A 57,671-nucleotide genomic window follows, 5' to 3' on the forward strand; every position below is an offset into this window, starting at 1 on the left:
CCGACGCGGTGCACACCGGCCAGGCGGGCACGGCGGACGGCTGGTCGTACCGGATGCTCTACCCCTCGGTGGAGGCGCTCTCGGGGCTCGCGGCCGAGCTCGGCCTGCCGTACACGACGCCGTACTTCCCCGAGCAGGTGGTGCGGGACCAGGCGGTCGCGGTGCTGCTCGGCCGGGCGCACCGGGCCGCCGAGCGCGGTGACGCGCTGGCCGCCTCGTCGCTGATGCGCGGCTTCTTCGCCCGCCTGCTGATCCGGCACGCCACGCCGCGCCCGTCCGCCGTCCTGCCCGCCGAAGGCGGACGAGCGGTCGCCGAGGCGCTGGAGGTCCTGCACGAGAGCCTGGAGGACCCGCCGTCCCTGGACGATCTCGCGCAGGCCGTCGGGGCGCGGCCGTTCCCGCTGCTGCGCGCGTTCAAGGCCGCGACCGGTCTGCCGCCCCACGCCTACCTGATCTCCATGCGGATCCAGCGGGCCCGCCGGCTCCTGGACTCGGGCGTAAGGCCGGCGCAGGTGGCCGCCGAACTGGGCTTCACCGACCAAGCCCACCTGAACCGGCACTTCAAACGCATCGTGGGCGTGCCACCCGCGGCCTACCAACGGTCAGCAGGAACGTACAAGACCGGCGATTTCCTCTTCACCTAGCCTCACATCTCATGGGACAGACAACACACCGTTCCGCCGCAATACGGGACGGTCTTGGCGTGGGCCTGGCCGTGGGGCTGTCCGGGCTCGCCTTCGGCGCCGCGGCGATCACCGCGGGCCTCAGCGTGGCGCAGGCGTGCGTACTGAGCCTGCTGGCCTTCACCGGCGCCTCGCAGTTCGCGCTGGCCGGAGCGGTGGGCGCGGGCGGCGACCTGGTGGCGGCCGCCGCGGGCGCGCTGCTGCTGGGCGGCCGCAACACCCTGTACGGGCTGCGCCTGGCCGACCTGCTCCAGATGCACGGCCCGCGCCGCCTCCTCGCCGCGCAAGGGGTGATCGACGAGACCACCGCCGTCACGCTCGCCCAGCCCTCGCCCGAGGCGGCACGCACGGCGTTCGCGACCACCTTCGCCAGCCTGTACGTCACCTGGAACCTCACCACGCTGGCCGGAGCGCTCGGCACGTCGTTCCTGGGCGATCCTGGTGCGCTGGGCCTGGACGCGGTCGGCCCGGCGACCTTCCTGGCCATCCTGTGGCCGCGCCTGACGGGCAGCGCCCAGCTCAGGTGGCTGGCGCTGGCCGGCGCGGCGGTCGCGCTCTGCGCCACGCCGTTCTTCCCGCCGGGCGTGCCGGTGCTGCTGTCGGCGGTCGTCGTTCTGGCGGTGCTGGTCCGATGACGCTGTGGTGGGCGATCGCGGCCGTGTGCGCCGGGTGTTACGCCCTCAAGCTGGCCGGGCTGGCGGCACCACGCCGGGTGCTCGACCATCCCCGGGTCCGCCGTTTCGCCGAACTCGTGCCCGTGGCGCTGCTGGCCGCCCTGATCGCGGTGCAGATGTTCACCGAGCACGGCGAGCTCCACTTCGACGCCGCCCGCACGGCAGGGCTGGGCGCGGCCGTGGTCGCGCTCCTGCTGCGCGCCCCATTCCTGGTGATTCTGGCGACAGCAGCAATAGTGACCGCGCTTGTCCGGGTTTTTATCGGGTAGACGGCGGAGCATGTCCGATTCTGCGCTGCTGGTCGGCGGACGTTACCGACTGATCAGGACCATCGGCCAGGGTGGGATGGGAACCGTCTGGCAGGCCCACGACGAAGTACTCGGCCGAGACGTGGCGGTCAAAGAGATCCATCCCCCTCCTGACCTGACCGACCCCGAGCGAGACGTCTTCTCGGTGCGTACCTTCCGCGAGGCCAGAGCCGCGGGGCGGGTGGCGCATCCCGGCGTCGCCACCGTCTATGACGTGCTCGAAGAGCACGGCCACCCGTGGATCGTCATGCAGCTCGTCCACTCGCGCACCCTCGGCGAAATGGTGCGCGAGGACGGCCCGATGGCACCGGCCGAGGCCGCCGACATCGGGCTGCAGTTACTGGAGGCGCTGCGGGCCGCGCACGCCGCCGGGGTTCTGCACCGCGACGTCAAACCGGACAACGTGCTGCTCACCTCGGACGGCCGGGCGGTGCTCACCGACTTCGGCATCGCCACCACCGAGGGAGAGGCGCCCGTCACGAGGACCGGGGTGCTGCTCGGCACGCCCGCGTTCATGGCGCCGGAGCGGGCGGCCGGCGGTGAGGCCCAGATCGCCTCGGACCTGTGGGCGCTGGGCGCGACGCTGTACTACGCCGTCGAGGGCCAGTCGCCGTTCCAGCGCCCCCACGCGCTGGCCACGCTGGGCGCGGTGCTGCACTCCGAGCCCGCCCCGATGGCCCGCGCGGGCATGCTGGCCCCGGTCATCCTCGGGCTGCTGCGCAAGGACCCGGCCGAGCGGATGGCGCTGGACGAGGCCGAGCACCGGATCCACCGACTGCTGATCGGCAGCTCTCCGGAGGAGACCGCGCCGGTGAACGTCCCGGCGCCGCCCACGGTGCCCAAACGGGACCCGATGCCGCAGACGGGCGCGATAATGGGGCCGGGAGCCATGGCCGCGCCCGCCGCGGCGGCGGAACCCGACGTGGACCCGGCGCCATCCGGGAGGCGTCGCAGACCGCCGCTCACCGCGGTCGCGGCCGGCACGCTCGCCCTCGTCGTCCTGACCGCGGGCGCGGCGTGGTGGACGAACCGGCAGTCCCAAGCCCGCCAGCCGGCGACGACGGTCCCGGCCGTGGTGCGTACGACCAGCGTCCACCCTTCGGGTCCGACCCCCACGGCGACGCCCACGCAGACGGTGACAGAGACGCACGAGCCGACCACCAACCAGAACCAGGTACGGCAGAGCGCCCCGCCCTCCAGCGACCGGACCGGCGAGCCCACCCCGGCCCCGACCGGAACGCCGACGAAGAAGGAGCCCACGAAGGAGCCAACGAAAAAGAAGGAGCCGACGAAGAAGCCCTCGGCCACGCCCACCAAGAGCAAGACCCCCAAGAAGAGCACCAAGACCTCGGCGAAGGCCACCGACGAGCCCGACGAGCCCGTCGACGTCCCTCCGGCCGACAACGCCGGCTAGGACGCCGCCACGCATTGGGGAAGGGCGCCCGTCAGGACTCGTCGCGCACGGCGTCCAGGGCCCGCTGGAGGTCGGCGGGGTAGTCGGTGGTGAACGTCAGCCACTCGCCCGAGCTCGGGTGCTCGAAGCCGAGCGACACCGCGTGCAGCCACTGCCGGGTGATGCCCAGCCGGGCGGCGAGCGTCGGGTCGGCGCCGTACATCAGGTCGCCCACGCACGGGTGACGCAGTGCGGACATGTGCACCCGGATCTGGTGCGTACGGCCGGTCTCCAGCTTGATGTCCAGCAACGAGGCCGCCCGGAACGCCTCGATGGTGTCGTAATGGGTGACCGACGGCTTGCCCCCGGCGACCACGGCGAACCGGCCGTCGCCCGACGGGTGCCGGTCGATGGGCGCGTCGACAGTGCCCCTGAACGGGTCGGGATGTCCCTGTACGAGCGCGTGGTAGCGCTTGTCGACCGTGCGCTCCTTGAAGGCGCGCTTGAGGTGGGAGTAGGCGTGCTCGCTCTTGGCCACGACCATGGCGCCGGTCGTGTTGGCGTCGAGCCGGTGCACGATGCCCTGCCGTTCGGCCGCGCCGCTGGTGGCGATCGTGTGGCCGGCGCCGAGCAGGCCGCCGATCACGGTTGGGCCGGTCCAGCCGACGGTCGGGTGGGCGGCCACCCCGATCGGCTTGTTGACCACGACGATGTCGTCGTCCTCGTACACGATCGACATGCCGGGCACCGGCTCGGCGACCGGCATGGGCGTACTGACCGGTGGAGGGAGGGTCACGTCGAGCCAGGCGCCCGCGTGCACCCGGTCGGACTTGGCGGGCGCGTGCCCGTCCACGAGCACCTCGCCCGCGACGATCAGCTCGGCGGCGCGGGTGCGGGAGAAGCCGAACAGGCGCGAGATCGCGGCGTCGAGCCGCTCGCCCTCCAGCCCGTCGGGCACGGGGAGGCTACGCTGGTCAGCCACGCTTGCCACCCTCCCTGGTGCCGTCGATCTGGTAGCCCCGCCAGGCCAGGATCACCGCGAGGATCCCGCCGCAGACGATCGCCGAGTCGGCCACGTTGAACACCGGGAAGTAGTCGATCACCGGGAAGTGTCCGGGCAGCACCTCGATCCAGTCGACCACGTGCCCCTGGAACTGCACGGACCTGCCGATCCCGGACGGATAGCGCAGCAGCCGGTCGGTCAGGTTGCCCAGCGCCCCGCCGAGCAGCAGCCCCAGCGTGATCGCCCACGGCAGGCTGCGCATCTTGCGGGCCGTGCGGAGGATGGCCACCACCACACCCGCCGCGATGAACGTGAAGATGATCGTCATTCCGGTGCCGATGCTGAAGGCGGCACCGGAATTGAAGATCACCCGGAACTGCAGTACGTCCTGGATGACCACCATGGGCGCTTTGCCCTCGAGCGTCCGCAGGACGAGCGTCTTGGTGATCAGATCGGTCGCGTAGATCACGACCGCCAGCACGACGAGGACCGCGAAGAGGCGGCCGCGCCGCCCCCCTACCGGCGCTCCTCCTTCTGCTTGCAGGCCACGCACAGCGTCGCCCTCGGGAACGCCTGCAGACGTTCCTTGCCGATCGGCTTGTGGCACGATTCGCACACTCCATAGGTCCCTGCGTCGATCCGGGCGATCGCACGTTCGTTCTGCGCGACGAGGTCGCGCGCATTCAGGGTAAGGGCGATCTCGCGTTCGCGCTCATACGTCTTGGCACCCGCGTCGGCCTGGTCGTCACCGGCCCCCTGGGTGACGTCACCCGAGGCGATCTCGGACTCATGGCGAAGAATGTCGGTGTTGAGCTCGTCGATCTCGCTCTGCAGCCGGCCGCGGACGTCGGCGAGCTCCTCCTCAGACCACATCGACGGTGTAGCGGTCTGCGTGACTGGCGCCATGGCTACCTCCCCATGCTGGAACAAGGCCGTAAATGGTGCGGGCAGCTTAGGTCCCCCATAACAGAACAGCAAACGACCCGCCGGACGATTTACCTCTCCCGTAATATCCCGCCCCGCTCGTTCAACTCCTCCTCAGAGGGGCCCATTCCCACAACTTTGTCGTGGTTTACGAGTTCACTACCTGCCGAACGCGAACCCGGAAGCTTTGCGGGCCACTCTGCGTTATGGTGTGAAGCTGCAAGGCGTTGATGGGGCCCGTCTGTGACGGACATCACCCCGGAGCCGCCGGAAGAACGGCTCTCCCGAGCTCACTAGACCCGGCCGCAGCCCAAACGAAGAGGGCCTCAACGAGGCCAAGAAGGGTGGTACCGCGGGGCCGCACGGCTTCGTCCCTTCACGCTCACCTGTCAGTCAGTGATCGCGTGGAGGCCCGCCCGAGATGTCTTCCCCTTCTTTCCGCCCTCTTCCCGCGCAGGTCGACCTGCCCGCGCTCGAGCGCGAGGTCCTCGATCGCTGGCGGGACGGGAAGATCTTCGAGCGTTCCGTCGAGCAGAACGACGGCAACCCCTCCTGGACCTTCTACGAGGGCCCGCCCACCGCCAACGGCCTGCCCGGCGTCCACCACGTCGAGGCCCGGGTGTTCAAGGACCTGTTCCCCCGCTACAAGTCGATGCGGGGCTTCAGCGTGCCGCGCAAGGCGGGCTGGGACTGCCACGGCCTGCCGGTCGAGGTCGGCATCGAGCGGGAGCTCGGCCTGAGCGGCAAGAAGGACATCGAGGCGTACGGCATCGCGGAATTCAACGCCAAATGCCGCGAGTCGGTGCTGCGCCACGTCGACGCCTTCGAGCAGATGACCGAGCGGATGGGTTATTGGATCGACCTGTCCACCGCCTACCGGACCATGGACCCGTCCTATATCGAGTCGGTCTGGTGGTCGCTCAAGGTCGTCTTCGACAAGGGCCTGCTGTTCCGCGACTTCCGCATCACCCCCTACTGCCCGCGCTGCGGCACCGGCCTGTCGGACCATGAGCTGGGCCAGCCCGGCGGCTACGAGACCGTCTCCAGCCCATCGGTCTACGTGCGCATGCCCGTCACCTCCGGCCCGCTGAGCGAGCTCGGCGCCGCCCTGCTGGTGTGGACGACGACGCCGTGGACGCTGGTCTCCAACACCGCCGTGGCCGTACATCCCGAGGTCACCTACGTCGCGGCCCGTACGACGAACGGCGAGGTGCTGGTCGTCGCCGAGCCGCTGCTGTCGGTGCTCGGCGAGGGCGCCACCGAGGTCGCCCGCTTCACCGGCCGCGATCTGGAGCACACCTCCTACACGCGGCCGTTCGAGCTGGTCGACATCCCCGGCGCCCACTACGTGGTGCTCGGCGACTACGTGACGGTCGAGGACGGCACCGGGCTGGTCCACCAGGCTCCGGCGTTCGGCGCCGACGACCTGGCGGTGACCAAGCGCTACGACATGCCGGTCGTCAACCCGATCGGCCCCGACGGCCGCTTCCTCGACGACGTGCCGATGGTCGGCGGCCAGTTCTTCAAGGACGCCGACGAGGGCCTCACCGAGGACCTGCGGGCCCGCGGCCTGCTGTTCCGCGGCACTCACTTCGAGCACAGCTACCCGCACTGCTGGCGCTGCCACACGGCGCTGCTCTACTACGCGCTCCCCTCCTGGTACATCCGGACCACCTCGGTCAAGGACCAGATGCTGGCCGAGAACGCCAAGACCAACTGGTACCCCGACACCATCAAGTGGGGCCGGTTCGGCGAGTGGCTGCGCAACAACGTCGACTGGTCGCTGTCGCGCTCGCGCTACTGGGGGACCCCGCTGCCGCTGTGGGTCTGCTCCGCCGACGAGTCCCACGTGACGTGCGTCGGGTCGATGGAGGAGCTGGGCACGCTGGCCGGCCGCGACGTCTCCGCGCTCGACCCGCACCGCCCGTACGTCGACGACGTCACCTTCCCCTGCCCGACCTGCTCGGCCGAGGCCCGCCGCGTGCCCGACGTCATCGACGCCTGGTACGACTCCGGGTCCATGCCGTTCGCCCAGTGGGGCGAGCGGGGCAAGCCGGAGGGCCTCTACCCGGCGCAGTTCATCTGCGAGGCCACCGACCAGACGCGTGGCTGGTTCTACTCGCTGATGGCCGTGGGCACGCTGGTGTTCGGCCAGTCGTCCTACGAGAACGTGCTCTGCCTCGGGCTCATCCTGGCCGAGGACGGCCGCAAGATGAGCAAGCACCTGGGCAACATCCTGGAGCCCATGCCGCTGATGGACGAGCACGGCGCCGACGCGCTGCGCTGGTTCATGGCCTGCTCCGGCTCGCCGTGGGCGGCCCGCCGCGTGGGACACAACGCCCTTGAGGAGATCGTCCGCAAGGTCCTGCTGACGTACTGGAACACGGCCTCGTTCTTCACCCTCTACGCCAACGCCGAGTCGTGGACACCCGAGCGACTGGCGCAGGCGACCCCCGCGGCCGAGCGGCCGCTGCTCGACCGCTGGGCGCTGGCCGAGCTGCACCGCACGGTGGCCGAGGTCACCGGCGCGCTGGACGAGTACGACACCCAGCGGGCCGGGCGCCGGCTGGCCGAGTTCCTGGACGACCTGTCCAACTGGTACGTGCGCCGCTCGCGCCGCCGCTTCTGGCAGGGATCGGCGGACGCGTTCGCGACGCTGTACGAGTGCCTGGAGACGGTCACGCGGCTGATGGCGCCCATCGCGCCGTTCGTCACCGACTACCTGTGGGACGTGCTGCGCGGCGAGGGCGCGCCCTCCTCCGTACACCTGACCTCCTGGCCCGCCGTACGCGAGGACCTGCTCGACCCCACGCTGTCGGAGCGGATGGCGCTGGTACGACGGCTGGTCGAGCTGGGCCGCTCGGCCCGTGCCTCCTCCGGCGTCAAGACCCGGCAGCCGCTGGGCCGGGCCCTGGTCGGGGCGCACGGCTGGCCCTCACTCCCGTCCGAACTGCGGGATCTGATCGCCGACGAGCTGAACGTCCAGGCTCTCGAGGACATGTCCGGCTTCAGCGCCGATCTCGTGTCCTACACCGTCAAGCCCAACTTCCGGGCCCTCGGCAAGCGGTTCGGCTCGCAGACCAAGCTGGTGGCGGCGGCCGTCGGCGCGGCGGAGGCCGCCTCCCTGGCGCCCACCCTCCGCTCCGGCGCCTCTGTCACGGTGGACGTACCGGAGCTCGGCGCGGTCTCGCTCGGCCCGGACGACGTGATCGTCACCGAGCAGCCGCGCTCGGGCTGGGCCGTCGAGACCGGCGCCGTCGACACGGGCACCGGCGAGACGGTGGCGCTCGACCTGGAGCTGACGGACGAGCTGCGCCGGGCCGGTCTGCTGCGCGAGGTCATCCGCCTGGTCCAGGAGGCCCGCAAGTCGACGGGCCTGACCATCACGGACCGGATCTCCCTGTGGTGGTCGGCCTCCGACCCGGACCTGGCCCAGGCGCTGCGGTCGGGGTGGCAGGTGGTGGCGGAGGAAGTACTCGCCACGACCGTCACGGAGGGGTCCGAGGACGGGCTGCCGTCGCACTCGGAGACGGACCTGGGGCTGACGTTCCAGCTGCGCCGCGCCTGACGAGCCGTATGGGGTTTTGACTGGGGTGGGACGTGTCACTCGGACGCGTCCCACTCAGCTGACGGGCTACGCGCCTGGCGGCGGCCCACGCCGCTTCGCGCCCGGCGGCCCTCTCGGGCCGATCGACCATCGGGCTCACCCGAGGCCAACGCTCGGATCGAGGCCGGTCAGATCAGCGCTGGCGGTCCACACGCGATCCGCGAGATCGGCGTCGGCCAGGTGACCTCGCACGGGTTCGAGAGCGGGCACGCCGCGGATCCCGAAGACCCGGGGCCCCCACAACTGGCCGCCGCGCACGGACGGATCGAGGACGGCCCGGACGGCGGGCCAGGCGGCGGCCTCCTTGCCCTGGAGAAGGAGGCCGGCGGGCAGACCGCGCAGCCGTTCGCCAGTGGTCCTTTGGTGTACCGGCGGGCGTGATGGCGTGAGGGAGTCGAGCGCGCCGCCAGGGTGGGTGAGCACGCTCAACGTCGTACTGCCGGCGGCGCGCAGGCGACGGTCGAGTTCGAGCCCGAAGAGCATCTGCGCGAGCTTCGATCGCGCGTACGTTCGTTTCGGCTGGTAATCGCGCGTGCTCTGGAGATCGTCGAGATCCAGGCTCTCGGACTTGGCTGTGAAGCTGCCGGTGGTGACCACCCGGCTCGCGTACCCGGCCGTCAGCAGAGGTGCCAGCCACCAGGTCAGCGCGAAGTGCCCCAGGTGATTGGTGGCGAACATCAGCTCGTTGCCATCCTTGGTCTCGCGCCGCGGCGGCTGATCGAGCAGCACTCCGGCGTTGCAGACGACCGCGTCCAGCCTGTCCAGACTCAGCGCGTCCACAGAGGCTTTGAGCGAGGAGAGATCGGCCAGGTCCAGGCGGATGTGACGGACGCGCGCGCCGGGGACGCGGGCGCGGATCGAGACCTGAGCCGCTTCGGCCTTGACGGTGTCCCGGCTGCCGAGGATGACGGTGGCACCGGTGCCGGCGAGTTGTTCCGCGACGAAGTATCCGATGCCCGCGTTGCCGCCGGTGACCAGGAAGTTCTTGCCGTCGGCGCGCGGCAGGCGGCGCACGTCCCAGGGGTCTGGGTTGTGGGGGTCGGTCATGTCCGGCTCCTTACATGGGGAGGTCGTCGTGTCGGCCAGGCGCCATACCGGCCAAGAAACTATAATCACTATAGTTTCAGATGCATTCTAGTTTTGGGATACGGTGGAGGCATGGCAACGACGATGGGGCGCCGCGAGCGCAAGAAGGCACAGACCCGCCGGGCGTTGTCGGACGCGGCGTTGCGGCTGTTCGCCGAACATGGCTACGACGGCGTCACCGTCGCTCAGATCGCCGACGAGGCGGACGTCTCCATCGCCACCCTGTTCGCGCACGTGCCGGACGGCAAGGAAGCGCTGATCTTCGACGACGGCGCCGAACGACACGTGTGGCTGGTCGCCGCGATCCACGACCGCCCCTCCGGCCAATCGGTGCTGGAAGCCCTGCGCCGCTGCCTGGCCGGCCGGGGTCCCTTCACCGAAGACCTCCCGCCCGACCTTCGACGCAAACGCGACCTGATCGTGGGCACGCCCGCCCTGCGGGAATACTCACGCAAGCTCTGGATAGCGAGCGAGGGCGCCCTGGCCGAGGCGATCGCTATGGAGAGCGGCCGCGACCCCGCCGACATGACGGTCCGCGCTCTCGCCCGCTACGTCCTGGAGATCCCGGAGCTCGCGGGCACGGAAGCAGACCCCCTGGCCGCGATGCACGCCATCTTCGACCTCCTCGAATCCGGCTGGCCCGAATCACCCACGGACACCTGACCGGCCCCCGCCTGACCACGCCCCACCCGACCAGGCCTCACCCGGTCCGCTCGCTCTGCCCCTGGACCGGGCCTCTCGCTCTACTGCTCGGCCTGGACCGTGCGGTCCTCAAGGGCGGCCCGGGGTGATTTCCCAGGCGAAGGGCGGGCCTCGGTGACCGCCCCGCCCCGCTCCGCCGACGATCTCGCTGGCCAACCCGCCTGCGATCTACATGCCCGCCGGTCCGGCCTCCATGACCGGCGGCCCGACAAACCGCAGTGGCCCAGCACCTGGGCAACCTCTGCGTTGGCCACTGAACCAACGTCGAGGCTTACGCCCGGGCTCACCTAGCTGACGGACTCGCGATCGTTCTGGCAGACCGAGCAGCTCGTCAGACCGGCAGATTCGGCCTGCGAGATCGTCATGGTCTCCACACCCGTTTCACCCGCGCCCCGGATGAGGGGGCAGGCGGTGCTGTGATAGCGGCGGGTGCCGACGATGACCTTCACCGTGGCCGACCGCCCGCTCTTCCCCGCGCCTTCACCGTCGGGCTTGCCGCCCTTGGCGGTCGCTTCTTTGGCGGGGTCGGCGTCTCCCCCGCCAGCGTGCTCCTTGGCAGACGCGGCACTATCCGGCTTAGTGGACGAGGCGCTGTCCGGCTTGGGCGGCGTGGGCCCGGATGCGGGCTCGGGCGCTTTGGCCGCTGCCTTGGCGCTCTCCGCGGGCCTGCTCGCCGCAGGCGTCGCACCGGGAGCGGGTCTCTCACTGGCCGGGCGCGACCCGCTCGTGGACCCGGCGCCCTCTGCCTTGGACGTAGCCCCGGAAGCGGCTCCGGACTGCACCGGCATGATCACGGTACCGCCCACCGACTCGGACCGCTCTCCCTTGGCCCCAGACGTCTCTCCCTTGGCCCCAGACGTCTCTCCCTTGGCCCCAGACGTCTCTCCCTTGGACCCGGACCGCTCTCCCTTGGGCCCGGACCGCTCTCCCTCGGAGCCGGACGTCTCCCCTCCGGATCCGGACCGCCCCGGCTTGCCGGACGCGGCCGGCCCCTTTGGCAGGGGGCTCTTGGGCTTGGCCGCGGACTCGGCCGACGAGGCGGGGCGCTCGGGCGTCACAGCCGGACGCTCAGGCCGGTCCGACGACGGGCTCCAGCCGGCCTTGCCGGGTCCGGGGCGCTGCGGCGCGGGATCTCCCGCTTGTACGGCACGCTGAGGCGCCGTCGCGGGCCCAGAGTCGTCGAGGTCCGGCGCGGCACCTCGGCCCTGAGCACCTCCGCCCTGAGCATCACGGCCCTGAGCATCACGGCCCTGACCGCCACGCTCCTGACCGCCAGGGCCTTGACCGCCACGCTCGGAGGCCCCTTGGGCCTGACCACTACGCTCGGCGGTCCCCCGGGACTGGCCACCACGTTCGGTGGCCCCTTGGGCCGGTCCGCCGCGCTCGGGCGCACCTCGGTCCGGTCCGCCACGGCTCTGACCGGCGGCCTCTGCCGCGACGGACGAGGGGCGCTCTCCGGGCCGACCTGCTCCCGACTTTCCGGGCGTCTCCGGCCTTCCGGGCGCCTCCGGCTTGTCGGTCGCTCCAGGCTGGCGGCTCCCGGGCTTGCCGGTCTCAGTACGGCCGCTTCCGGACGGGCCGGACGACGGCTGGCCCGACGACGGCATGGTGGTGATGTACGGGGCCAGCCTCGGGCCGGCGGAAGGGTCGGACGACGGGGGTTCCGTACGGTCCTTGCCGGGCCCTGAAGCGGCCGGCTTGGTCGTGGCGCTGAACAACGGCGCGGGCTCCGCGGGGCGGGCGAACCAGCCCGTCGGCTCGGCCGGGGCGTCGGCGGGTTCCGGGGCGGGGGTGGCGGCCTTCGAGTCGGGCTTCGGCTTGGCCGGGCCGCCGGACACCGGGGGGCGCAGGTCGCGCGTGGCGCCGGGCGCCTCGGCCCGGAGGTCCGCGGGGACCTTGGGAGCCTGCGAAGGCTCGGGGCCACGCTTGGGAGCCAATGAAGGGCCGGAACCAGGCTTGGGAGCCGATGAAGGCGCGGATCCGGGCTTGGGGCCGCCGACCGGCGCGGGGCCCATAGCGGACACGGAGCCGGTAAGGGGGCCGGAGGCGGCGCCGGTAGAAGAGCCGGGGCCAGAAGCGCCGGGCAAGGGGGTGACGGCGGGCTCAACGCCGCCGGGCTTGGAGGTGGCAGCGGGCTCGGGGCCGGCGGCAGGCGGCAGCTGCCGTCCGCCGAGCGCTGCATCCGGCAGGCACGCCGTACAGGGCGTGAAGCCCTCCTCGCGCGCCTCCTCGTACGTGAGCTCCTCTTGATCCCGTCCGATCAGCTGGCGGCAACCCGGGACGTGATAGCGCTTGCGTCCGGGGATCACCAGGACGAGCGCGTCCGGGGAGATCCCGCGCACCGCGGGACGGCGTTGCGTCGGCGCGGTGGCCGTCTGCTGGTGCGTCTGTGGACGCGGCGACGGCGGCGCTCCCATCGGGGCCCCCAGGGGACCCGGCTGGGTCTGGCCATGCGGCAGGCCGGCCGGCGCGTGCCCCACCGGCGGGGTGGCCGGCGCAGCGGCCCGCCCACCACCGGGAAACAGCTCGTGACGCCGCAGCAGCGCCCCGATCACCAGGAACAGCGCGGACAGCACGCTGACCACGATGGACCACATGATCAGGAACGGCTTTGCCAGAACGAAGCCCGCGATCAGCAAGACAACCGCCGCGAGCACCAAACCAGCACTGATTAGGATCACAAAGGGCTCTTTCGAGTGACGGGTCCTTGATGACCCGCTACTTTACCGGCGGTCGTTGTGCGGACCGTCACCGCCGGGGAAAGCGCCCTGCGGGGAGTCACCGCCGAACGGGTTGGGACCACCGGGGAGAGGCTGCTGACCACCCTGAGGCACCGCGTGCGACATGGCCGGAGCCGCCGCCGAGGGACCGCCGCCGGTCATGACCGGGAAGCCACCGCTGCCTTCCGCGGAGACGTTCAGCTCGGCGAGCTGGTTCTCCAGGTAGAGCTTGAGGCGGCTGCGGTATTCGCGTTCGAAGCTGCGCAGCTCCTCGACCTTGCGCTCCAGCTCGTCACGGGTCTGGACGAGGGAACCCATGGCCTGGCGGTGGCGCTCCTGCGCGTCGCGCTCGAGCGTCTCGGCGCGGGCACGGGCGTCGCCGATGACCTGCTCGGCCTGGCGGCGAGCCTTGGTGAGGATCTCATCGGCCTCGCGGCGGGCGCGGGTGACCGTCTCGTCCGCCTCGCGGCGGGCGTCGGAGATCGCCTGGTCGGCGGTCTGCTGGGCCAGCGCGAGCACGCGGGCCGCGGTGTCCATGTTGTCCTCGGCCGGAGGCATGTTCATGACGGGGACCGGCTGAGGCTGCTGCTGCGGCTCGGGAACCTTCATCGGCTCCGGCTGCGGCGGCATCATCATCTCGGGCTTCGGCTGCTCCTGCACCGGAGCGGAGGCCATGGGCATGCTCATGCCCCCGGGCACCTTACCGCGCAGGCACTCGGCCAGCTTGGCGCGGAGCTCCTCGTTCTCTTGGATCAGGCGGTCGAGCTCAGCCTCGACTTCGTCGAGGAAGGCGTCGACCTCTTCTTCGTCGTAGCCCGGCCGTAGCCGAGTGGTACTGAACTGCTTGTTCCGCACATCAGCGGGCGTCAGCGGCATCTTTTGGTCTCCTTGGCGCGCTTGGAGTCTGTCCGGAGGGACGGTTAACCCGAATCACTTCAGCGCGGACACGAGTTGGATCACGACCGGGGGCGCACGGCCTCCGTCATCGCGCGCCCAGCAATCCGGCGAACTGGATCAAGAGCAGAACGATGATGAAGAGGACTGTGAAGCTTAGGTCAAAGGCCACCGTACCCAACCGGAGCGGGGGAATGAAACGGCGGAGGAACTTGAGAGGTGGGTCGGTTGCGGTGTAGGTGGCCTCGGCAAGCACGAGCACGACGCCAGAAGGGCGCCACTGACGGGCGAACGCCTGGACCGTCTCAAAGATCATCCTGCCGATGAGCAGCACCAAGTAGAGAGACAGGACTACGACCAAGATCTGGCTTACGATCCCCACGGTCTGGCCGCGCCTCCACTTCTGATGTGCCCGCCGGGCCTCGGTGAGGCCTGGTTGGGTGCGATAGACATACAGAGACTCTAACTCTGGTTGAAGAACCCGCGTTCCGCGATTCGAGCCTTGTCCTCGGCGGTCACCTCGACATTGGCTGGGGACAACAGGAACACCTTGTTGGTAACACGTTCAATGCTGCCATGTAGGCCAAAGACCAGACCTGCCGCGAAATCGACCAGGCGTTTTGCGTCGCTGTCAACCATCTCGGTCAGGTTCATGATGACCGGGGTGCCGTCGCGGAAGTGCTCGCCGATCGTCCGGGCCTCGTTGTAGGTCCGGGGATGGAGGGTGGTGATGCGCGCCAGATCGGTCGTACGGCGCTCCAGGACGGTCGTGGATGGCCTCGGCGCGGGGACCCCGGAGTCTGCCTCGTCGTCGCGTTCCTGGACCGCTACGGCCCGCTCCTCGCCGGTCCGCGGGGGCTCGTCCTCGTAGGCGTACTCGTCGGGGTAGGTCTCATACCTCTCGTAGCGGTCGTCCTCCACGAGACCGAGGTAGACCGCCATCTTGCGCATCGCGCCGGCCATCGCTACGTCGTCCTCCTGCTCATGGTCGCACTCGCTCGGGCCTGTCGCCGGGTCCGAGGCGGCAGCCGTACCCCCTTGGAGCTCACCGCTGATCGACCTCTACTGGTGGTGTGAGCCTGTAAGACCCACTTGACGGGACATTACCTGACGAAGGGCTTGCGACGACCGAGCAACGCCGTACCGACCCGAACGTGTGTCGCGCCGTGCGCGACGGCCGCGCCGAGGTCATCGCTCATGCCCGCCGAGAGCATCGTGGCACGGGGGTGGCGCTCCCGTACGGCGGCGGCCAACTCTCGCAGCCGGGCGAACGCCTTGCCCGGGTCCTCCCCCAGCGGCGCCACGGCCATCACCCCGCCCAGCCACAGGTGCGCGGCCGCGGCGATCAGGTCGGCGATCTCCGGCACGTCGGCGGGCCTGGCGCCGCCTCTGGCCGGGTCGTCGTCGAGCGCCACCTGCACGAGGCAGCCGACCTGGCGCCCCTGCTTCCCGGCCTCCCGGCTGATCACCTCGACCAGCCTGGGCCGGTCGACAGAGTGGATCACATCGGCGTAGGAGACCACCGAACGGACCTTGTTGGTCTGCAACTGGCCGACGAAGTGCCAGGTCAGGGGGAGCTCCTGGCATTCGCGCGCCTTGGGGGCGGCCTCCTGGTCGCGGTTCTCGCCGACCTCGCGGACGCCGAGCTCGCACAGCAGGCGGACGTCGGAGGCGGGGTAGGTCTTGGTCACGGCGATCAAGGTCACCTCGCTCCGATCACGCCCGGCCGCCCGGCACGCCTCGGAGATCCGCCCCTCCACCTCCGCCAGCCCCGCCGCGATCTCATCCCGCCGCGCCCGATCGGTCACGTCTCGCCGCACCGGGCCACTCTCATCACGCCGCGCGTGGTCAGTCTCGTCCCGCCGAGTCCGGTCGGTCTCGTCTTGCCGGTTGGTCTCGTTTTGCCGTGCCCGGTCCGTCTCGTCACGCCGCGTCCCGTCACTGGCGTCTTGCCGCGTCCGGCCGGTCTCGTCCGTACTCACACTCACGTCCACCTCTTCGCTCCGCTCGGGTATCTCTCTGCCGCAGGGCGCGCCTCCCATGTGGTGCGGCACTGTTTTTCTGGTACGGCAAGCCCGGTGGGCCCCACCCGCCGCACGGGGCCGGGGGCCTCCAGGAAGACGGCCGCTGATCCCGCACGGGGCCGGCCGCCGCAACGAGGCACGTGAGTCCGGTCACCCCAGCTCTACACGACTCCCGACCACGCCGGCCACCTGAGCCCGATCACCCCGGCTCCACGCGAGTCCGACCACCCGCCTACGACAGGTCCCGGCCACCCCGGTTACGTGAGTGAGATCACCCCGGTTACGTGAGCCAGATCACCCGGCTGGAGGAACCGGCCCCGAACGCGGCTGCGCCGCTCCATTCCCCCGGTGAAGGGCCGTCGAGGCCCGGTGAGGAAGGAGCGGCGGAGAGTCGGGCTACTTGAGGAAGTCGGGGACGTCGAGTTCCTCCTCCTGCTCCTCGAAAACCACCGGACGGCGTTTGGCGGGCTCCGACATGCGGGAGGTGATGGGCGTGGGCGGATTGGCGGGCTCGGGCGTGGGCCGCGGGATCGAGACGGGGCCGGAGGGCTCGTCGGCGATCGGCTCGTGGGCCGCCGGCTCGGGCGCGCTCTCCACCGGACGCACCGGCTCGGCCCGATGGTCGGAGCGGAAGTCGGACCGCTGGTCCGGGCGCGGCGGTTCGGGACGGAGGTCGGCGCGCGGCTCGGATAGGGGCTCAGGGCGAGGCTCGGGCCTGAAGTCGGAGCGCGGCTCAGGGCGAGGCTCCGGCCTGAAGTCGGAGCGCGGCTCGGGACGCAGTTCGGGCGGGGGCTCGGGGCGCTGGTCGAAACGCTGCGGCGCGGGCTCGGCCTTCACGCTGGGCGCCGAGACGCTGGGGCGTACCGGCGACGACGCGGGCGGGGCCGTGGACGCGGCGGCGGGACGGCTCTGCGGGCGCGGGAGCGGCTTCTCCGCCGGCGGCGGCACGTCGTCGAACCCGGCGGCGATCACGGTGACGCGGACCTCGTCGCCGAGCGCGTCGTCGATGACCGTACCGAAGATGATGTTGGCGTCGAGCGCGGCCGCCATCGACACGAGCTGGGCGGCCTCGTTGATCTCGAACAGGCCGAGGTCGGAGCCACCGGCGATCGACAGCAGCACACCGTGGGCGCCGTCGATGCTGGCCTCCAGCAGCGGGCTGGAGACCGCCATCTCGGCCGCGGCGACCGAGCGGTCGTCACCGCGCGCGTGGCCGATGCCCATCAGCGCCGAACCGGCGCCCGACATGACCGACTTGACGTCGGCGAAGTCGAGGTTGATCAGGCCGGGCGTGGTGATCAGATCGGTGATGCCCTGCACACCCGACAGCAGCACCTGGTCGGCCGCCTTGAACGCGTCGAGCACGCTCACCTGCCGGTCGGAGATCGACAGCAGCCGGTCGTTGGGGATCACGATCAGCGTGTCGACCTCGTCGCGCAGGGTCTCGATGCCGGCCTCGGCCTGCGAGGCCCTGCGACGGCCCTCGAAACTGAACGGCCGGGTCACGACACCGATCGTGAGCGCGCCGAGCGATCGGGCGATGTTCGCCACGACGGGCGCGCCGCCGGTGCCGGTGCCGCCTCCCTCACCCGCGGTCACGAAGACCATGTCGGCCCCCTTGAGGACCTCCTCGATCTCCTCACGATGGTCTTCGGCCGCCTTGCGCCCCACATCGGGGTTGGCGCCGGCTCCCAGCCCGCGGGTGAGCTCGCGGCCCACGTCGAGTTTGACGTCGGCGTCACTCATCAGCAGCGCCTGGGCGTCGGTGTTTATCGCGATGAACTCGACGCCCTTGAGTCCCTCCTCGATCATCCGGTTGACGGCGTTCACTCCGCCGCCGCCAATGCCGACGACCTTGATGACCGCGAGGTAGTTCTGCGGTGCTGCCACGACGAGGGGCCTTTCCGCTCGTTGACTTGCCATTTCGGTGCGGATCGTCTCCGCGTTCTCTGCTTCGTTAACTCTCAACCTCAAGTTGAGATTCAGATTTATGTCAACCTGAGGATTGATACGGACAGTAGGAGTTACGCTCCGGGCGGGTCAACTAACCGCGCCGCAAGCACGTCCGGCGTGTCGCGGGCTGTCCGTTTCGCTCCGTCGTCCCGCCAGGTCGGAACCCTCCTCTGCCACGCGCCGTGTTACAGGCTCTCACGCCGGAAGCCCCATCCCGGACAGACTCGGCCGTCGGCGGGCGGCATGATCGGCGCGCTCTGACAGGTGCGCCGCCCTTTATGCGACGCATATCCCGTAGGACGCGCCAACCCCGCCCCCGGATCACGCCGTACAACGGCTCCGTTGGCGGGACGGTGGAATCCGGGCGCTTGACCGTCACCGCGTGGGTGGGGGTCCAGCTCCGACGCTTGACCGCCACCACGTCGGTGAGGTCCAGCTCCGGCACTTGACCGCCACCACGTCGGTGAGGTCCAGCTCCGGCACTTGACCGCCACCACCTCGGTGGGGTCCCGCCCCCACGCTCAAGGGTCACCACGTCAGTGGGATCCGGCACTTGACCGTCACCACCTCGGTGAGGTTCGGCACTTGAGCGTCACCACATCGATGGGATCCGGCTCACTTGAGCGTCACCACGTCGGGTGAGCTCACGTCGTAGACGCTGGCCTTGCGGCGCAGGAGGGTCTTCAGGATGCGAGCCTTGTCCGCGCCCCGGTCGGCCCCGCCCCAGACGACGCTGCGGCCGTCGGAGAGCTCCAGCGACACGCCCTCGGGCGAGGAGGCCCGGACCCCCCGTACCTTGGCCGCGAGATCGTCGGGCAGCGACTGGATCACCCGCAGCGCGGCCATGGTCGTGGGGTCGCCGGCGGCGGGGCGGTCCACCTTGAGCGTCGGCAGGCCGGGCGGGACCGTGTCCTGGATCTCGATGACGACGCCCCCCTTGTCGATCAGCGCCGCCTTGCCCCCGGCCGTGATCGCGGCGATCGGCTCGCGCTCGACCACCTCGATCTTCAGCGTGCCCGGCCAGACCCGGTCGACCTTGGCCGAGGCGAGCTGCCTGATCTGCATCACCCGGGCCTCGACGCCGGCCAGATCGACGGTGGCCAGCGGGTGCAACTCGGGCACCCGGGCCTGTTGCTCGATGCGCTCAGCAGGCACTGTGACATTTCCCACGATGTCGATCGATCGCACGCCGAGCACAGGCGAGAAGAAGATCAGCCAGACGGCGCAGCCCACCACTCCGGCGGTCAGCAGTACCAGAAAAGCGTTGCGCGCCTTCATCGCCCTCCCAGGGTCGCCCACCTTGCGCAACCGGCACACCGTGCGCCACAGAACCTACGCCGCGCAAGAATCACCGCCACGCCGCGCGCCACCGAACCTACGCCGCGTCCAGCCACCGCCCACGGCGCCACGCCAGAGCCCACCGCCAGAACCCCCGCCGCCCGGACGCCTGTGGCCGCCGGGCGTGAGGGACCGCGGGGTCATACCGCGGAGAGCCACGCCACGCGCGGCGGACCACGGCGCCGTCCCGCGCGGAGTTGCACCAGGCGTAGCGGGCCGCGGCGTCGTCCCGCGCGGAGCCACACCCGACGTGGCCGGCCGCCGAATCAGCCCGCGGAGAGCTGCTCAAGGATCTGCGGTCCGAGCTCCGTCACGTCGCCCGCGCCCATCGTCAGCACGATGTCGCCGCCACGGGCCCGAGCCGCCACCAGGGCCGGCACCGAGGCCCGGTCAGGGGCGTAGACCACCTGCTCGGCGGGCAGCCGCACGCGGCCCGCCACCATGGCCCCCGACACACCGGGCTCGGGGTCTTCGCGGGCACCGTAGACGTCGAGCACGATCGCCTCGTCGGCCAGCCCGAGCGCCGTCCCGAACTCCTCGGCGAAGAACCTGGTGCGCGAGTAGAGGTGCGGCTGAAAGATCGCGATGACCCGCCCGTCGCCCGAGTAGGAGGCCACCACGTCACGCGCGGCCCTCAGGTCGGCGGCCAGCTCGGTCGGATGGTGGGCGTAGCTGTCGAACACCGCGACCCCGCCCGCCTCGCCCTTGGCCTCGAAGCGCCGCTTGGCCCCGGTGAAGGTCGCCAGCCCGTCTCTGATCTCCTCGAACGGCAGCCCCAGCGCCACCGCCACGGCGACCACGGCGGTGGCGTTGAGCGCGTTGTGCGCCCCGGGGACGGCCAGCCGGACCTCGCCCATGCCCTCGATGGTGTACGTGGTGCCGAACCCGTCGGGCCTGACGTCGCGCACGCGGTAGTCGCCCGTCTCGCCGTACGTGATGACCTTGATGCCGCGCGCCCGCGCCACCTCGGCCAGCTCCGCCGCCCCGGGGTCGTCGGCGCAGGCGATCAGCAGCGACCCGATGCGGTCGGCGAAGCGGGCGAAGCTGTCGTGCACGGCTCGCGGATCGCCGTAGTTGTCGAGATGGTCGGCCTCGACGTTCGTCACCACGGCGATGTCGGGGGCGAGCATGAGGAAGGACCCGTCGCTCTCGTCGGCCTCGGCGACGAACACCTCCCCCGACCCCTCGTCGGCCCCCAGCCCGGTGGTGACGAGCTGGCCGCCCACGCAGTAGGACGGGTCGGCCCCGCACTTCTGCAGCGCGACGGTCATCATCGAGGCGGTGGTGGTCTTGCCGTGGGTGCCCGCGACGGCGACGCCGTTGCGCCCGGCCATCACGGAGGCGAGCGCGGCGGCCCGCGGGATGACCCGCAGCCCCTGCTTGAGCGCCTCGCCCAGCTCGGGGTTGGAGTCGCGGATCGCGGTGGACACCACCACGGTGTCGACGTCCCTGATGTGGGAGGCGGCGTGGCCGATGTGCACGATCGCGCCGAGCTCGCGCAGCTCGTTGACCTGATCGGTGCTGCGCGCGTCGCTGCCGGACACCCGCACCCCGCGCTTGAGCAGGATGCGCGCGATCCCGGACATCCCCGCGCCGCCGATGCCGATGAAGTGCACGCGCCCCAGCTCTTCTGCGGCGACGGGATCGACCAGCTTGACGAGACTCATCGGGCTATCTCCAACACTTTCCTGGCCAGAATGATATCGGCGTCCTTCCGTCCCAGTCTGGAGGCGGCCTCCGACAGGGCCACGACCCGCTCGGGACTGTGGAGCACGGGAAGGACGTTTTGGACGATCCAATCAGATGACAGGTCGGCGTCGCCGACCACGAACCCGCCGCCGCCCGCCGCGATGCGCTCGGCGTTGATCCGCTGCTCGCCGTTGCCGTGCGGCAGCGGCACGTAGGCGGCGGGCAGCCCGACCGCGGTGAGCTCGGCGCAGGTCAGCGCGCCGCTGCGGCACAGCGCGAAGTCGGCGGCGGCGTACGCGAGATCCATGCGGTCGAGGTAGGGCAGCAGGACGTATTGGGGGTCGCCGGGCGGCGGCTCGTGCTCGACGGTGTTCTTGGGGCCGAGCACGTGCAGCACCTGCACGCCGGCCGAGCGCAGGACCGGCGCGGCGGCCAGCGCGGCCTCGTTGAGCGACCTGGCCCCCTGGGAGCCGCCGAACACCAGCAGCGTGGGCCGGTCGGTCTGCAGCCCGAACCAGGAGCGGGCCTTGTCGCCCATCGACAGCCGGTCGAGCGAGACGATCTCCCGGCGCAGCGGGGTGCCGATGTATTCGGCCTTGCCCAGCACGTGGTCGGGGAAGCCGGTGAAGACGTGGTCGGTGAGCCGGGCGCCCAGCCGGTTGGCCAGGCCGGGCCGCGGGTTGGCCTCGTGCACCACGATCGGCAGGCCGCGCCGCTTGGCCGCCAGGTAGGCCGGGGTCGCCACGTAGCCGCCGAAGCCCACCAGGATGTCGGCCTGGACGCGGTCGAGGATCGCCGCCACCGCGTTGACCGCCCCGGCCAGCCGTCCGGGCACGGTCAGCAGCCGGGGCGTGATCGCCCGCGGCAGCGGCACCGCCGGCACCAGCTCTAGCTCGTATCCCCTGGCCGGGACCAGGCGGGTTTCGAGGCCGCGTTCGGTGCCCACACAGGTTATGCCGATGCGCTGGTCATAATGGCGCAGCGCGTCCGCAAGGGCGAGAGCCGGCTCGATGTGCCCGGCCGTCCCGCCACCGGCGAGGACCACCCTCATCTAGGTCACTCCCTAACGTCTCACTCGGCCTTTGGTCGTTCCCCCCAGGCCAAGCCAGCTTAGGGCCCGTACGGCCGGTCCGGGGCCACGAGCGGCCAGAGCCTCGCGCGCGCCCGGCTCACGTTTCGCGAACGACAACAGCATCCCCAGGGCGGCGAGGGTCGGCAGGAGCGCCGAGCCCCCGTAGGAGACCAGGGGCAGCGGGATGCCGGTGATGGGCACCACGCCGAGCACCGCGCCCATGTTGATGATGGCCTGGCCGACGATCCAGGCCACGATGGCGGCGGCGGCCAGGCGTACGAAGGAGTCCTTGACCCGGGCGGCGACCCGCAGCCCTGCGTAGCCGAGCAGCCCGAACAGCACCACCACGGTCAGGGTCCCCATCAGCCCGAGTTCCTCTCCCAGGATGGCGAAGATGAAGTCGCTCTCGCCGTGGGGCAGCCAGCTCCACTTGGCCCGGCTGCTGCCCAGGCCGAGCCCGAACCAGCTGCCGGAGCCCATCGCGATCTGCCCTTGTACGGCCTGGTAGCCGTCGCCCTGGGCGTCGGCCCATGGGTTGAGGAAGGCGCCGATGCGCGCCATGCGGTACGGCTCCACCTTGATCATGATCAGCGTGGCCAGCACGGCGAGCGCCAGGATGCCGCCGAACAGCTTCACCGGCGCGCCCACCACCCACAGCAGCGACAGGAAGACCATGAACAGCACCAGCGTGGTGCCCAGGTCCCGGCCGAACATGACCATGACGGCCAGGAGCGCGGTGCCCGGCATGAGCGGGATGAGCAGCTGCCGCCACTCGATGCGGCCCTGCCGCGCCCTGCGGGCCAGCAGGTCGGCTCCCCACAGCGCGAGGGCCAGTTTGGCGGGCTCCGAGGGCTGGATGCTGTAGGAGCCGACGTCGATCCACCGCTGCGCGCCCAGCTGGGACGAGCCGATGAACAGCACCATGACCAGGCCGATGAACGACAGCGCCATCAGCGGGTAGCCAGCCCAGCGGAAGAACTTGTGCGGCAGCCGGGAGCAGACCCACATGAGCGTCAGGCCCAGACCTGCCGACAACGACTGCTTGATGAACCAGGTGAACGGGTTGTCGGTCTTCTGCATCGCCTCGATGCTGGAGGCCGACAGCACCATCATCAGCCCGAGCGCGAGCAGCAGCCCGCTGCAGCCGATGATGAGGTAGTAGGTCGCCAGCGGCTTGTCCAGCAGCTCCTTGAGCACGGCGAGCTGGTCGCGGATCCAGCCGGTCGGCCCTTCGACCGCGCTCTGCCGTGAGCGCTCCGGAGCCTGCGGAGAGGTGGTCGTGCTCACGTGGCCGCCTCCAGGCCGCGTACGGCTCGCGCGAAGGCCTCCCCTCGGGCCGGGTAGTTGGCGAACATGTCCAGCGACGCGCCGGCCGGCGACAGCAACACGGTGTCTCCGGGGGAGGCGAGCCTGGCGGCTTCGGTGACGACACGATCCATCGCACCAGTGTCTTGGGCGGAGATGTCCACGACGGGGACATTCGGCGCGTGTCGCGCCAGAGCTTCGGCGATCCGGGCGCGGTCCACACCGAGCAGCACCGCGCCACGCAGCCTGGGCGCCGCCTGGCGTACCAGGTCGTCCACGTCGGCGCCCTTGAGCTGGCCGCCCGCGATCCACACGATCGACGGGTAGGACGACAGCGCCGCGGCGGCGGCGTGCGGGTTGGTGGCCTTGGAGTCGTCGACGTAGTCGACCTCGCCGACCCGCTCGACGTGCGCCATGCGGTGCGGGTCGGGCACGAAGTCGCGCAGGCCCTGGCGTACGGCGTCGGGGGTGACGCCGAGCGTGCGGGCCAGCGCGGCGGCGGCGAGCGCGTTGGCCACGTTGTGCGGCGCCAGGGGGCGCACGTCGGCGAGGGTCGCGAGCTCCTCGGCGGCCTCGGCGGGGTTGGCCACGAACGCCCGGTCCACCAGCAGGTCCTCCACCACGCCCAGCTGGCCGGGCCGGGGCACGCGCAGCGTGAAGCCGACCTTGTCCGGATAGGGCGCGGCCAGCCGCGACGCCTCGGGGTCGTCGGCGTTGTAGACCACAGTGCCCGCGCGCTCGAAGATGCGCCCCTTGGCCTCGGCGTACGCCTCCATCGAGCCGTGCCAGTCGAGGTGGTCGGGCGCCACGTTGAGTATCGCGGCGGCGTGCGGGGCGAGCGTGCTCGACCAGTGCAGCTGGAAGCTCGACAGCTCGACGGCCAGGGCGTCGTACGGCTCTCCCACGGCCTCGACCACGGGCAGGCCCACGTTGCCCACGGCCAGCGCCTTGCGCCCGGCGGCCAGCAGGATGGAGGTGAGCATGCGGACCACGGTCGTCTTGCCGTTGGTGCCGGTCAGCGCGAGCCACGGGGCCGCCTGGGCGGGGCGCAGCCGCCAGGCCAGCTCCACCTCCCCGACCACCTCCACGCCCGCCTCCAGGGCCGCGGCGATCAGCGGGTGGTGCGGCGCCCAGCCGGTGGTGACGAGCCGGGTGACGCCCTCCGGCAGCTCCATCGGGCCGAAGCGCACCTCGGCGCCGAGCCCGGCGAGCTCGGCCGCCACGGCGCGCCGGCGTTCGTCCTCGGCGGCCTCGACCACGACGACGGGCTCACCCCGCGCGGCCAGCACCCGCGCCACGGCGATGCCCGAGACGCCGAGCCCGGCCACGCAGGTGAGAGCCATTACTTGGGCATCCATTCGACGTAGAACAGCCCGAGCCCGAGGGCCGCGCAGAGTCCGGCGATGAGCCAGAAACGGACCACGATCGTGGTCTCGGCCCAGCCCTTGAGCTCGAAGTGGTGCTGCAGCGGCGCCATCCTGAACACCCGTTTACCGGTCATCTTAAAGAAGCCGACCTGGATGATCACCGACATCGTGATGATCACGCACAGCCCGGCCAGGATGATGAGCAGCAGCTGGGTGCGGGTGGCGATGGCCAGCCCGGCCAGCACGCCGCCCAGGGCCAGCGAGCCGGTGTCGCCCATGAAGATCTTCGCGGGCGGGGCGTTCCACCACAGGAACCCGATCAGCGCCCCGAGCACGGCCGCCGCCACCACCGCCAGGTCGAGCGGGTCTCGCACCCAGTAGCAGTTGGGGCCGAGCTGGTCGATGCAGTTGTTGCGCAGCTGCCAGTTGCCGATCAGCACGTACGCCCCGAGCACCACCCCGGTCGCGCCACTGGCCAGGCCGTCGAGGCCGTCGGTGAGGTTCACCGCGTTGGAGAACCCGACGATCATGATGAGGACCCAGATGGTGAAGCCCACGATGCCGAGCGAGGGCCCGAAGTCGCGCAGGAACGACAGCCTGGGCTCGGCGGGGGTGATGCCGTAGACGTTGGCCTGCTGGGTCACCAGCACCGCGAAGACCGCGCCGATGACGAGCTGGCCGAGCGCCTTGGCGCCGCTGCGCAGGCCGAGGCTGCGCTGCTTGTAGATCTTGATGAAGTCGTCGAGGAAGCCGACCGCGCCGAGCCCGGTCATCAGGAACAGCACCAGCATCCCCGAGACGGTCGGCGCCGACAGCGTGGCCAGGCGGGAGGCGCCGTAGGCGAGCAGCGAGGCCAGCACGATCACGGTGCCGCCCATGGTGGGCGTGCCCCGCTTGCCGTGGTGCCCGGACGGGCCCTCCTCGCGGATCTCTTGGCCGTAACCGCGCCGGGAGAACAGCCGGATGGCCAGGGGCGTCCCGAGCATCGACAGGATCAGCCCAACCGCACCGGCGATGATGATGTCGGTCACTGCGTGGCCCCCCCGAGCAACTGCTCGGCCGTCCGCTCCAGACCCATCGCCCGGGGCCCCTTGACCAGCACCGCGTCACCCGGCCGCAGCCACCCGGCCAGCTCGGCGGCCGCGGCGGCGGCGTCGGGCACGTGCAGGATGAGCGTCTGGGGCGGCTGCGCGGGTGCTCCCGCCATCGGTGGGCCTCCCGCGAGCGCGAGCGGCGGGCCTGCGGCGGAGGCCGCCTGAGCGGCCGCGTAGGCCCCCTGAAGCACCGGCTGGGCGTCGGGCCCGGCGACGATGAGGCCCGCCAGTCCGGAACCGCCCGCCAGGCGGCCCAGCTCCTCGTTGAGCGCGGCGCTGTCCTCGCCCAGTTCGCGCAGGGCGGCGATCACGGCGAAGCGGCGGCGGCCCTTGCCGAGCACGCCGAACGCCTCGAACGCGGCCCGCATCGAGTCGGGGTTGGCGTTGTAGGCGTCGTTGACGATCGTGACCCCGTCGGGGCGGTCGGTGACCTCCATCCGCCACCGGCTGCGCGGCGTGGCCTCGGACAGCTCCGCGGCGATGGTGGCGACGGGCAGGCCGAGCTCGTAACCGGCCGCGGCGGCGGCCAGGGCGTTCTCCACGGCGTGCGCCCCGTACAGCTTGAGCCGGACCTGCCCGGAGCCCGAGGGGGTGCGCAGCGTGAAGGAGGCGCGCCCGCGCTCGTCGACGACGACGTCCTCGGCGCGGATGGCGGCGGCCTCGGAGCGGCCGAACAGCGTGACCCTGGCGTCGGTGCGCGAGGCCATCTCGAGGACCAGCGGGTCGTCGGCGTTGAGCACGGCCACGCCGGTGCGCGGCAGCGCCTCGACGAGCTCGCCCTTGGCCTTGGCGATGGCCTCCTTGCCGCCGAACACGCCGATGTGGGCGGTGCCGACGTTCAGCACCACGCCGATCCGCGGCGGCGCGATGCGGGCCAGGGCCTGGATGTGGCCGATGTTGCGGGCGCTGAGCTCCAGCACCAGATAGCGGGTGTCGGCGTCGGCCCTGAGCACGGTCAGCGGATGGCCGAGCTCGTTGTTGAACGAGCCGACGGGCGCGATGGTCGGCCCGATCCGCCCGGTCAGCCTGGCCAGGAGGTCCTTGGTGGAGGTCTTTCCGGCCGAGCCGGTCACGCCGATCACGGTGGCCTGGGGCAGCGCGGCGGCGTGGGCCGTGGCCAGGTCGGCCAGCGCGGCGGCGGCGTCGGGGACGATCACCGTGGGGGCCTCGACCGGCCTGGTGGCCAGCACGGCGACGGCGCCGGCCCGGATGGCCTGGGCGGCGTAGTCGTGGCCGTCGACCCGCGCGCCCTTCAGGGCGACGAACAGGGATCCCGGTTCTACGTCCCGTGAGTCGATCACGACGGGACCGCGCACCACGGCGCGAGGGTCGGCCATGCCCGACAGGGCGCCCGAGGTTATCTCGGCGATCCTGGCCAGAGGCAACGGGATCATGCGTGCTTCCTGCTTTCCTTGCGTGCGTCGATCGCTCCGGCGACCACTTCGCGATCGTCGAAGGGGATCACCTCACCTGAAACGTACTGGCCCTGCTCGTGACCCTTGCCCGCCACGACGATCACGTCGCCACGCCCGGCCCGGCCGATCGCCAGGTCGATCGCGGACGCGCGGTCGGGCTCAATGATCACATGAGCGCGGTCGTGCTGCGGAACGCGGAGCGCTCCATCCATCATCGCGGCCAGAATGTCCAGAGGATCCTCGGAACGAGGATTGTCGCTCGTGAATATGGCCACATCGGCCAACCTCGCCGCGGACTCGCCCATGACGGGCCGCTTGCCCGCGTCGCGCTCGCCGCCGCAGCCGAGCACGACGACCAGCCGGCCCGCGGTGACCTCGCGCAGCGAGCGCAGCACCGACTCGACCGCGGCGGGTTTGTGCGAGTAGTCGACGATCGCCTGGAACTCGTCGCCCGCCTCCGTGATGCGCTGCATGCGGCCGGGGACGCCGACGAGCGTGCCGACGCCGTGGACGGCCGTCTGCAGCGGCACCCCGGCCTCCACGAGCGTGACGATCGCGCCGAGCGCGTTGGCGACGTTGAACGGGCCGGGCAGCGAGATCTGCGCGTCGGCCTCGACACCGCCAGGACCGGTCACGCGGAACGTGCTGCCGTCGGCGCCCAGCCGCACGTCGAGCGCCCGCCAGACGGCCTCGGGCGCGCCCAGCGCAGAGAACGTGGTCATCGGCACCTTCGCCACCGACAGCAGCTCGCGGCCATAGGGGTCGTCGATGTTCGTCACGCCCACGCGGGCCAGCTCGGGCTGGAAGAGCCGGGTCTTGGCGGCGAAGTAGTCGTCGAAGTCCTTGTGGAAGTCGAGGTGGTCCTGCGACAGGTTGGTGAACAGGGCCACGTCGTAGTGGAGGCCGTCGACCCGGCCGAGCGCCAGGGCGTGGCTGGAGACCTCCATGGCCGCCGCCGTGACCCCCGCCTCGCGCATGAGCGCGAACAGGCCGTGCAGCTCGGTGGCCTCGGGGGTGGTCAGCCTGGGCTCGAAGCGCAGGTCGCCGGCGCGGATCTCGACGCCGCCCACCAGCCCGGTGGTGTGGCCCGCGGCCCGCAGGCCGGCTTCGAGCAGGAACGAGGTGGTGGACTTGCCGCTGGTGCCGGTGACGCCGAGCAACTGGATGTCGTCGGCCGGCCGGCCGTAGACCCAGGAGGCGACCTGTCCGAGCACGGCTCGGACGTCGGGCACGACGAGGACGGGCAGGCCCGTGGCGGCGGCGGCCGCGCGGCCGCCGGGATCGGTGAGGACGGCCACGGCGCCGAGCGCCATGGCCTCGGCGGCGAAATCGGCGCCGTGGGACCGGTTGCCCGGCAAGGCCACGTAAAGATCTCCGCGCCGCACGTGGCGGGAGTCGATCGTGACACCGGTGAGCGGGGCGTACGGCGACCTCGACGTGCCGGAATCGGCGTCGAGCATGGTCGCCAGCCCGGTCAGCGGGCGGGGCGGACTGGTCGTTGGACGCATAGACGACGGGGGACGCACGGCCGCAGCGTACCTTCCCTGGTCACTGTCCCGCGCGCGTCCGCACCGTGGGTGCGGCCGAGCCGGAGGGCGGAATCTTCTTGCTCTTGATGGCGAACGTCATCACGTCCTTGAAAACAGGGGCCGCCACCTGGCCCCCGAAGTGGTCCTTCGTGGGATTCTGCAGCACGGACAGCACGACCAGCCGCGGCGCGTCGGCGGGGGCGAATCCGGCGAACGACGCCGTGTAGCCGTCATAGCGGCCGAGCTGCGCGTCGTAGCGGTTGGCGGTGCCGGTCTTGCCCGCCACCCGGTATCCCGGGATGGCGGCCAGCTCGCCGGTGCCCTCGGCGCTCACCGCGGTCTCCAGCATGGTGGTGATCTCCTTGGCGGTTTTGTCGCTGACCACCCTGGTCTCCTTACCAGGAGCGGACGGTACGAACCTGCCCGACTCGTCCGTCGTGCCTGCGACGATCTGCGGCTCGACCTTGACGCCGCCGTTGGCGATGGTCTGGTAGACGCTGGCCATCTGCAGCGCGGTCACGGACACGCCCTGCCCGTAGGCGATCGTGCAGCTCTGGCTGCCCGACCAGTTCTTGTAGTTGGGCAGCAGGCCGGCCTCCGCGTTGGGCACGCCACCGCCCGGCCGCGCGCCGAAGCCGAAGCTCTTCAGCATCTCGTAGAGGCGCTCACTGCCGACCTTGCGCGCGGCCATGATGGTGGCCACGTTGCTGGACTCGGCCACGGCCTGGCGGTAGGTCATCGGCTCCGGCTTGTGCGGATGCGCGTCGTGCAGCACCCGGTCCGCGCACCTGATGTTGTCCTTGACCTGGAAGACCGTGTCGGGCGACACCACGCCGGCCTCCAGGGTGGCGGCGGCGGTGATCACCTTGTTGGTGCTGCCTGGCTCGAAGACCTCGGAGGCGGCCCGGTTGACGTAGAGGGCCGGGGGGCCCTTGCGCCAGTTGTTCAGGTCGAGCTCGGGGGCGTTGGCCATGGCGATGATCTGCCCGTTGCGCACGTCCATGACGATGACCGTGCCGCTGCTCGCGCCGGAGTCGCTCACCTGCTTGGCCACCGCCTGCTGGGCGGCCCACTGGATGTCGCGGTCGATGGTCAGCCGCACGTCGCGGCCGTCGACCGGGACCGTACGCTGGCTGCTGGTCATGGGGATGCGCTGGCCGTCGCGGCCGGTCTCGACGCGCTGCTGGCCGTCGCGCCCCTTCAGCAGGGTGTCGCGCGCCTGTTCCATGCCGCCCAGCCCGCTCTGCTCGTCGCCGACGAACCCGATCAGGCTGCCCGCCAGGTCACCGCCCGGGTAGACGCGGCGGTAGGTCTTCTTCGTGGTCATCGCGGGCACTTCCGCCTTGAGCAGGCGGCTGGCCACGAGCGGATCGGCGTCCCTGGCCAGGAGCTGGTACTGGGTGTCCTTCTTCGCAAGCTTGGCGGCTATCTCCTCCTGGGGCCGGCCGAGCTGCGCGGCGAGCACGGCGGTGATCTTCGGCCGTACCTCATCCTTGATCTTGCTGGGGTCGATGGCGATCTCGCGGGCCTCGACGGTGACGGCCAGCGCGTGGCCGTTGACGTCGGTGATGGACCCGCGCTTGGCCGGGATCTCCTCGGTCTGCGTGCGCTGGCCCACGGCCCGCGCCTCGTAGACCTTGGAGTCGAGGCCCTGCATCTGGACGAGCCGGCCGCCGAAGATCGACAGGATGAACGTCATACCGATCAGACCGATGTTGATGCGCCTGCGCGGGTTGCCCAGGCGCAGCACGGGCGACGGCTTGGGCGGGCGCGGGGGCGCCGGGGGCCTGCGGGGCGGCCCCTCGCCGCCGCGCCGCGCGGGGGGCTGCACGCGCGTGTGCTCGTCGTCGCGGGTACGGCGAAGCCTGCCGCCGTCGCCGGGACCCTCGTCGCGGGCCCGGCGCACGTCACGGGGAACCTCTTCGCGGGTACGGCGGAGCGGCCCGTCGTCCTGGCGGGCCCGGGAGCGCTCCTCCCTGGCCGGGGGGATGCGATCCCTGGAGCGTTCGGCCTCCGGGCGCGGGCGGACGGAACGCTGGCGGGCACGCTCCTTGGCGGCGTCGTCCCCGTCCTGCCGGGAACGCCCCCTAGGCCCGTCACCACCCTGCCGAGGCCGGGCACGCGGACCGTCGCGGTCATCCTCTCGGGATCTACCGCGCGGACCGTCGCGGTCGTCGTGGACAGGCCGGCCACGCTCGTCCTCGCGAGAGCGACCGCGGGGCCCGTCAGCCGGGTCCTGCGGGCGTCGGGCCCCGCGGCCGTCTCCGTCGTCGCGGCCTTCGTCCCTGACGAACGGCCCGAACGGGAGGTCGAGCGGGTCCGGCCGCTTTCTCGGCTCCTTGGGTGGATCGTCGGGCCGGCCCGCCCCCTCCGAGCGAGCCGACCCCGCTTGCCGCCCCTGCCGCCCCGGCCCGCCGGGGGTACGGCGAGAGGCGCCGGGCCCTCCCTGGGAACCGGCGCCGCCGCGGCCGGGACCCTGCCCCCTGCCGCCTGTGTCTCTCACCGTCCCTGGTCCACCTGGCTGGTGTCGGCGCCCGCCTCGGTCAGCACGTTGGGCTTGTCCCAGTCACGGTGCTGACCCTGCATCTCGGCCTGGTCGGCGACCGGGCCGGGACCCATGTTCGTCTCGTTGACGAGCTTGGCGTCCTCGTTGGCCTGCCGTGCCACCTCGATCTCTTTGCGCAGGTTGGCCGCGGTGTTGGAGTCCTGCGCGAGAACGACGTTGAGCAGCAGCAGGCTCATCAGGCCGCCGCACATCAGCCCGACGACGAGCAGCACGAACGGGGCCCGCTGGCGCCCCCGCGACGGGCGTCGCTTGAGCGCCGGGCGCGCCCGGTCCTGGCCCGCCGATGTCCCGCCGGGACCGGTCGTCTCGGGACCGTCGGGGCGCGAACGCGGGATGGGCTTGGACTGGTGAGGCACGCCGGGCCTGCGCGGGCCGGTCTTGGGCGCCGTCTTCTGCGGGACGCCGCGGACGGCCGCGCCCCGCCTGCTCTCCTGCTCAGTCCTGGTGGTCAACACGGATCCTCTCTGCCGCCCGTAGCCGGGCCGAGGTCGCCCGCGGGTTACGGGCCAACTCTTCTTCACTTGGGAGCTCGGCTCCCCTCGTCACCAGGCGGAACCGCGGCTGATGAGCCGGCAGCGGGACGGGCAACCCAGGGGGGCCGGTGTCCTTGGTTCGCGCCGCGAGGACCTGCTTGGTGAGCCGGTCCTCCAGGGAGTGGTAGGAGAGCACGACGACTCGCCCACCGAGCACCAGCGCGTCGAGCGCCGCGGGCAGCGCCACCTCCAGGGCGGCGAGCTCCGCGTTGACCTCGATGCGCAGCGCCTGGAAAGTTCTCTTGGCGGGGTTGCCCCCTGTGCGCCGAGTGGCGGCTGGAATCGCCTGACGAACGATCTCCGCCAACCGCTTAGTCGACGTTATGGGGTCCTTGGCCCTTTCCTGGAGAATTAGGCGCGCGACACGCGGTGCGAACCGTTCCTCTCCGTAATCGCGGAGGATGCGGGTTAGCTCCGCAGCCGAGTAGGTATTGACCACCTTCTCCGCCGTGAGCTCTTGATCCGTATCCATCCGCATGTCGAGCGGAGCGTCATAGGAATAGGCGAATCCGCGTTCGGCCTCGTCCAGTTGCGGCGAGGACACCCCCAGGTCGAACAGCACCCCGTCGACGGTGGCGCGGCCCGCGCGGGCGAGCACGTCGGCCAGTTCGTCGGACGAGGCGTGGACCAGCGTGGTCCGGTCGGCGTAGGGGGCGAGCCTGCGCGTGGAGAACTCGATCGCGAACGGATCGCGGTCGATGCCGATCAGGTGCAGAGACGGATGAGCGGCGAGCAGGGCCTCCGAATGGCCACCGAGGCCGAGGTTGGCGTCGACGACGACGGGCTCCTGGCCGGTCAGCGCCGGAGCCAAGAGCTCCAAAACGCGGTCGAGCATGACCGGAACGTGACCGCCCGTGCCTGCGTTGTCGTACATCTCCAACCCCCCTCTCGCGTCCTTGCTCGCGGATGACGCGTCCGGACGATCATCGGCCCACCTGGCCCCCACCCGGCGCCGTCCGGCCAGGTCCCCATCCGCACCCTCTTCGTGGACGCCTGCCATCTGACACCGGGGAAGGTGCATCAGCTGGCCGGCAGTGGTTGCGGGTGGAGACCTCGCCGAACGACATCTCCGACGGATCGACCGTGGCTCTACAGAATCCCTGGCAGCACCTCCTCCGACAGATCGGCGAACGCCTGCTCCTGCGCGTCGAGATAGGTGTCCCAGGCTTGGGCGTCCCAGATCTCCAACCGGGTGTTGGCCCCGATGACCGCGCAGTCACGCACGAGGCCCGCGTATTGGCGCAAGCTCTGCGGGATCGTGATGCGCCCCTGCTTGTCCGGCGTCTCGTCGGACGCGCTGGCGAAGAAGACGCGGCTGTAGTCGCGCACCGCCTTGGCGGTGACCGGGGCGGTGCTGAGAGCCTCGGTAATGCGCTGGAACTCCTCTACGGGAAAGACGTAGAGGCATCGCTCCTGGCCTTTGGTGATCACAAGACCCTCCGCCAGCTCCTCACGGTACTTAGCCGGCAGGAACAGCCGTCCCTTGTCGTCCAGACGCGGCTGATGGGTGCCGAGGAACATCGGCCCCACCTCCCGTGCCTAGCGAAGCGCTCAGCGCTGGCGCACCGGGCCCTCCACTGCGCACCACCATACTCCACTTCTCCCCACCGTCAACTGATTCCCAGCCGCTTCGTCACTAGATCGCCGCGCGTTAGTGCAGGTCAGAGCCATGCCGTCGGGTGGGGGGCGGTGGGGCGCGGCCCAACCCTCATGGGCGTGTCGAGGGTTGGAATGACCATGGAATTAGCGGATCAAGCGCTTCACGAAGCGCCGCGTGGTGGAAAGTGGAGCGCATCGCGGGGGCCACTGTCACGGGATTCGCACCCGTATGGCACAAGAACCACAACTGGGGGCAGGTTCTCTGGAATATCGGTAAAAGTCGCCCAAGAACCCCCAGCGTCGTAGGGTCGTACACACAATGGAAAAGGAATGGCATGGCTCCCGCAATCACGCCCTGGCACGCGGGACTGCCGTAGCACTTCTCATGGAGGCCTGGTGGCAGTAACCCATGACGTCCCTAGCCGGCTCGACGAGCTGGTCTCCACCGCGCACCGGATTCGGCAGGCGATCGAGTCGGTGATCGAGGGCAAAGGGGACGCCGTCCGCCTCACCCTGACTGTCCTGCTGGCCGAAGGCCACCTGCTGATCGAGGACGTGCCCGGAGTCGGCAAGACCATGCTGGCCAAGGCACTGGCCAGGTCCATCGACTGTCCGGTCCGGCGCATCCAGTTCACGCCGGACCTGCTGCCCAGCGACATCACCGGTGTGAGCGCCTACAACCAGCAGACCCGGGAGTTCGAGTTCAAGCCGGGGCCGGTGTTCGCCAACATCGTGGTGGGCGACGAGATCAACCGGGCCTCGCCCAAGACGCAGTCGGCGCTGCTGGAGTGCATGGAGGAGCGCCAGGTCACGGTCGACGGAGTGACCTACCCGCTCGACGCGCCCTTCATGGTGATCGCCACGCAGAACCCGATCGAGATGGAGGGCACCTATCCCCTCCCGGAGGCGCAGCGCGACCGTTTCACCGCCCGCGTCGCGATGGGCTACCCGGAGCCCTCGGCCGAGCTGGAGATGCTCGACGTGCACGGCGGCACCCCGCCGCTGGACAAGCTGCAGCCGGTCGCCACGACCGCCGAGGTGCGCGCGCTGATCGAGGCGGTCCGCGGCGTGTACGTCTCGCAGCCGGTCAAGAAGTACGCCATCGACCTCGCGGTCGCCACCCGCCACTCCCCCGACCTGCGGCTGGGCGCCTCGCCGCGCTCGACGCTGCAGCTGGTCAGGGCGGCCAGGGCCAACGCGGCGCTGTCCGGGCGCGACTACGTCATCCCCGACGACCTGCAGGAGCTGGCCGTGCCGGTGCTCGCGCACCGGCTGCTGCCCAGCGTCGAGGCCCAGGGGCAGCGCCGCCTGCCCGAGCAGGTGGTGACCGAGCTGGTCAGGCGCGTTCCCGTGCCGGAGACGCGAGCGTCGTGAGAGACGGGCTGCGGGCGCTGACTTCCCGGGGACGCTCGTTCCTGGCCTCCGGGGTGGCCGCCATGTTGATGGCCTTCCTCCTGGGCGAGAACGACCTGTTCAGGATCGGGGTCCTGGTGACGGCGCTGCCGCTGCTCGCCGCGATGGTGGTGGCGCGCACCCGCTACCGGCTGAGCTGCGCGCGGCGCCTCGACCCGGCCAGGGCGGAGGTGGGCGGTGAGGCGACCGTGACGCTGCGCCTGGAGAACGTCACCCGGCTGCCGACCGGCCTGCTGCTCATCGAGGACACCGTGCCGTACGCGCTGGGCGTGCGGCCCCGGTTCGTGCTGGACCGGGTGGAGTCGCGCGGGATCCGGGAGATCGACTACCGGGTCCGCTCCGACCTGCGCGGCCGCTACACGATCGGCCCGCTGTCCGTGCGCATCACCGACCCGTTCGGGCTGGTGGAGCTCACCCGGGGGTTCACCATCAGCGACACGCTGGTGGTGACGCCGCAGGTGGTGGCGCTGCCCCACGTACGGCTGTCGGGCGAGTGGACCGGGGGCGGCGACAGCCGTACCAGGAGTGTGGCGGCGGCCGGCGACGACGACGTGGCGCCGCGCGAGTACCGGCAGGGCGACGACCTGCGGCGGGTGCACTGGCGCTCCACCGCCCGCCACGGCGAGCTGATGGTGCGGCGCGAGGAGCAGCAGTGGCAGAGCCGCGGCGCGCTGCTGCTCGACACGCGCCGCTACGCCCACCGCGGCGAGGGCCCGCGCTCCTCCTTCGAGGTGGCGGTCTCGGCCGCGGCCTCGATCGGCGTGCATCTCGCCCATGAGGGCCTCGGCCTGCGACTGGTGACCGACCAGGGCGCCGAGCACCTGACCGACACCGGGTTGAGCTGGTCGCTGCTCGACACCCTCGCGGTGGTACGGAACAGCCCCGCCCGCTCGCTGGAGCTGGGCGTGTCCGCGCTGCGCCAGGGCGGCGGCGACGGGCTGATCGTGGCCGTGCTCGGCTCGCTGGACCCGGAGGAGGCCAGGGAGCTGGCCAGGCTCAGGCACAGCGGCATCACCGGCGTGGCCGTACTCCTCGACGTGGGCACGTGGGACGGCGGCGAGCCGGGCGCCACGGAGAACTACCAGGCGGTGCAGGCGGTCCTCGCCGGTTACGGGTGGCGCATCGTGCGGCTGCCCGCCGGCGTGCCGATCGCCTCGGTCTGGCAGGACGCCGCCAACCGCGGCAGGTACGCGCTCAACTCGGCGGGAGGTGCGGCATGAGGCTGTCGATCGCCTCCGCGGTGGCCACGTTCTGCGCGGCCGTCCTGCTCTATCCGCTCTTCCAGGGCGGCTCCTGGTTCTGGGGGTCGCTGGGCGCGGTGCTCGCGGTGATGTGCGGTGGCCTGGTGAGCGGGCGGCTGTCGCTGCCCGCGTGGGCGGCGGCCCTGGTGAGCGTGGCCGCGCTGTGGATCTATCTGACCATGGCCTTCGCCTCCGACGAGGCGTGGGCCTGGGTGGTGCCGACCAAGGGGTCGGTGGTGGAGCTGGCCAAGCTGCTGGGCACCGGCTGGGCCGACATCCAGCGCTTCGCCGCGCCGGTGCCCGCCACCGAGGGCATAGCGCTGCTGACGACCGGCGGCGTGGGGCTCATCGCGCTCATGGTGGACCTGTTCGCCGCGCGGTTGCGGCGGGCGGCGCTGGCGGGGCTGCCGATGCTGGCGCTGGCCACGGTGCCGGCCACGATCCTGCCGGATCCGATCAGCTGGCCCGCGTTCATCATCGCCGCCCTCGGCTTCACCGGTCTGCTGATCGCCGACGGCCGTGAACGCGTCGGCCACTGGGGACGCGCGGTGCTGGTCAGGCGGACCCGCGTCGCCACCTCACCGGTGCCGGGCGCCGAGCGCGAGACGGCCGACACCCGAGGGCTGCGCCTGTCGGGCAAGCGCATCGGGTTCGCCGCCATCGCGCTGGCGGTCCTGGTGCCCGCGGCGCTGCCGGCGATGGAGCCGGTGTCGTTCTTCACCTTCGGTGTGGGCGGCAACGGGTCGGGCAAGGGCAATTCGATCAGCATCCCGAACCCCATCGCCGGCCTGAAGGGCCAGCTGGAGCTGCCGGAGCGGCGCGTCGTCCTGTCCTACACCAACACCGATGACAAGCCCCGCTACCTGCGGATCTACTCGCTCGACACCTTCGACGGCGAGCAGTTCGGCATGACCGAGCCGAAGGGCTCACCGGACAACAGGACGGAGAACGGCCCGCTGCCCACTCCGCCCGGCCTGTCACCGGCGACCAAGGTCTCGAACGTGACGACCAAGATCCAGCTCAGTGACGAGATCGAGCGGCTGTCGTTCCTGCCCCTGCCGTACCCGCCGCGGCAGATCAACATCGACGGCGACTGGCGCGCGGACACCACCACCCTGATGGTCTTCTCCACCAGGGACGAGGCCGCCGGACTCGGCTACGAGGTCTTCACCACCGAGCCCGCGGTGACCAGCGACGTGCTCGAAACGCTGCCGCAGGCCAGGGCCTCGGCGAGCGACCCGCGTTACCTCAAGCTGCCCGACAACCTGCCCCCGGAGATCAGGGACCTGGCGGCCAAGGTGACGGCGAACGCCCGGACCAGCTACGAGGCCGCGGTGAAGATCCAGGAGTTCTTCACCAAGACCGGTGACTTCACCTACAGCCTCAAGACGCAGGGCTCCGGCAACTCCGCGCTGAAGGACTTCCTGCTGCGCAGCAGGGCCGGTTACTGCGAGCAGTTCGCCGCCTCGATGGCGGTGCTGGCCAGGCTGAGGGGCATCCCCGCCAGGGTGGCGATCGGCTACACGGGCGGCACGAAGGACGGCGACAGGTGGACGGTCGGCACGAACGACTCCCACTCGTGGCCGGAGCTGTACTTCGACGGCGTGGGCTGGCTGCCGTTCGAGCCCACGCCGACGGGCTCGCTCGGCCAGGGCAGCGCCCGGGTGCCCGCCTACACGCAGCCGCTCCCCCGTTCCACGAGTGACAGCTCGACGCCGACGCCCGGGGCGACCAGCACGACCGACGACTCGCCGCTCGGCCCGCAGAACCGGGACAACCCCCGAGCGCTCGACCGCGAGGCCACCATCGCCGACAGCGGGCTGCCGGTGGACGACTCGATGCCGCTGATCGGCAAGATCGGCATCGGCGCGGGCGTGCTCCTGCTCATCCTGCTGATCCCGGCCGGGATACGGCTGATCACCAGGAGCAGGCGGGTCCGCGCGCTGGGCTGGAAGGTGTCCGAGCCGTCGGACGAGGTGACGGCCAGGGTCGTGGCGGGCAGCCACCCGGCCGTGGCGGCCGCCTGGGCGGAGCTGGACGACGTGCTGTTCGACTACGGAATGGCCCGCGAGCCCAGCGAGACGCCTCGGGCGCTGGCGCGGCGGCTGACCGAGCGCTATGAGTTCGGGGCCGAGCCGTCCGCGTCGATCGCGGCGATCGCCTCGGCGGTCGAGCGGGCGTTGTTCGCGCGGGACGCCGGAGAGATCGCGCCGATGAGGAAGGACCTTCGCAAGGTACGGCAGGCGCTGGCGGCCACGGTGTCGCGCTGGAGGCGGGTGCGGGCCCTGCTGCTGCCCCCGTCGACGCTACGGCGGCTGCGTCAGATGGGCGAGGGAGTGCTCGACGGCTTCGACCGGCTGGAGAACATCAGGTGGCGGCGGACGGCGGCCCACAAGGGCTCGTGAACGTCCGAATCGACCGTGCGGTCGTCCCCCTTCCGGGGGCGGCCGCACGGTCGTCTGGAGGTCGTCCGGCGCTCAGCGCTCGTCGTGACGACGGCGCCAGCGCTCCTCCATGCGCTCCATGAAGCTGCCTCGGTTGCCCCGGCGGGCCGGCTTGCCCGAGACGGAGGCACCAGAGGCGGGCGCGGCGTCGCCGAACCCGTTCATGCGTTTCCAGCTGGACAGACCCCACAGACACGCGGCGAGCATGACCACGAAACCGCCGACGCCGAGGGGAATCATATTGATCACTACGCCGACCATCAGCAGGACGACGCCGAGCGCAAAGCCGATGGAGGCCTTGATGAGGCGACGTTTGTAATGGCTGCGCGGGTCACTGATCCTTACGGTGTTGGCCCACTTCGGGTCCTCGGCGTAGAGGGCCTGCTCGATCTGGTCGAGCAAGCGCTGCTCGTGGTCAGAGAGCGGCACGGCGCCTCCCAAGGACGGCCCCAGGACGGGGAAGACGGCAACGGACGACACGGGGTGTCCGAACCTCGCGGTCGGTTATCCCCAGAATACGAGGCCGGAGACGTAGGCGAAAGCGAACGCCCAACGCAGACCAAACCGGAGGTGACGTCATGACTCCATTGTGGGTCATCCAGCGCCCCTCCTCAGAAATCGTGACATCGACGTCATGCCTCCATTTCATCAAGTCTGCCGCGTACAAGCGACGCCGGGAGCACCGCATCGGGACCAAATCTCCGGATTGCCCGATCCATCGCCTGTTCGGCCTCCCGCCAGCCGGTCTCCCGCTCGCCCAGACCGAGCTGGCGGGAGGATGAATCGGCGGGGCGCAGGTTTTCCATCCTGACCCCGACCAGGCGCAGCCGCACCCGCTCGAGCCCGGCGGCCTCGAAGAGCTCGCAGGCGGTCGTGTAGATCTCCTGGGCCACGTCGGTCGGCTCTCTGAGGGTCTTGGACCGGTTGATCGTGGAGAAGTCGGCTCGGCGCAGCTTCACGCTCACCGTCCTGCCCACGTGACCGGCCTTACGCATCCGGGCGGCCACTCGCTCGGACAGGCGCAGCAATTCACGTTTGATCACTTCGGGATCGTCGACGTCGGCCGCGAAGGTCTCCTCGTTGCCGATGCTCTTGTCGGGCACGTGCGCGGTCACCGGGCGCTCGTCGCGCCCCCATGCCAGCGCCGCCAGATGACCTCCCACGGCCTGGCCCAGCTCGCGCCGCAGGGTGTTGACGGGCACCTTGGCCAGATCGCCGACCGTGCGGATGCCGAGGCGCGTCAGGGACTGCTCCGTGCGCTCACCGACGCCCCACAGAGCCGAGACGGGCAGCGGGTGGAGGAAATCCACCACCTCGCCCTCGGGCACCACCAGAAGGCCGTCTGGCTTGCACTGCTTCGAGGCGAGCTTGGCCACGAACTTGCTGCTCGCCACCCCCACCGAACACGTGATGCCGTAGCGCTCCAGCACCTGGGCCCTGATCATCGCGGCGATCACGGCGGGCGGGCCCAGCCGGCGCCGGGCGCCGCCGACGTCGAGGAACGCCTCATCGGAGGCGATCGGCTCGACCATCGGGGTGATCGCGTGGAAGATCTCCATGACCCCCTTGGAGACCTCGGAGTATTTGCCGTGGCTGGGCGGGATGATGGTGGCCTGGGGGCACATCCGGCGCGCCCTGCTCATCGGCATCGCCGAGTGCACGCCGTAGGCCCTGGCCTCGTAGGTGGCGCTGAGCACCACGCCGCGCCCGGCCGGCGAGCCGACGATCACCGGGCGCCCTCGCAGCTCCGGGCGGTCGAGCAGCTCGACGCTGGCGAAGAAGGCGTCCATGTCGACGTGCAGGATCGGGCAGCCGCCGTCATCGGCCCCGGTCTGAGGAGCGGGGCCGATGCCCGTGATCTGCTTGCGAGACACGCCACCATTCTATCCGAACACGTGTTCCATGGTAGGGGCAGGTCAGCCGCGATGGCCCAGGACGTGGAGCTGCGTGGCGATGTCACGCAGCACGGGATGGACGGCGGCGGCCTGTTCGAGCGCCACGAGGGCCTCGGCGGCGCCCGGCTCGCCGTCGACCAGCCTGCTGGGCACCAGGTCGGCGAACACGCGCACGCCGTGCACCTCGCCGACCGAGAACCCGGTCGCGGCCAGCAACTGGGCGAGCGTCTCCGCGGTGTAGCGGCGCGGGGTGGGGTCGCGGTCGCCCCAGTTGCCCTTCGGGTCGCTCAGCACGGCCCTGGCCTCGTCGAACTGGCCCGCCAGCGCCCGGTGGATGGCGCTGGAGACCGGATTGGCGGCCAGCACACTGATCGCGCCGCCCGCGCGCAGCACTCCGGCGACGGCCGTGAGGGCGCTGATCGGGTCTTCGACGTATTCGAGCACGCTGTGGCAGAGGACCAGGTCGGCGCTGTCGTGGTCGAGCAGGTCGCCCAGGTCGGCGGCGTCGCCCTGCAGGGCGCGCACGCCCACGCCCTTCTCCTTGGCCCGGCGCTCCAGCGCGGCCAGCGAGTCGGGACTCGGGTCGACCACGGTGACCGTGTGGCCCAGCTCGGCCAGCGGCACCGCGAACCCGCCGGTCCCGCCGCCGGCGTCGACGATGTCGAGACCGTCGCGCCCTGTGGCGGCCGCCCGCTCGGCCAGCACCGCCCGCAGCGCCGCCCAGACGACGGCGGTCCGCACCGCCGGAGTCCTCGTCACGCCCGCGGTACGCCCTTCAGAACGCAACCTCGGCTCGCCTCCCTCTGCTCCACGAACCCATGTCGCCCGACCCTGCCCCTAAAGCTCCGTCGCCCCTAAAGCTCCGTCGCCCCTAAAGCTCCGTCGCCCCTAAAGCTCCGTCGCCCCTAAAGCTCCGTCGCCCCTAAAGCTCCGTCCCATAAAGCTCGCGCCCCAGCCTACGCGGTGTGGGAGATCGCCCGCTCCGCCTCCTCGCTTCCAGGATCGTCGAAGCGCGCCCGCCGCTGCCGCCCGGTGCGATGGACTTGCGGCCGACGATCTAGACGTAGAAGGACGTATGAGGATTATTCGGCATATTTCGCTAGTAATTGTGGCACTGGCGCTCCTGCCGTCCGTACCGGCTCGGGCGGAGACGGCGGGCGAGGTCTACGGCGCGTACTCGCGCATGATGTCGCGCAGCGCCGGCCAGTTCTGGGCCGACGGCAGGGCCGCCGGGCAGTGGGCCTGGAAGCCGCTGTCGGACACCACTTCGGAGATCAGCTGGGGCGACCCCGCCAAGTGGCCACCGAGCTACGCGGAGAAGTTCGTCCACGACGGCGACTGGGTCATGCTCGACGGCTGGCGCGACAACGGCACCTACTACCGCGTGCGGGTCACCAAGGAGCAGATCGGCGACGCCAAGTGCGACGACCTGCGCACCCTGGCCACCAGCGGCCGGCAGCACTACGTGAAGTGGGACATCCCCGGCCAGGCGTACTGTCTCAAGGCCTGGGGCACCATCACCGAGGAGTCCTCGGGCAAGGTCGTCGACTTCGGCCACACGCAGATCTGGTCGCCGCCCGCGCCCTGCTCCAACGCCAAGTACGGGCGGAAGACCTGCGTCAAGCAGTGGGAGTCCTGGTGGGACAACCAGGGCGCGCCCGGCCAGCCGATCACCAGGAAGCTGGAGCGCGACCAGTTCATCGCCCGGGGCATCGGCATGGCCTTCGCCATCCAGCAGTATTTCCCCAAGACGTGGCGGGCCGAGGCGCACTCCGACTGGACCTGGTAGGACACTGGTGCCCCGCCGGCTGGGATGGGCCGGCGGGGCCTTTTGTGGGGCGTCGGCGCCCATGGCCGGCGCTGTCTTCCTGGCTCGGGACGGGACCGGGGCGGGTGGGCTCCTGGCCGAGCCGCACGGTCAACCATGCGCCCGGCGGGCGTCGAACGGTTGACCGTGCGGCATACACGTCCCTCGCCTAGCGCAAGCCGTGCAGGCCGCGTATGTGGAACGTACCTCGCGAATATGGACGGACTTCGGATCAGAAGTAGGAACTTCTTCTACTCGGTGGGGCCGGTATCCGCCGGGGGTAGAACCCGATGCATCCGAAGAGGCTGTCTAAAGAGTGATACTTGGCTTCAACTGCTTGAAGCGGGCCAGCAGCCCGTTCACGAACTGGGGCGACTCATCCGTCGACAGCTCGCCCGCCAGGTGCACCCACTCGCTGATGACCACGCCCTCGGGGACGCCGGGCATCCACAGGAGCTCATAGGTGCCGCCCCGCAGCAGGTTGCGATCGACGGCGGGCATGCGGTCGAGGGTCCAGCCCTCGGAGTAGGTGGTGATCAGCTCGTCGATGCGGGCCTGGTGACGGGCCACACCCTCGACGATGGTCGAGGTGTATTCGTTGACCGGGGGCTCCTGCCGTTCGACCCGCTCGGCGAGGATCCGCAGTGGATCCTCGCCGCGCAGTTCGGACTCGAAGAGGATGTCGAGCGCACGCCTGCGTGCTTTGCCTCGCGCCGACACCTCAGGCCCGGCCGAGGTATTCGCCGCTGCGGGTGTCGACCTTGATCTTCTCGCCGGTGGTGATGAAGAGCGGGACCTTGACCTCGGCGCCGGTCTCCAGCGTGGCGGGCTTGGTGCCGCCGGTGGAGCGGTCGCCCTGCAGGCCGGGCTCGGTGTTGGAGATGATCAGCTCGACCGCCGCGGGCAGATCGATGTAGAGCGCGGAGCCCTCGTTGAAGGCGATCGTGGCCAGGGTGTTCTCGAGCATGTAGTTGGCGGCGGTGCCGACCGTGCCGGAGGGCACGTTGACCATGTCGTAGGTCTCGGTGTCCATGAAGACGAAGTCGTCGCCGTCCTTGTAGGAATATTGCATCTCGCGCTTGTCGACGTTGGCCACGTCGACCTTCACGCCGGCGTTGAAGGTCTTGTCGACGACCTTGCCCGAGAGCACGTTCTTGAGTTTGGTGCGGACGAACGCGCCGCCCTTGCCCGGCTTGACGTGCTGGAACTCCACAACGGCCCACAGCTCACCGCCGTCGAGCTTCAACACCATGCCGTTCTTGAGGTCGTTGGTCGTCGCCACTCGTATTCTCCCGCGTGTGGCCGCTCAAAGGACGAGCAGCTCCTTGGTCGTCTTCGTGAGGAGTTCCGGCCCGCCCGTGCGTGTCACAAGGGTGTCCTCGATGCGAACACCGCCCCGGTCCGGGAGATAGATCCCCGGCTCGACGGTGACAGGAACTCGATCCTCAAGTCTACCGGTCCTCAACGGGCCCAGGAACGGGTCCTCGTGGATCTCCAGCCCGACGCCATGACCGAGGCCGTGTCTGAAGTGGCCGCCGTGACCCGCCGCCTCGATGACCGAGCGGGCGGCCGCGTCCACTTCCTTGGCCGTCGCGCCCGGCGCCAGCGCCTGGCTGCCCGCGCGCTGCGCCACGGCGACCAGGTCGTAGATCTCCCGCTGCCAGGCGGCCGGGCCGCCCAGGGCGACAGTACGCGTCATGTCGGCGTGATAGCCCTGATAGCAGGCGCCGAAGTCGACGGTGACCAGGTCGCCCGTGCGCAGCTCCCTGCCGGTGGGCGCGTGGTGCGGGATGGCGCCGTTCTCGCCCGCCGCAACGATGGTGGCGAAGGCCGGACCGTCGGCGCCCAGCTCGATCATGCGGGCCTCGAGCAGCCGGGCGACGTCGCGCTCGGTGACGCCGGGGCCGATGTTGCCCATCACGTCGGCGAGTGCCTGGTCGCTGATCGCGCAGGCCGTACGGAGGAGTTCGAGCTCGTCGTCGTCCTTGACCGCCCGCAGCACCTCCACGAGCGGCTCCAGCGGCACGGGCCCGCTCTCCAGCAGGCTGCTCAGCCGGTTGAACGTCGCCACGCTCATGCTGGCCGCCTCGATCCCGATGCCGGGCGCGGCCAGCCGGGCCGCCACGTCGGACGCCTCGACGGCCGCCACGTCCAGCCCGCGCGTCTTCTCGATGTAGCGGTTGTCGGTCACCAGCAGCGCGGAGCCGTCGGCCTTGACGAGCACCGCGGCGTTCGAGCTCTCCAGCCCGGTGAGGTAGCGCACGTTGACGCCCGAGGTGACGAGGATCGCGTCGACCTCGCGCGCGGGCAGCATTTCCGCGACCCGCGCCCGGCGTTCCGGGTAATTGACGGTCATTTCGTCAATGTACGTGTATTAACCCTCGCGCCACTATTGACCTCCCCTGTCACACGCGAATACCGTGCCGAACGCTGTTCTCATAATTCCATGGAGCGCCCCATGATGAGGTACGCCTTAGCTGTCGCCTTGACCGTTCTGACCATGGGGAGTGTCCCGGCCGCCGCCGCGCCGCCGCCACCCGGTCATATCCGGGTCGATCAAGTGGGCTTCGCGCCCGCGGAGTCCAAGCACGCCTTCCTGATGACCCGCGCGCGGTCCGCGGGCGCGCGCTTCAGCGTCGTCCGCGACGACGGGCGCGAGGTGCTCAAGGGTATGGCGGGCCGCGACCTGGGCTCGTGGAACGGCACGTACGGGCACGTGTACGGCCTGGACCTCACGTCGCTGAAGGACCCGGGCCGCTACCGGATCAAGTCGGGCACGATCACCTCCCCCGCCTTCCGGATCGCCCCGGCCTCGCCCACCTCGAAGATCCTCACCTTCTTCGAGGGGCAGCGCGACGGCGGCCGCAGGCACGCCAACGACAAAGCCGCCTCGGTCTACGACTGGCCCGTGTTCACCGGGCCGGACACCGACGAGATCAAGGGCGGGCTGCGGAAAATCGGCGGGCCGGTGAACGTCGAGGGTGGCTGGTTCGACGCGGGCGACTATCTCAAGTTCACCCACATCCTGGCTTATGTCGACACACTGCTCTGGGCCTCGGTCCGGGACGGCGGACCCGATCAGCGTCTCAATCGCGAAGCCAGCCACGGCCTGAAATATCTGGACAAAATGTGGGACGGCGCTTCCAAGACCCTCTACATCCAGGTCGGCATCGGCGCGGGTGACAAGGCGGCCACTTACGTCGGCGACCACGACGTCTGGCGGCTGCCCGAGTCCGACGACTCCTCCAAGCACCGCTACCTGCGCCACCGGCCGGTCTTCCGCGCGGCCGCCCCCGGCAAGCCGATCAGCCCGAACCTGGCCGGCCGTACCGCGGCGGCCTTCGCGCTGGCCGCGCAGCTGGAACCCTCCCGGGAGCGGGCGACGGCGCTGCTGGGCAAGGCGGCGGCGGTCTACGCGATGGCCAAGACGGAGAAGGTGGGGCAGCTCGTCACGTCGCTGCCGCACGCCTTCTACCCGGAGAGCGCCTGGCGCGACGACATGGAGCTGGGCGGCGCCGAGCTGGCGCTGGCGGCGCTGCGGCTCGGCGACGACCGGGCCGCAGGCTGGCTGGAGCAGGCGGCGGGCTGGGCCGGCCAGTACCTGGAGCACGAGGCCGGGGACGACACCCTCAACCTGTACGACGTGAGCGCGCTCGCCCACACCGACCTGGTCAAGGCGATCCGGCAGGCGGACGCGTCCAGCCCGGTGCAGGCCGACCAGGTGATGGGCCCGGACGGGCAGCCGGCGCTGGTCGGCTCGGGGGCTCAGCGGAAGATCTCCGACGGGCTGGCGATCTCCGAACAGCAACTGGTGGACGATTTGCGGGCTCAGCTGGAGATCGGTTCCGCGCGGGCCGCGAAGGATCCGTTCCGGGCGGGGGCCGCGTACGCCGAGTTCGACGCGGTGCCGCACGCGTTCGGGCTGGCGGCGACGTCGCGGCTGTACGCGTCGCTGAGCGGGGACCGGGCCTACGACGCCTTCGGGACGCGGCAGCGCGGCTGGGTGTTCGGCGCCAACGCCTGGGGCGTGTCGTTCGTGGCCGGGGCGGGCGAGAACGCGATCCGGTGCCCGCATTACCAGATCTCCGACATCACCCGGAAGCCCGCCACGGGGGCCGTGGTGAACGGGCCGAACGACGCGTCACTGTTCCACGACGGGCTGGGCGGCCACCTGGAAGGGATGGTGCCCTGCCCGTCGGACGGCGTGGACCGCTACGCGCCGTTCACCGGGCGGGGCAGCCGGTTCGTGGACGACGTCCGGTCCTGGCAGGCGTCGGAACCGGCGGACGACTTCGCGGCCATCGGCGTCTACGCGCTCTCGCTGATGTCGCGCTGAGGGCGATACCCACCATGAGTCCCCGGGTGGTTCGTCACACGACCGCCTGGGGCCCCGGCCCGGCCACCACCCCGATGGCAGGATGCCCGATGACCCGACGGACACCGCCCAACCCCTGCTCGGGCTGAGGCCTTGAGGCGGGCGCGGATCGCGGGCTCTCCGTCCGGTTAATCGCTGGCGGACGCGGCGGTCTCCGGGTTGACTGCACGGGTGACCGCTTTGCCCGTACCCGCCGACCTGGCCCATCTGGTGTCCGGGATTTGGGTGCTCGACGGTGACGTGGTGCCGAGAGGGTTACCGCAGCCCGCCGTCGACCTGCTGGTCATGCCTGATGGGGCGTACCGGCTGGCCGGGGCGGAGAGGCGCGCTCGGCAGGGGGCGCTGCCCAAGGACGGGTCCCTGGTCGGGGTGCGACTGCGACCGGGGACGGTGGCCGGGCTGTTCGGGGTCGCGGCCGACGAGGTGCCGCTGGCCGGGGCGCCCATCGAGGTCGGGCAACTGGACGGGTCGGTGACCGAGCGGCTGGCAGGGGCGCTGGCACTGGTGCGGGCGCGGGCTGGGCGATGCCAGGTCGACGAGCGGGTGCGCATCGTGCTGGCGGCCATGCACGCGGCGCCGGGTGCGCCGGTCGAATGGCATGCCGCTCAGGCCGGGCTGTCCGAACGGCAACTTCGGCGGCGTTTCGGGGCGGCGGTCGGGCTGCGGCCCAAGTCCTACGCACGCGTGGTGCGGCTGCACCGAGCGCTCGCCGACGCGCACGCCGCGGTGGCCAAGGGCGAGCGCCCGAACTGGGCCGCCATCGCCGTGCGCAGCGGCTGCTACGACCAGTCACACCTGCTCGCCGAATTCCGGCACGCGGTGGGGGTGCCCCCGACCACATTGCTGGCGGATGTCCGTTTTCTCCAAGCCCCGGCCTGCCAGGGCTAACACACTCGACGCATGACTGATGATGTCGTCAAAGAGATTCTCGACTGGCACCGGGAGACGGCCCGCGACGGTCTCGCCGGGGACGGGGTGCGTTTCGTCGAACCGTTCGGCGCCTGGGTGGTGCACGGCTACTCCGAGGTGAACCAGGTGCTCACCGACTACTCGACGTTCTCCTCCGACGAGCTGCGCTACAGCGCGCAACCCATACCGCACCGGGACAACCCGGTTCTCAGCAGCCTGTCGGCGATGGATCCGCCCCGGCACCACCTGCTGCGCCGACTGGTCAGCCGGGCCTTCACGCCCCGCGCGATCCAGGCGTTGCTCCCCTCGATCACCGACACCGTACGAAGGCAACTGGCCGAGGTGGACGGTGACCTGGACGTGATCGGCCGGCTCGGCTACCCGTTGCCGGTGCGCACCATCGCCACGCTGCTCGGAGTCGAAGCGGACCGGCAACCGGACTTCATGCGCTGGACCGAGGCGATCACCTCCTTCGCCGGGTCGTTCGCCGATGACCCGGTGCGTCAGGCCGCGTTCCGCACCGCACACGCCGAACTGGCCGAGTACTTCCGGGAGGTGTTCGCCGAGCACCGTGCCCGCCCCCGGGGCGACGTGATCGACACTCTCCTGGCCGCCGAACCGGACGGCAGCCGGCTGTCCGACGAGGAGTTGATCGACTTCTGCACGCTGCTGCTCATCAACGGCCACGAGACGACCAAGACCCTGCTGGTCAACACGGTGCTGTGCCTGGCGGCTCATCCGGACGCCCTGGCCCAGCTGCGTGCTGACCCTGGACTGGTACCGGATGCCATCGAGGAGGCGCTGCGGTTCCTGCCCCCGGTGGGCGGCACCGACCGCTTCACCACCGGCCCGGCCGGCATCGCCGGGCACGCCATCGAGACCGGCCAGCGGGTCGTCGCCATGGTGCTCTCGGCCAACCGGGACCCTCGGGTGTTCGCCGAGGCAGAGGAGTTCCGGCCCGACCGAACGCCCAACGAGCACCTTTCCTTCGGCCATGGCGTGCACTTCTGCCTCGGCACGCACCTGGCCCGGCATGAGCTCGCGATCGCGGTCAACGCACTGTTGCGCCGCTTCCCCGGTCCGTGGTCGGTGGGCCGGATCGCGACCGGGCGCACCCCGGTCGGCATCGACGTGCTCGATCTGGTGCTGGTCAGCCCGTAGCCGGGGGGACTGATCCCCGCGCCCTTCCGATCGTGGGACCGGGCGCCCGGTCCGAGGGACTCTCGGACCGGTCGTCACAGCGGGCGCCGGGGTCAGGGCTTCCAGTTGTCGAGGAAGTCGTTGAGGGGTCCGGAGGTGGGTACGTCGCCCTTCTCCTGGGCCTTGCGCAGGTCGCGCATGATGCCCGTGGCCTGGTCGAGCACCGAGTCGTCGTGCTTCTCCAGGAACTTCCGGCCGGCCTTCCTGATCTTCTCGTGGGCCCTCCGCGCGGTGCGGGGCTCGATGTCGCCGATGGTCTCCTGAGCCCTCAAGGACGCGTCGAATTCACCCAGCCATTTCTCCCACCCTCCGGGCGGAACGCTGTTGGCCAGCGTGCCCTTGGGGCTCGGTGTAGAGCCTGGATCGGTCGGGAGGGGCGCGATGGACGTGGACGGCTCGGGGGTCTCCGTCGGCGTCGGCTCCGGGGCCGACGTGGTGGTGATGGGCGTCGCCGAGGGCGTCGGCCCGGCCTCGGGCCTGCCGCGCGAGCCCGCCCACAGGACCAGGCCCACGGTGACGACCGCGATCACGGCCAAGGCCGCGCCCAGCTGCACGAACAGGCGGCGGTTGGACGGCGGCGGGGGTGGCGGCGCGTCATAGATCGCCGTGTCCCCGTTACGCGGGCCACCACCGTGGTGAAACGCCCCGGCGGGCATGGCGTGAGTGTCACCGACACCCACCCCGGCCGCCGGCCCACTCGCACCCGGCTGGGTGAAGATCTGGCCGGTCTGGGGAACGCCGCCCGGGTGGGATGTGGCCTGACCGGACTGAGGCGCGCCGCCCTGATATGGCCCCGCCTGACCACCCTGGGATGCGCCACCCTGATATGGACCGCCCTGGGGTGCCATGGGGGACGTGGCTTGGCCGGGCTGCGGCCCCGTGGCCGGGCCGGGCTGGGTGCGGGGTGGGCGGGCGATGGCGGCCAGCGCTCGGCGTACCGTCTCACCGCCGGCCGGTCGTGCGGCGGGGTCCTTGGCGAGCATGGTCAGCACCAGCCGGTCCAGCTCGCCCGGCACCTCCGCCCGGTGGCGGCTCGGCGGCTCGGGCTCGGCGTGCAGGTGCCGCTCACCGACCTCGTCCGGCGAGCCTTCGAACGGCGAGCGGCCGCACAGCACCTCGTAACAGACGCATCCCAGCGCGTACAGATCGGCGGCGGCTTCTCCGCCGCGTCCGTCGATCACCTCGGGCGCCCGATACAGTACGCCGTCGTCCGAGGACACCTGGTCGGCCAGCCCGAACCCCACGACCTTCAGCACCCCGCTCCCGGCCCGCCGGAAGCTGTCGGGCCCGATCTGGCCGTGCACCACCCCGGCCCGGTGCGCCGCCTCCAGTCCCGCGGCCGCCTGCCCGATGAGGTCGCATGCCTCCACGATCGGCAGCGGACCCTCTCCTGCCACCTCCTCACCGAGGCTCTCCCCCGTGAGGAACTCCATCACCAGGAACGGCGCCCCCTCGTGGTCGCCCACGTCGAGCACCATGGCCACGTTCGGATGGATCACCCGGGCCACGGCCTGGGCATGCTGCCGGAGCACCTCGGGCGTGGCCGCCCCGGTGTCCAGCACCTTCACGGCCACGGTCCAGTCGGCGCGCTGGTCGTAAGCGCGCCACACCTCGCCCGTCGGCCCGCTGCCGATGAGCTCATCAAGCCGGTACCGGCCGGCGACCAAAGACGGCGTCGCGTCGGACATATCTCCGCCAATAACTACAGAAACGGCAATTTCCGCCCCACACTAGGCCCCCACGGGCCTCAACCGCCCCACAACACGGCTCGAAGGGATCATGTCCCGGCACAGCCGGCGCCGGGACGCGGTTGCCGTCCCTGTCAACCCACCGGGTCGCGAAGGCGTCTCACTTACGGACGATGGTGGTGGGAGGACGGTGGTGCGCAGATTCCAGGACGTTCGCCGTACGGCATTTGACGGGTCCGGGCATCACGCCCGGGACGCATCGTCCTCGGGCCAGTCCTCGGCGTAGATCAGCGCGAGCTCCTGCCACACCTCATCCACCGGCCGTCCCTGCACCCGCGCGAGGTGCCGGACGAGCAGGAGAATGAGATGCAGGGAGGCCATCGCGGCGACCTCCCGTGGAACGTCGTTGATGACCCGGCCGATCACCTGCAGGCCGACGGGGTCGCTGGTGTCGCCGCTCTCCCGTGCTTCCAGAGCGACGGTGACCATCGCCAGCACGGCGTTCATGTGCTCTTTGAGGAAAGCGCCCCGCTGAGGGCTGCCTGTCATGACTCATGCACCTTCCGGCATGGAGGGGATGGCGCCCTTGGGCACCCGAACCAGCATGCCGTCTCAGCCGGTGCGATGCGCATCGATTCGCCCAGGAGACTGCTTACCGTCCCGGGCAGTCTTTCTCACCCCGCACCCACCAGGCGAACTGCCGTAGGCCCGAATTTGGTGGCGCGCCGGTGACCGACGCATCCGAAGCCGATACGACCTGACTTGGGAGACCGGTTCACCCCCACGGGCGTGAGGAGCAGGCTGCCGCGTCCAACGCCCGGTCGAGAGGCTGCGGTTCACCCCCACGGGCGTGGGGAGCACACTTCGTGAGCAGCCACAATAAACGCGACCTGGGGTTACGCGCATGTCGGGGTTTGTCGCAGCACGACAGGCTGCCGCCAGCGAGCTTGGCAAACAGCGTCGCATAGCGGCCACCAAACCGGCACCAGACGCGCACAGGAAGCGTCGCACCCGCTCCCGTCCCGACTCCACCACAGCGAAATCGTACGCATGCCACCGCCCCTCTGGCACGAAGGGTCCGGGCGAGTGATCATGGTCGTCCTCCGGACAACAGGTGGCCGTGGGGGTTGCGCGCCGAAGGCGCGCCCGAGGAAGGCAGTCCGAGCGAAGCGAGGCCCATTGAGGCGGGACCTGCCAAAAGGCCCTCCAGGATGATCCTGAAGGGCCTTTTCGCCTTGGTAGCGGGGGCAGGATTTGAACCTACGACCTCTGGGTTATGAGCCCAGCGAGCTACCGAACTGCTCCACCCCGCGTCGCAAGAGAAAGACTATCGGATCCGGGGAGTGCTTCGGTCGCCCAACGGGAATCAGGAGGCGATCTCCTTGATCCGCTCGATCAGTTTCACCCGGTCCTCGTGCGTCGCCCCGAACGGCGCGATGTTGAGCGTCGTCACCCCGGACTCCTTCATCGCCGCCACCCGGTCCCGCACGAATCCGTCGCTCCCGATGAGCGACATGCTCTCCAGCAGTTCGTGCGGCACCTGCGCCGCCGCCTCCTCCTTCTTCCCGTCGAGGTACAGCTCCTGGATCGCCTCGGCCTCCTTCTCGTAGCCGTAGCGCCGCGCGAGGTCGTTGTAGAAGTTGCGGCCCTTGGCGCCCATGCCGCCGATGTACAGCGCCGCCATCGGCCGCCCGAACTCCAGCAGCCCCGCCACGTCGTCGCCGATCGCCAGCGACGCCTGCGCGATCACGTCCAGTTCGCCCAGCTCGTCCTGCCGCTTGGCCCGCCCGGCGGCCAGCGACGGGCCCCACACGTCGGCGGCCTTCTCGGGTACGTAGAAGATCGGCTCCCAGCCCTCGGCGAGCTCGGCGGCCAGCTCGACGTTCTTGGGGCCGATGGCCGCGATCACGATGGGGATGCGGGGGCGTACCGGATGGTTGATGATCTTCAGCGGCTTGCCGAGCCCGGTCCCCTGGCCGGGCGGCAGCGGCAGCGTGTAGTGCTTGCCCTCGTACTCCAGCCGCTCGCGCCGCCACACCTGGCGGCAGATCTCGATGATCTCCCTTGTACGGGCCAGCGGCGCGGTGTACGGCACGCCGTGGAAGCCCTCGATCACCTGCGGCCCCGAGGCGCCGAGGCCCAGTGTGAAGCGCCCGTCGGAGACGTAGTCCAGGCCCGCGGCGGTCATCGCCAGCAGCGCCGGGGTGCGCGAGTAGATCGGCAGGATCCCGGAGGCGATCTCCAGCCGCTCGGTCCTGGCCGCGATGTAGCCCATCTGGCTGACGGCGTCGAAGCTGTAGGCCTCGGCGACGAAGACGATGTCGAGACCCGCCTTCTCGTAGTCGGCCAACTCGGCGACCGACTCCTTGAAGCCGCCCGAGTAGTTCAGTGCCATACCGATGCGCATGCCGGGCTCCCGATGAACCGAATGTTGTTCCGTTGCGACGGCAACAGGTTAGCGCGCCGCGTCACCGGCAGCGAGCGGCTAGCCTGGGTCGAATGCTGAAGCGCGTCGTCATCGCCGTGTCCGCCGTGCTCGCCGTGGGACTGGCGGGGCATCAGCTGATCCCGGTGCTCGGCGGGTTCACCCCGGTGATGGAGAGCCTGCTGCCCTGGTTCGGCCTGATCGTGCCGATGCTGCTCGTGGCGGCCGTCGTGGCACGCTCCAAGCTGGCCACGGCCGCGGCGCTCGTGCCCGGCGTGGTGTGGGCGTCCATGTTCGGCTCCACGCTGATGCGCACCCCGCCCGGCGGCCAGAGCGACCTGGCGGTCGGCACGGTCAACGTGGGCGTCACCAACAGCGCCTCGGGCGAGGCGGTGCGCCGCATCGCCGAAGATCTCGACCTGCTGGCGGCCCAGGAGCTGACCAGCGGCGGCCCGGCCGCCAAGCAGCTCAACAAGATGTTCAAGTACCACTATCCGGTGAGCACGGTCGGCCTGTGGAGCCGCTACCCGATCACCGAGACCAAGCCGCTCGACGTCGGCATGGGCTGGCCGCGCGCGCTGCGGGCCGTGGTGGCCACGCCCAAGGGCAAGGTCACCGTGTACGTCATGCACCTGGCCTCGGCCCGCCCCGGCCACACCGCCTCGCGCGACGAGTCCCTGGCCCACGCCCGCAAGCTCATCGACGCCGACCCGAGCAAGCGGATCCTGCTGCTCGGCGACCTCAACACCGCCACCACCGACCGGGGCATGCAGGGACTCACCCCGCCGCTGACGGACGCGCAGCTCGCGGCGGGCGACGGCTTCGGGTTCACCTGGCCGTCGGAGTTCCCGATCACCAGGCCGGACCACATCCTGTTCAAGGGGATGACGGCGACCAAGGCGGGGGTCGCCCCGGCGACGGGCAGCGACCACCGCGCCGCGATCGCGTCACTGCGCCTCTAGCCCGCTACCTTTCCAGCAGCGACAAGTCCTCAGGGGTGTCGATGTCGGTCGGGTCGCCCAACCCGTCGCACGGCACCTCCGTGACCAGCTCGGGATGCGCCTTCAGGAACGGCCTCGCCCCCACATCCCCCACGGCCAGCGCGGCGACGGCAGCGAAGTGGCGGCGGGCGATCAGCACGGGGTTGCGGCGCCGGCCGCCATAGGTCGCCACGGCCACCTCGGCACCCGCGTCGACGAGGGCGCGTACCGCCGCGGGCCCGATGAACGGCTGGTCCACCAGCGCGATGACCACCGACTCGGCCTCCTCGGGCAGCGCGGCCAGCCCCACCCTCAGGGACGAGCCCATGCCCGTCGCCCAGTCCGGGTTGCGCACGGTCACCGCCCGGCGCACCTGTACGGTCGCCGCCCCGAGCACGACCACCACCGGATGGCAGCCGCCGTCCTCCAGCAGCCGCACCCCCCTGTCCACGAGCCGTTCGCCCTCGTACTCGACCAGCGCCTTCGGCGTGCCCAGCCGCGCGCCCTGCCCGGCGGCGAGCAGCAGCCCGGCCACCCGGGAGCCTTTCATGGCGTCTCCTGGTGGATGCGCCCCTCGGTGTGGGTCAGCGGCCGTCCCGAACCGCCCCAGCGCAGCTGGATCAGCTCGGCGGCGATCGACACCGCCGTCTCCTCAGGGGTCCTGGCGCCCAGGTCGAGGCCGATGGGCGATCTCAGCCGGGCCAGCTCGTCCTCGGTCAGGCCCGCCTCGCGCAGCCGGGCCAGCCGGTCGTCGTGGGTGCGGCGCGAGCCCATGGCGCCGACGTAGCCCGCGCCGGTGCGCAGCGCCACCTCCAGCAGTGGCACGTCGAACTTGGGGTCGTGGGTGAGCACGCAGATGACCGTGCGCGCGTCCACCTGTACCGAGGCCAGGTAGTCGTGCGGCCACTTGACCACCACCTCGTCCGCGTCCGGGAAGCGCTTGGGGGTGGCGAAGACGGGCCGCGCGTCGCAGACGATCACGTGATAGCCCAGGAACTTGCCCACCCGCGCCACCGCCGCGGCGAAGTCGATCGCCCCGAACACCAGCATCCGCGGCGGCGGCGCGAACGACTGCACGAACACCGCCAGGTCGTCCAGCCGCCGCTCGCCCTGCCCGCCGTAGTGCCTGATGCCGGTCGCGCCCTGGGCCAGCATGCCGCGGGCATCGTCGTCGACGGCCTCGTCGAGCCGGTCCAGGCCGAGCGTGCCCGAGGAGCGGTCCGGCCAGATGACGCGCCGGGCGCCCATCCGCCCGGGGCCGGAGACGATCGTGGCGACCGCCACGGGCTCGTGCGCGTTCACGGACGCCGCGATGTCGCCCAGCTGGGGAAACGTCTCGGTCGAGATGGGTTCGACGAGGATGTCGATGATGCCGCCGCAGGTCAGCCCGACGGCGAACGCGTCGTCGTCGCTCACGCCGTACCTCTGCAGGATGGGTGTGTCGATCTCGGTGGCCAGCTCGAACACCGCGCCCTCGACGCACCCGCCGGACACGCTGCCGACCACCTCGTCGCCGCGCACCGCCATGGCCGCGCCCGGCGCGCGGGGCGCGCTGCTGAACGTGCTCACCACTGTGGCGAGCCCGAACTTGTGCCCCGATCTCCACCAGCGCATGATCTCCGGCAGCACGTCACGCATGGGCGAGCCTCTCACTGAGTTCTTCGAAGGCGGCCAGGCTGTGCCCGGCCACCAGATCGTCCAGGTACGGCAGAGCGGCCCGCATGCCGCCGGTCAGCGGCTGGTAGTCCGCGTACCCCTTGTGCGGGTTGACCCAGATGACCCGGTGCGCCTGCCTGGCCAGCCGGGCCATCTGCGTGCCGAGAAGGTCCGGGTCGCCGCGTTCCCAGCCGTCCGAGGCGATCACCACGATCGCCCCTCGCGCGCTGGCGCGGGTGAGGTATTCCCTCAGCTCCTCGCCCAGCCTGGTCCCACCGCTCCAGTCGGGCACGGCCTTGGACACCTCGTTCAGCGCCGTGCCGGGGTCGCGGTGGCGCAGCTCGGCGGTGATCGGGGTGAGCCTGGTGCCGATGGAGTAGACCCTGGTGGCCCGCGGCTCGCTCCTGACCAGGGCGTGCGCGAAGCGCAGCAGCGTCTCGGCGTAGGGAGCCATGGAGCCGCTGACGTCCACGAGCAGCACGACGCGGCGCGGCCTGGTGGTGTGCCGCCGGCGGCGCAACCGCGCGACCTCGCCCTTCCTGAGCGCGTCCCGTATCGTCCGCCGCTGGTCCAGAGCGCCCCGGTGCGCGGCCTCGAACCGCCGCGAGCGCCGCTGCGCGCGCCGGCCACGCAGCATCGACAGCATCCGGTGCACCTCCGCCCGCTCCGCCTCGGTCAGCCGGGCCACGTCCCGGTTGCGCAGGATCTCGGTGCGGCTGGCGGTGCCGGGCACGGCCTCGGCTTCCCCCTCCTGCTCGTCCTGTTCGGCGGCGGCGGTGTGGCGGGTGACGGTCGTGGTACTGGTACGGCTGATCTTGGCGCTCCGGCCACCGAAGTAGGCGGCGAAGCAGCGGTCGTACCTGGGCAGATCATCGGGTGTGGCGCAGAGCGTGAAGCGGCCGGCCCAGTAGACGTCGGCCGGAGCTGCCACGTCGAGGTGGTCGAGCGCCAGCAGCAGGTTGCGGGTGCGCTCGTGGTCGGCGGCGACGCCCGCGGCGCGCAGCGTCCTGGCGAAGCCCGTCATGGTGGCGGCCAGCTCACGCATGGAGGAGCCCGTTGCCCAGGACGTTCTCGACGTCCTCGCGGTATTTCAGCGCGGCGCCCAGCGTGGCCGCCGCGCGGGCGGGGTCGAGCTCCTTGGCGCCCAGGGTGAGCAGCGCCTCGGTCCAGTCGAGCGTCTCGGCGACGCCCGGCGGCTTGACCAGCCCGGCCTGCCGCAGCCGCGCCGCCGCCCGCGCCACCTGTGCGGCCAGCGTCTCGGTGCAGTCGGGCAGGCGGCGCAGCAGGATCGCCACCTCCCTGTCGAAGTCCGGGTGCTCCAGCCAGTGGTAGAGACAGCGGCGCTTGAGCGCGTCGTGCACCTCACGGGTCCGGTTGGAGGTGACGACGACGACCGGCGGCGTCTTGGCACTGACCGTGCCCAGCTCGGGGATGGAAATGGTGAAGTCCGACAGCACTTCCAACAGGAACGCCTCGAACTCGTCGTCGGCCCGGTCGATCTCGTCCACGAGCAGCACGCTGGGCTGCGTCTCGACGGCCTTGAGCAGCGGTCTGGCGATCAGGAACCGGCGGTCGTAGATCTCGCCTTCGAGGCGGCCCACGTCGGTGATCCCGGCGGCCTCGGCGGCCTTGAGGTGGAGCAGCTGGCGGGCGAAGTCCCAGTCGTACAGCGCCTGGGCGGCGTCGAGTCCCTCGTAGCACTGCAACCGGATCAGCGGCGCCTCCAGCAGCGCGGCCAGGGTCTTGGCCAGCTCGGTCTTGCCTACCCCCGCCTCCCCTTCGAGGAAGAGCGGCCGGCCCATCCTGAGCGCCAGGAACGCGGCCGTGGCCAGTCCCTCGTCGGCCAGGTAGGCGTGCCGGTCGAGCAGCTCGATGAGCTTGTCCGGAGACTGGATGTCCATTGCCGTGATTGTCCGCCGCAGCACGCCTTCAGGCTACGCGCCACTTGGTCCACGCGAGAATCCCGTGCTTAGCGCTCCTCCGCGTCCTGTCCGCCCTTCGCCTCTCCGCGCTCGTGGATCAGAGCGGCCAGCTCGGCCGTGGCGCGGTGGGCGCGGGCCTTCTCCGAGCCCTGGATGCCCATCGCGCCGATGGTGCGGCCGTCGGAGAAGTCCAGCTTGGGCCAGGGCTCGCCGACCAGCAGGGTCACGTCCAGGACCT

At 70.9% G+C, this 57,671-nt stretch carries 50 protein-coding genes and 1 tRNA gene (2 of these 51 running past the window's edge); 14 read left to right on the forward strand and 37 right to left on the reverse strand.

The window, feature by feature from the left end:
* The 4 genes in view from AB0L53_RS02085 to AB0L53_RS02100 are tightly spaced (at most 11 nt apart) and all read left to right on the forward strand, a layout consistent with a single transcriptional unit that may run on beyond the window.
* Positions 1-644 carry the 3' portion of an AraC family transcriptional regulator gene (locus AB0L53_RS02085; RefSeq protein ID WP_363988994.1) on the forward strand. It extends 223 nt beyond the left edge of the window, so 644 of the gene's 867 nt are visible here — the last part of the coding sequence; the start codon falls outside the window, past its left edge; its stop codon occupies positions 642-644.
* Between the two features lie 11 nt (positions 645-655).
* The gene (locus AB0L53_RS02090; protein WP_363988997.1) at positions 656-1,318 is read left to right on the forward strand and encodes an AzlC family ABC transporter permease; all 663 of its coding nucleotides are present in this window, start codon (positions 656-658) and stop codon (positions 1,316-1,318) included.
* Positions 1,315-1,626 carry an AzlD domain-containing protein gene (locus AB0L53_RS02095; protein WP_357641961.1) on the forward strand — a complete coding sequence of 104 codons (312 nt, stop codon included), beginning with the start codon at positions 1,315-1,317 and terminating at the stop codon, positions 1,624-1,626. The genes AB0L53_RS02090 and AB0L53_RS02095 overlap by 4 nt, the downstream gene beginning before the upstream one ends.
* A 10-nt stretch (positions 1,627-1,636) precedes the next feature.
* Positions 1,637-3,079, forward strand: a complete 1,443-nt coding sequence (locus AB0L53_RS02100; RefSeq protein WP_363989000.1) for a serine/threonine-protein kinase — start codon at positions 1,637-1,639, stop codon at positions 3,077-3,079.
* 31 nt (positions 3,080-3,110) lie between these two features.
* Here AB0L53_RS02100 and AB0L53_RS02105 read toward each other — a convergent pair whose 3' ends face one another.
* From AB0L53_RS02105 to AB0L53_RS02115, 3 genes are read right to left on the reverse strand one after another with little or no spacing between them, the layout of a single operon-like run.
* Complete coding sequence (locus tag AB0L53_RS02105) at positions 3,111-4,040, reverse strand: RluA family pseudouridine synthase (protein WP_358181066.1); 930 nt, start codon at positions 4,038-4,040, stop codon at positions 3,111-3,113.
* On the reverse strand, positions 4,033-4,614 hold the full coding sequence (lspA, locus tag AB0L53_RS02110) for a signal peptidase II (RefSeq protein WP_363989004.1): 582 nt from the start codon (positions 4,612-4,614) through the stop codon (positions 4,033-4,035). Before lspA ends, AB0L53_RS02105 begins: the two co-directional genes overlap by 8 nt.
* A complete protein-coding gene (locus tag AB0L53_RS02115; RefSeq protein ID WP_357945428.1) occupies positions 4,578-4,967 on the reverse strand; it encodes a TraR/DksA C4-type zinc finger protein in 390 nt (129 codons plus the stop codon). Before AB0L53_RS02115 ends, lspA begins: the two co-directional genes overlap by 37 nt.
* Positions 4,968-5,406: 439 nt before the next feature.
* Here AB0L53_RS02115 and ileS point away from each other — a divergent pair, with 439 nt between their 5' ends.
* Complete coding sequence (gene ileS, locus AB0L53_RS02120) at positions 5,407-8,553, forward strand: isoleucine--tRNA ligase (protein ID WP_363989007.1); 3,147 nt, start codon at positions 5,407-5,409, stop codon at positions 8,551-8,553.
* 135 nt (positions 8,554-8,688) lie between these two features.
* On the opposite strand, the gene AB0L53_RS02125 is transcribed toward ileS, so the two are convergent.
* Positions 8,689-9,639 carry an SDR family NAD(P)-dependent oxidoreductase gene (locus tag AB0L53_RS02125; RefSeq protein ID WP_363989010.1) on the reverse strand — a complete coding sequence of 317 codons (951 nt, stop codon included), beginning with the start codon at positions 9,637-9,639 and terminating at the stop codon, positions 8,689-8,691.
* 111 nt (positions 9,640-9,750) lie between these two features.
* On the opposite strand from AB0L53_RS02125, the gene AB0L53_RS02130 reads away from it, so the two are divergent.
* Positions 9,751-10,341, forward strand: a complete 591-nt coding sequence (locus AB0L53_RS02130; RefSeq protein ID WP_363989013.1) for a TetR family transcriptional regulator — start codon at positions 9,751-9,753, stop codon at positions 10,339-10,341.
* 326 nt (positions 10,342-10,667) lie between these two features.
* On the opposite strand, the gene AB0L53_RS02135 is transcribed toward AB0L53_RS02130, so the two are convergent.
* The 18 genes from AB0L53_RS02135 to mraZ form a co-directional block, all read right to left on the reverse strand.
* Entirely contained in the window at positions 10,668-13,061 is a 2,394-nt protein-coding gene (locus AB0L53_RS02135; protein WP_363989016.1) for a hypothetical protein, read from the reverse strand.
* Between the two features lie 42 nt (positions 13,062-13,103).
* Positions 13,104-13,976: a DivIVA domain-containing protein gene (locus AB0L53_RS02140; RefSeq protein WP_357945415.1), complete on the reverse strand. Its 873-nt coding sequence runs from the start codon at positions 13,974-13,976 to the stop codon at positions 13,104-13,106.
* Between the two features lie 106 nt (positions 13,977-14,082).
* Positions 14,083-14,376 (reverse strand): YggT family protein, encoded by a 294-nt coding sequence (locus AB0L53_RS02145; RefSeq protein WP_363989018.1) that lies wholly within the window; start codon positions 14,374-14,376, stop codon positions 14,083-14,085.
* 80 nt (positions 14,377-14,456) lie between these two features.
* A complete protein-coding gene (gene sepF / locus AB0L53_RS02150; protein WP_225291780.1) occupies positions 14,457-14,957 on the reverse strand; it encodes a cell division protein SepF in 501 nt (166 codons plus the stop codon).
* Between the two features lie 140 nt (positions 14,958-15,097).
* A complete protein-coding gene (locus AB0L53_RS02155; protein WP_363990333.1) occupies positions 15,098-15,802 on the reverse strand; it encodes a YggS family pyridoxal phosphate-dependent enzyme in 705 nt (234 codons plus the stop codon).
* A gap of 612 nt (positions 15,803-16,414) precedes the next feature.
* On the reverse strand, positions 16,415-17,908 hold the full coding sequence (gene ftsZ, locus AB0L53_RS02160; RefSeq protein WP_363989021.1) for a cell division protein FtsZ: 1,494 nt from the start codon (positions 17,906-17,908) through the stop codon (positions 16,415-16,417).
* Positions 17,909-18,586: 678 nt separating this feature from the next.
* Positions 18,587-19,249 (reverse strand): FtsQ-type POTRA domain-containing protein, encoded by a 663-nt coding sequence (locus AB0L53_RS02165; protein ID WP_363989024.1) that lies wholly within the window; start codon positions 19,247-19,249, stop codon positions 18,587-18,589.
* Positions 19,250-19,575: 326 nt separating this feature from the next.
* Entirely contained in the window at positions 19,576-20,976 is a 1,401-nt protein-coding gene (gene murC / locus AB0L53_RS02170) for a UDP-N-acetylmuramate--L-alanine ligase (protein ID WP_363989027.1), read from the reverse strand.
* Complete coding sequence (gene murG / locus AB0L53_RS02175; protein ID WP_363989030.1) at positions 20,973-22,049, reverse strand: undecaprenyldiphospho-muramoylpentapeptide beta-N-acetylglucosaminyltransferase; 1,077 nt, start codon at positions 22,047-22,049, stop codon at positions 20,973-20,975. Before murG ends, murC begins: the two co-directional genes overlap by 4 nt.
* A 12-nt stretch (positions 22,050-22,061) precedes the next feature.
* Positions 22,062-23,357, reverse strand: a complete 1,296-nt coding sequence (gene ftsW / locus AB0L53_RS02180; RefSeq protein ID WP_363989033.1) for a putative lipid II flippase FtsW — start codon at positions 23,355-23,357, stop codon at positions 22,062-22,064.
* The gene (murD, locus tag AB0L53_RS02185) at positions 23,354-24,733 is read right to left on the reverse strand and encodes a UDP-N-acetylmuramoyl-L-alanine--D-glutamate ligase (RefSeq protein ID WP_363989036.1); all 1,380 of its coding nucleotides are present in this window, start codon (positions 24,731-24,733) and stop codon (positions 23,354-23,356) included. Before murD ends, ftsW begins: the two co-directional genes overlap by 4 nt.
* The gene (gene mraY, locus AB0L53_RS02190) at positions 24,718-25,773 is read right to left on the reverse strand and encodes a phospho-N-acetylmuramoyl-pentapeptide-transferase (RefSeq protein ID WP_357945394.1); all 1,056 of its coding nucleotides are present in this window, start codon (positions 25,771-25,773) and stop codon (positions 24,718-24,720) included. Before mraY ends, murD begins: the two co-directional genes overlap by 16 nt.
* Complete coding sequence (gene murF, locus AB0L53_RS02195) at positions 25,770-27,230, reverse strand: UDP-N-acetylmuramoyl-tripeptide--D-alanyl-D-alanine ligase (protein ID WP_363989040.1); 1,461 nt, start codon at positions 27,228-27,230, stop codon at positions 25,770-25,772. The genes mraY and murF overlap by 4 nt, the downstream gene beginning before the upstream one ends.
* Positions 27,227-28,759, reverse strand: coding sequence for a UDP-N-acetylmuramoyl-L-alanyl-D-glutamate--2,6-diaminopimelate ligase (locus tag AB0L53_RS02200; RefSeq protein WP_363989043.1), 1,533 nt, complete (start codon positions 28,757-28,759; stop codon positions 27,227-27,229). Before AB0L53_RS02200 ends, murF begins: the two co-directional genes overlap by 4 nt.
* Before the next feature lie 40 nt (positions 28,760-28,799).
* On the reverse strand, positions 28,800-31,283 hold the full coding sequence (locus AB0L53_RS02205) for a penicillin-binding transpeptidase domain-containing protein (RefSeq protein WP_363989046.1): 2,484 nt from the start codon (positions 31,281-31,283) through the stop codon (positions 28,800-28,802).
* Positions 31,280-31,798 carry a hypothetical protein gene (locus tag AB0L53_RS02210; RefSeq protein WP_358538231.1) on the reverse strand — a complete coding sequence of 173 codons (519 nt, stop codon included), beginning with the start codon at positions 31,796-31,798 and terminating at the stop codon, positions 31,280-31,282. Before AB0L53_RS02210 ends, AB0L53_RS02205 begins: the two co-directional genes overlap by 4 nt.
* On the reverse strand, positions 31,782-32,753 hold the full coding sequence (rsmH, locus tag AB0L53_RS02215; protein WP_363989050.1) for a 16S rRNA (cytosine(1402)-N(4))-methyltransferase RsmH: 972 nt from the start codon (positions 32,751-32,753) through the stop codon (positions 31,782-31,784). Before rsmH ends, AB0L53_RS02210 begins: the two co-directional genes overlap by 17 nt.
* A gap of 215 nt (positions 32,754-32,968) precedes the next feature.
* Positions 32,969-33,400: a division/cell wall cluster transcriptional repressor MraZ gene (gene mraZ, locus AB0L53_RS02220; protein ID WP_214637671.1), complete on the reverse strand. Its 432-nt coding sequence runs from the start codon at positions 33,398-33,400 to the stop codon at positions 32,969-32,971.
* A gap of 474 nt (positions 33,401-33,874) precedes the next feature.
* Between mraZ and AB0L53_RS02225 the strand changes: the two genes are divergently transcribed.
* Genes AB0L53_RS02225 through AB0L53_RS02235 form a run of 3 tightly spaced genes read left to right on the forward strand, consistent with a single transcriptional unit; the run spans position 33,875 to position 38,537 of the window.
* Entirely contained in the window at positions 33,875-34,852 is a 978-nt protein-coding gene (locus AB0L53_RS02225; protein ID WP_357639605.1) for a MoxR family ATPase, read from the forward strand.
* On the forward strand, positions 34,849-36,111 hold the full coding sequence (locus tag AB0L53_RS02230) for a DUF58 domain-containing protein (RefSeq protein ID WP_363989054.1): 1,263 nt from the start codon (positions 34,849-34,851) through the stop codon (positions 36,109-36,111). The genes AB0L53_RS02225 and AB0L53_RS02230 overlap by 4 nt, the downstream gene beginning before the upstream one ends.
* Entirely contained in the window at positions 36,108-38,537 is a 2,430-nt protein-coding gene (locus AB0L53_RS02235) for a DUF3488 and transglutaminase-like domain-containing protein (RefSeq protein ID WP_363989056.1), read from the forward strand. The genes AB0L53_RS02230 and AB0L53_RS02235 overlap by 4 nt, the downstream gene beginning before the upstream one ends.
* A 72-nt stretch (positions 38,538-38,609) precedes the next feature.
* On the opposite strand, the gene AB0L53_RS02240 is transcribed toward AB0L53_RS02235, so the two are convergent.
* From AB0L53_RS02240 to AB0L53_RS02250, 3 genes are all read right to left on the reverse strand, one after another.
* On the reverse strand, positions 38,610-39,005 hold the full coding sequence (locus AB0L53_RS02240; RefSeq protein WP_358538237.1) for a DUF3040 domain-containing protein: 396 nt from the start codon (positions 39,003-39,005) through the stop codon (positions 38,610-38,612).
* A 203-nt stretch (positions 39,006-39,208) separates the two neighbouring features.
* Positions 39,209-40,450 (reverse strand): DNA polymerase IV, encoded by a 1,242-nt coding sequence (gene dinB / locus AB0L53_RS02245; RefSeq protein WP_363989059.1) that lies wholly within the window; start codon positions 40,448-40,450, stop codon positions 39,209-39,211.
* A gap of 42 nt (positions 40,451-40,492) precedes the next feature.
* The gene (locus AB0L53_RS02250; protein ID WP_363989062.1) at positions 40,493-41,230 is read right to left on the reverse strand and encodes a methyltransferase domain-containing protein; all 738 of its coding nucleotides are present in this window, start codon (positions 41,228-41,230) and stop codon (positions 40,493-40,495) included.
* Positions 41,231-41,579: 349 nt separating this feature from the next.
* On the opposite strand from AB0L53_RS02250, the gene AB0L53_RS02255 reads away from it, so the two are divergent.
* A complete protein-coding gene (locus AB0L53_RS02255) occupies positions 41,580-42,260 on the forward strand; it encodes a hypothetical protein (RefSeq protein WP_363989065.1) in 681 nt (226 codons plus the stop codon).
* A 327-nt stretch (positions 42,261-42,587) separates the two neighbouring features.
* Here AB0L53_RS02255 and nusB read toward each other — a convergent pair whose 3' ends face one another.
* From nusB to AB0L53_RS02270, 3 genes are read right to left on the reverse strand one after another with little or no spacing between them, the layout of a single operon-like run.
* A complete protein-coding gene (nusB, locus tag AB0L53_RS02260) occupies positions 42,588-42,998 on the reverse strand; it encodes a transcription antitermination factor NusB (protein WP_225291799.1) in 411 nt (136 codons plus the stop codon).
* A gap of 1 nt (position 42,999) precedes the next feature.
* Entirely contained in the window at positions 43,000-43,560 is a 561-nt protein-coding gene (gene efp, locus AB0L53_RS02265; RefSeq protein WP_357639628.1) for an elongation factor P, read from the reverse strand.
* Positions 43,561-43,584: 24 nt separating this feature from the next.
* On the reverse strand, positions 43,585-44,634 hold the full coding sequence (locus AB0L53_RS02270) for a Xaa-Pro peptidase family protein (RefSeq protein WP_363989069.1): 1,050 nt from the start codon (positions 44,632-44,634) through the stop codon (positions 43,585-43,587).
* Positions 44,635-44,778: 144 nt separating this feature from the next.
* On the opposite strand from AB0L53_RS02270, the gene AB0L53_RS02275 reads away from it, so the two are divergent.
* From AB0L53_RS02275 to AB0L53_RS02285, 3 genes are all read left to right on the forward strand, one after another.
* Entirely contained in the window at positions 44,779-46,614 is a 1,836-nt protein-coding gene (locus tag AB0L53_RS02275) for a glycoside hydrolase family 9 protein (protein ID WP_363989072.1), read from the forward strand.
* A gap of 210 nt (positions 46,615-46,824) precedes the next feature.
* Positions 46,825-47,541 (forward strand): helix-turn-helix domain-containing protein, encoded by a 717-nt coding sequence (locus AB0L53_RS02280; protein WP_363989075.1) that lies wholly within the window; start codon positions 46,825-46,827, stop codon positions 47,539-47,541.
* Positions 47,542-47,553: 12 nt separating this feature from the next.
* Entirely contained in the window at positions 47,554-48,723 is a 1,170-nt protein-coding gene (locus AB0L53_RS02285) for a cytochrome P450 (protein ID WP_363989078.1), read from the forward strand.
* Between the two features lie 92 nt (positions 48,724-48,815).
* Here the strand turns inward: AB0L53_RS02285 and AB0L53_RS02290 are convergent, their stop codons facing one another.
* The 4 genes from AB0L53_RS02290 to AB0L53_RS02305 form a co-directional block, all read right to left on the reverse strand.
* Positions 48,816-50,450 carry a protein kinase gene (locus tag AB0L53_RS02290; protein ID WP_363989081.1) on the reverse strand — a complete coding sequence of 545 codons (1,635 nt, stop codon included), beginning with the start codon at positions 50,448-50,450 and terminating at the stop codon, positions 48,816-48,818.
* A 243-nt stretch (positions 50,451-50,693) separates the two neighbouring features.
* On the reverse strand, positions 50,694-50,999 hold the full coding sequence (locus tag AB0L53_RS02295; protein ID WP_363989084.1) for a hypothetical protein: 306 nt from the start codon (positions 50,997-50,999) through the stop codon (positions 50,694-50,696).
* A 687-nt stretch (positions 51,000-51,686) separates the two neighbouring features.
* Positions 51,687-51,763: transfer RNA gene (locus tag AB0L53_RS02300), tRNA-Met, on the reverse strand.
* A 53-nt stretch (positions 51,764-51,816) separates the two neighbouring features.
* On the reverse strand, positions 51,817-52,857 hold the full coding sequence (locus AB0L53_RS02305; protein ID WP_363989086.1) for an LLM class F420-dependent oxidoreductase: 1,041 nt from the start codon (positions 52,855-52,857) through the stop codon (positions 51,817-51,819).
* Between the two features lie 92 nt (positions 52,858-52,949).
* Here AB0L53_RS02305 and AB0L53_RS02310 point away from each other — a divergent pair, with 92 nt between their 5' ends.
* Positions 52,950-53,837 carry an endonuclease/exonuclease/phosphatase family protein gene (locus AB0L53_RS02310; protein ID WP_363989089.1) on the forward strand — a complete coding sequence of 296 codons (888 nt, stop codon included), beginning with the start codon at positions 52,950-52,952 and terminating at the stop codon, positions 53,835-53,837.
* 4 nt (positions 53,838-53,841) lie between these two features.
* Here AB0L53_RS02310 and AB0L53_RS02315 read toward each other — a convergent pair whose 3' ends face one another.
* From AB0L53_RS02315 to AB0L53_RS02335, 5 genes are all read right to left on the reverse strand, one after another.
* Positions 53,842-54,405 (reverse strand): nucleotidyltransferase family protein, encoded by a 564-nt coding sequence (locus AB0L53_RS02315; protein ID WP_363989092.1) that lies wholly within the window; start codon positions 54,403-54,405, stop codon positions 53,842-53,844.
* Positions 54,402-55,493: an XdhC/CoxI family protein gene (locus AB0L53_RS02320; RefSeq protein ID WP_363989095.1), complete on the reverse strand. Its 1,092-nt coding sequence runs from the start codon at positions 55,491-55,493 to the stop codon at positions 54,402-54,404. The genes AB0L53_RS02315 and AB0L53_RS02320 overlap by 4 nt, the downstream gene beginning before the upstream one ends.
* Positions 55,486-56,556: a VWA domain-containing protein gene (locus tag AB0L53_RS02325; protein ID WP_363989098.1), complete on the reverse strand. Its 1,071-nt coding sequence runs from the start codon at positions 56,554-56,556 to the stop codon at positions 55,486-55,488. The genes AB0L53_RS02320 and AB0L53_RS02325 overlap by 8 nt, the downstream gene beginning before the upstream one ends.
* On the reverse strand, positions 56,549-57,412 hold the full coding sequence (locus AB0L53_RS02330) for a MoxR family ATPase (RefSeq protein ID WP_363989101.1): 864 nt from the start codon (positions 57,410-57,412) through the stop codon (positions 56,549-56,551). The genes AB0L53_RS02325 and AB0L53_RS02330 overlap by 8 nt, the downstream gene beginning before the upstream one ends.
* 68 nt (positions 57,413-57,480) lie before the next feature.
* Positions 57,481-57,671, reverse strand: partial view of a PH domain-containing protein gene (locus AB0L53_RS02335; protein WP_363989105.1) — the 3' end only. It continues 280 nt past the right edge of the window; only the last 191 of its 471 coding nucleotides appear in the window; the start codon falls outside the window, past its right edge — the gene reads right to left on this strand; it ends in the stop codon at positions 57,481-57,483.

This window comes from Nonomuraea sp. NPDC052129 (assembly GCF_040680095.1).
Taxonomy (GTDB): Bacteria; Actinomycetota; Actinomycetes; order Streptosporangiales; family Streptosporangiaceae; genus Nonomuraea.

Coding starts and splice junctions, on each gene's coding strand:
- AB0L53_RS02090 (WP_363988997.1), top strand. CDS start 656: ATGGGACAGACAACACACCGTTCCGCCGCAATACGGGACGGTCTTGGC.
- AB0L53_RS02095 (WP_357641961.1), top strand. CDS start 1,315: ATGACGCTGTGGTGGGCGATCGCGGCCGTGTGCGCCGGGTGTTACGCC.
- AB0L53_RS02100 (WP_363989000.1), top strand. CDS start 1,637: ATGTCCGATTCTGCGCTGCTGGTCGGCGGACGTTACCGACTGATCAGG.
- AB0L53_RS02115 (WP_357945428.1), bottom strand. CDS start 4,967: ATGGCGCCAGTCACGCAGACCGCTACACCGTCGATGTGGTCTGAGGAG.
- ileS (WP_363989007.1), top strand. CDS start 5,407: ATGTCTTCCCCTTCTTTCCGCCCTCTTCCCGCGCAGGTCGACCTGCCC.
- AB0L53_RS02125 (WP_363989010.1), bottom strand. CDS start 9,639: ATGACCGACCCCCACAACCCAGACCCCTGGGACGTGCGCCGCCTGCCG.
- AB0L53_RS02130 (WP_363989013.1), top strand. CDS start 9,751: ATGGCAACGACGATGGGGCGCCGCGAGCGCAAGAAGGCACAGACCCGC.
- AB0L53_RS02140 (WP_357945415.1), bottom strand. CDS start 13,976: ATGCCGCTGACGCCCGCTGATGTGCGGAACAAGCAGTTCAGTACCACT.
- sepF (WP_225291780.1), bottom strand. CDS start 14,957: ATGGCCGGCGCGATGCGCAAGATGGCGGTCTACCTCGGTCTCGTGGAG.
- AB0L53_RS02165 (WP_363989024.1), bottom strand. CDS start 19,249: ATGAAGGCGCGCAACGCTTTTCTGGTACTGCTGACCGCCGGAGTGGTG.
- murC (WP_363989027.1), bottom strand. CDS start 20,976: ATGAGTCTCGTCAAGCTGGTCGATCCCGTCGCCGCAGAAGAGCTGGGG.
- murG (WP_363989030.1), bottom strand. CDS start 22,049: ATGAGGGTGGTCCTCGCCGGTGGCGGGACGGCCGGGCACATCGAGCCG.
- murD (WP_363989036.1), bottom strand. CDS start 24,733: ATGGATGCCCAAGTAATGGCTCTCACCTGCGTGGCCGGGCTCGGCGTC.
- murF (WP_363989040.1), bottom strand. CDS start 27,230: ATGATCCCGTTGCCTCTGGCCAGGATCGCCGAGATAACCTCGGGCGCC.
- AB0L53_RS02200 (WP_363989043.1), bottom strand. CDS start 28,759: ATGCGTCCAACGACCAGTCCGCCCCGCCCGCTGACCGGGCTGGCGACC.
- rsmH (WP_363989050.1), bottom strand. CDS start 32,753: ATGTACGACAACGCAGGCACGGGCGGTCACGTTCCGGTCATGCTCGAC.
- mraZ (WP_214637671.1), bottom strand. CDS start 33,400: ATGTTCCTCGGCACCCATCAGCCGCGTCTGGACGACAAGGGACGGCTG.
- AB0L53_RS02235 (WP_363989056.1), top strand. CDS start 36,108: ATGAGGCTGTCGATCGCCTCCGCGGTGGCCACGTTCTGCGCGGCCGTC.
- AB0L53_RS02270 (WP_363989069.1), bottom strand. CDS start 44,634: ATGACCGTCAATTACCCGGAACGCCGGGCGCGGGTCGCGGAAATGCTG.
- AB0L53_RS02275 (WP_363989072.1), top strand. CDS start 44,779: ATGGGGAGTGTCCCGGCCGCCGCCGCGCCGCCGCCACCCGGTCATATC.
- AB0L53_RS02285 (WP_363989078.1), top strand. CDS start 47,554: ATGACTGATGATGTCGTCAAAGAGATTCTCGACTGGCACCGGGAGACG.
- AB0L53_RS02290 (WP_363989081.1), bottom strand. CDS start 50,450: ATGTCCGACGCGACGCCGTCTTTGGTCGCCGGCCGGTACCGGCTTGAT.
- AB0L53_RS02295 (WP_363989084.1), bottom strand. CDS start 50,999: ATGACAGGCAGCCCTCAGCGGGGCGCTTTCCTCAAAGAGCACATGAAC.
- AB0L53_RS02305 (WP_363989086.1), bottom strand. CDS start 52,857: ATGCGCATCGGTATGGCACTGAACTACTCGGGCGGCTTCAAGGAGTCG.
- AB0L53_RS02310 (WP_363989089.1), top strand. CDS start 52,950: ATGCTGAAGCGCGTCGTCATCGCCGTGTCCGCCGTGCTCGCCGTGGGA.
- AB0L53_RS02315 (WP_363989092.1), bottom strand. CDS start 54,405: ATGAAAGGCTCCCGGGTGGCCGGGCTGCTGCTCGCCGCCGGGCAGGGC.
- AB0L53_RS02320 (WP_363989095.1), bottom strand. CDS start 55,493: ATGCGTGACGTGCTGCCGGAGATCATGCGCTGGTGGAGATCGGGGCAC.
- AB0L53_RS02325 (WP_363989098.1), bottom strand. CDS start 56,556: ATGCGTGAGCTGGCCGCCACCATGACGGGCTTCGCCAGGACGCTGCGC.
- AB0L53_RS02330 (WP_363989101.1), bottom strand. CDS start 57,412: ATGGACATCCAGTCTCCGGACAAGCTCATCGAGCTGCTCGACCGGCAC.